The sequence below is a fragment of the Agarivorans sp. MS3-6 genome (assembly GCF_054112545.1).
Genome location: NZ_CM134202.1, coordinates 2,487,672 through 2,545,342 on the forward strand (window position 1 = coordinate 2,487,672; position 57,671 = coordinate 2,545,342).

At 45.5% G+C, this 57,671-nt stretch carries 55 protein-coding genes and 1 riboswitch (2 of these 56 cut by a window edge); of the genes, 26 read left to right on the top strand and 29 right to left on the bottom strand.

Annotated elements, in window-relative coordinates; all coding sequences use genetic code 11:
* Positions 1 to 605: the 5' portion of a LysR family transcriptional regulator gene (locus tag ACVFI8_RS11440; protein WP_248713358.1), read on the bottom strand. It extends 331 nt beyond the left edge of the window; only the first 605 of its 936 coding nucleotides appear in the window; its start codon is at positions 603 to 605; its stop codon lies off the left edge, out of view.
* Positions 606 to 699: 94 nt separating this feature from the next.
* On the opposite strand from ACVFI8_RS11440, the gene ACVFI8_RS11445 reads away from it, so the two are divergent.
* The 4 genes from ACVFI8_RS11445 to ACVFI8_RS11460 all read left to right on the top strand — a co-directional run bounded on the left by ACVFI8_RS11445 (position 700) and on the right by ACVFI8_RS11460 (position 5,650).
* Positions 700 to 1,872, top strand: a complete 1,173-nt coding sequence (locus tag ACVFI8_RS11445) for a multidrug effflux MFS transporter (RefSeq protein ID WP_248713357.1) — start codon at positions 700 to 702, stop codon at positions 1,870 to 1,872.
* A 221-nt stretch (positions 1,873 to 2,093) separates the two neighbouring features.
* Positions 2,094 to 3,125, top strand: coding sequence for an ABC transporter substrate-binding protein (locus ACVFI8_RS11450; protein ID WP_457871400.1), 1,032 nt, complete (start codon positions 2,094 to 2,096; stop codon positions 3,123 to 3,125).
* A gap of 5 nt (positions 3,126 to 3,130) precedes the next feature.
* Positions 3,131 to 4,957, top strand: a complete 1,827-nt coding sequence (locus ACVFI8_RS11455; protein ID WP_457871401.1) for a sensor domain-containing diguanylate cyclase — start codon at positions 3,131 to 3,133, stop codon at positions 4,955 to 4,957.
* 198 nt (positions 4,958 to 5,155) lie between these two features.
* On the top strand, positions 5,156 to 5,650 hold the full coding sequence (locus ACVFI8_RS11460) for a hypothetical protein (protein ID WP_457871402.1): 495 nt from the start codon (positions 5,156 to 5,158) through the stop codon (positions 5,648 to 5,650).
* 8 nt (positions 5,651 to 5,658) lie between these two features.
* Here the strand turns inward: ACVFI8_RS11460 and ACVFI8_RS11465 are convergent, their stop codons facing one another.
* The 6 genes from ACVFI8_RS11465 to ACVFI8_RS11490 are packed head-to-tail and all read right to left on the bottom strand — an operon-like array spanning position 5,659 to position 10,692.
* Positions 5,659 to 6,060 carry a hypothetical protein gene (locus ACVFI8_RS11465; RefSeq protein ID WP_248713353.1) on the bottom strand — a complete coding sequence of 134 codons (402 nt, stop codon included), beginning with the start codon at positions 6,058 to 6,060 and terminating at the stop codon, positions 5,659 to 5,661.
* Complete coding sequence (locus ACVFI8_RS11470) at positions 6,053 to 6,487, bottom strand: YHS domain-containing (seleno)protein (RefSeq protein WP_248713352.1); 435 nt, start codon at positions 6,485 to 6,487, stop codon at positions 6,053 to 6,055. Before ACVFI8_RS11470 ends, ACVFI8_RS11465 begins: the two co-directional genes overlap by 8 nt.
* Positions 6,484 to 7,275: an NRDE family protein gene (locus tag ACVFI8_RS11475; protein ID WP_457871403.1), complete on the bottom strand. Its 792-nt coding sequence runs from the start codon at positions 7,273 to 7,275 to the stop codon at positions 6,484 to 6,486. Before ACVFI8_RS11475 ends, ACVFI8_RS11470 begins: the two co-directional genes overlap by 4 nt.
* Position 7,276: 1 nt before the next feature.
* A complete protein-coding gene (locus ACVFI8_RS11480; RefSeq protein ID WP_457871404.1) occupies positions 7,277 to 7,789 on the bottom strand; it encodes a hypothetical protein in 513 nt (170 codons plus the stop codon).
* Positions 7,773 to 9,554: a lysophospholipid acyltransferase family protein gene (locus ACVFI8_RS11485; protein WP_248713349.1), complete on the bottom strand. Its 1,782-nt coding sequence runs from the start codon at positions 9,552 to 9,554 to the stop codon at positions 7,773 to 7,775. The genes ACVFI8_RS11480 and ACVFI8_RS11485 overlap by 17 nt, the downstream gene beginning before the upstream one ends.
* Before the next feature lie 10 nt (positions 9,555 to 9,564).
* Positions 9,565 to 10,692 carry an ATP-grasp domain-containing protein gene (locus ACVFI8_RS11490; RefSeq protein WP_248713348.1) on the bottom strand — a complete coding sequence of 376 codons (1,128 nt, stop codon included), beginning with the start codon at positions 10,690 to 10,692 and terminating at the stop codon, positions 9,565 to 9,567.
* A gap of 182 nt (positions 10,693 to 10,874) precedes the next feature.
* Between ACVFI8_RS11490 and ACVFI8_RS11495 the strand changes: the two genes are divergently transcribed.
* The 7 genes from ACVFI8_RS11495 to ACVFI8_RS11525 all read left to right on the top strand — a co-directional run bounded on the left by ACVFI8_RS11495 (position 10,875) and on the right by ACVFI8_RS11525 (position 17,905).
* Complete coding sequence (locus ACVFI8_RS11495; protein WP_457871405.1) at positions 10,875 to 12,305, top strand: ATP-binding cassette domain-containing protein; 1,431 nt, start codon at positions 10,875 to 10,877, stop codon at positions 12,303 to 12,305.
* Between the two features lie 335 nt (positions 12,306 to 12,640).
* Complete coding sequence (locus ACVFI8_RS11500; RefSeq protein ID WP_248713346.1) at positions 12,641 to 13,363, top strand: outer membrane beta-barrel protein; 723 nt, start codon at positions 12,641 to 12,643, stop codon at positions 13,361 to 13,363.
* Between the two features lie 223 nt (positions 13,364 to 13,586).
* Positions 13,587 to 13,955 carry a DUF805 domain-containing protein gene (locus ACVFI8_RS11505; RefSeq protein ID WP_457873825.1) on the top strand — a complete coding sequence of 123 codons (369 nt, stop codon included), beginning with the start codon at positions 13,587 to 13,589 and terminating at the stop codon, positions 13,953 to 13,955.
* 16 nt (positions 13,956 to 13,971) lie between these two features.
* Positions 13,972 to 14,778, top strand: a complete 807-nt coding sequence (locus ACVFI8_RS11510; RefSeq protein WP_248713345.1) for a CLCA_X family protein — start codon at positions 13,972 to 13,974, stop codon at positions 14,776 to 14,778.
* 61 nt (positions 14,779 to 14,839) lie between these two features.
* Positions 14,840 to 15,022 (top strand): hypothetical protein, encoded by a 183-nt coding sequence (locus tag ACVFI8_RS11515; RefSeq protein WP_248713344.1) that lies wholly within the window; start codon positions 14,840 to 14,842, stop codon positions 15,020 to 15,022.
* A 142-nt stretch (positions 15,023 to 15,164) separates the two neighbouring features.
* Positions 15,165 to 16,202, top strand: coding sequence for an extracellular solute-binding protein (locus ACVFI8_RS11520; RefSeq protein ID WP_248713343.1), 1,038 nt, complete (start codon positions 15,165 to 15,167; stop codon positions 16,200 to 16,202).
* Positions 16,199 to 17,905 carry a diguanylate cyclase domain-containing protein gene (locus ACVFI8_RS11525; RefSeq protein WP_457871406.1) on the top strand — a complete coding sequence of 569 codons (1,707 nt, stop codon included), beginning with the start codon at positions 16,199 to 16,201 and terminating at the stop codon, positions 17,903 to 17,905. Before ACVFI8_RS11520 ends, ACVFI8_RS11525 begins: the two co-directional genes overlap by 4 nt.
* 49 nt (positions 17,906 to 17,954) lie before the next feature.
* Here the strand turns inward: ACVFI8_RS11525 and ACVFI8_RS11530 are convergent, their stop codons facing one another.
* The 10 genes from ACVFI8_RS11530 to ACVFI8_RS11575 form a co-directional block, all read right to left on the bottom strand.
* The gene (locus ACVFI8_RS11530; RefSeq protein ID WP_248713341.1) at positions 17,955 to 18,113 is read right to left on the bottom strand and encodes a hypothetical protein; all 159 of its coding nucleotides are present in this window, start codon (positions 18,111 to 18,113) and stop codon (positions 17,955 to 17,957) included.
* A 363-nt stretch (positions 18,114 to 18,476) separates the two neighbouring features.
* Complete coding sequence (locus ACVFI8_RS11535; protein ID WP_248713340.1) at positions 18,477 to 19,517, bottom strand: polysaccharide lyase family 7 protein; 1,041 nt, start codon at positions 19,515 to 19,517, stop codon at positions 18,477 to 18,479.
* Positions 19,518 to 19,795: 278 nt separating this feature from the next.
* The gene (locus ACVFI8_RS11540; protein WP_371923094.1) at positions 19,796 to 20,974 is read right to left on the bottom strand and encodes a sugar ABC transporter permease; all 1,179 of its coding nucleotides are present in this window, start codon (positions 20,972 to 20,974) and stop codon (positions 19,796 to 19,798) included.
* Positions 20,975 to 20,978: 4 nt separating this feature from the next.
* Positions 20,979 to 22,505, bottom strand: coding sequence for a xylose ABC transporter ATP-binding protein (locus tag ACVFI8_RS11545; RefSeq protein ID WP_248713339.1), 1,527 nt, complete (start codon positions 22,503 to 22,505; stop codon positions 20,979 to 20,981).
* 60 nt (positions 22,506 to 22,565) lie between these two features.
* Positions 22,566 to 23,558 carry a D-xylose ABC transporter substrate-binding protein gene (gene xylF, locus ACVFI8_RS11550; protein WP_248713338.1) on the bottom strand — a complete coding sequence of 331 codons (993 nt, stop codon included), beginning with the start codon at positions 23,556 to 23,558 and terminating at the stop codon, positions 22,566 to 22,568.
* A 406-nt stretch (positions 23,559 to 23,964) separates the two neighbouring features.
* Positions 23,965 to 24,885: an o-succinylbenzoate synthase gene (gene menC / locus ACVFI8_RS11555; protein ID WP_457871407.1), complete on the bottom strand. Its 921-nt coding sequence runs from the start codon at positions 24,883 to 24,885 to the stop codon at positions 23,965 to 23,967.
* Positions 24,886 to 24,985: 100 nt separating this feature from the next.
* Entirely contained in the window at positions 24,986 to 25,831 is an 846-nt protein-coding gene (menB, locus tag ACVFI8_RS11560; protein ID WP_248713336.1) for a 1,4-dihydroxy-2-naphthoyl-CoA synthase, read from the bottom strand.
* Between the two features lies 1 nt (position 25,832).
* Positions 25,833 to 26,618, bottom strand: a complete 786-nt coding sequence (menH, locus tag ACVFI8_RS11565) for a 2-succinyl-6-hydroxy-2,4-cyclohexadiene-1-carboxylate synthase (RefSeq protein ID WP_457871408.1) — start codon at positions 26,616 to 26,618, stop codon at positions 25,833 to 25,835.
* Positions 26,608 to 28,338, bottom strand: a complete 1,731-nt coding sequence (gene menD, locus ACVFI8_RS11570; RefSeq protein WP_457871409.1) for a 2-succinyl-5-enolpyruvyl-6-hydroxy-3-cyclohexene-1-carboxylic-acid synthase — start codon at positions 28,336 to 28,338, stop codon at positions 26,608 to 26,610. Before menD ends, menH begins: the two co-directional genes overlap by 11 nt.
* A complete protein-coding gene (locus ACVFI8_RS11575; RefSeq protein ID WP_457871410.1) occupies positions 28,322 to 29,653 on the bottom strand; it encodes an isochorismate synthase in 1,332 nt (443 codons plus the stop codon). The genes menD and ACVFI8_RS11575 overlap by 17 nt, the downstream gene beginning before the upstream one ends.
* A gap of 133 nt (positions 29,654 to 29,786) precedes the next feature.
* Here ACVFI8_RS11575 and ACVFI8_RS11580 point away from each other — a divergent pair, with 133 nt between their 5' ends.
* The 9 genes from ACVFI8_RS11580 to thiH all read left to right on the top strand — a co-directional run bounded on the left by ACVFI8_RS11580 (position 29,787) and on the right by thiH (position 39,280).
* Positions 29,787 to 30,677: a 1,4-dihydroxy-2-naphthoate polyprenyltransferase gene (locus ACVFI8_RS11580; protein WP_248713332.1), complete on the top strand. Its 891-nt coding sequence runs from the start codon at positions 29,787 to 29,789 to the stop codon at positions 30,675 to 30,677.
* A 125-nt stretch (positions 30,678 to 30,802) separates the two neighbouring features.
* Complete coding sequence (locus ACVFI8_RS11585) at positions 30,803 to 31,990, top strand: outer membrane beta-barrel protein (RefSeq protein WP_248713331.1); 1,188 nt, start codon at positions 30,803 to 30,805, stop codon at positions 31,988 to 31,990.
* Positions 31,991 to 32,006: 16 nt separating this feature from the next.
* Complete coding sequence (locus tag ACVFI8_RS11590) at positions 32,007 to 32,558, top strand: polysaccharide biosynthesis/export family protein (RefSeq protein WP_457871411.1); 552 nt, start codon at positions 32,007 to 32,009, stop codon at positions 32,556 to 32,558.
* Between the two features lie 128 nt (positions 32,559 to 32,686).
* Positions 32,687 to 32,801, top strand: a riboswitch (TPP riboswitch).
* Positions 32,802 to 32,910: 109 nt separating this feature from the next.
* Positions 32,911 to 34,848, top strand: a complete 1,938-nt coding sequence (gene thiC, locus ACVFI8_RS11595; RefSeq protein ID WP_248713329.1) for a phosphomethylpyrimidine synthase ThiC — start codon at positions 32,911 to 32,913, stop codon at positions 34,846 to 34,848.
* A complete protein-coding gene (gene thiE, locus ACVFI8_RS11600; RefSeq protein ID WP_457871412.1) occupies positions 34,838 to 36,382 on the top strand; it encodes a thiamine phosphate synthase in 1,545 nt (514 codons plus the stop codon). Before thiC ends, thiE begins: the two co-directional genes overlap by 11 nt.
* 8 nt (positions 36,383 to 36,390) lie before the next feature.
* Positions 36,391 to 37,176, top strand: a complete 786-nt coding sequence (locus ACVFI8_RS11605; protein WP_457871413.1) for a HesA/MoeB/ThiF family protein — start codon at positions 36,391 to 36,393, stop codon at positions 37,174 to 37,176.
* Positions 37,173 to 37,376 (top strand): sulfur carrier protein ThiS, encoded by a 204-nt coding sequence (thiS, locus tag ACVFI8_RS11610; protein ID WP_248713326.1) that lies wholly within the window; start codon positions 37,173 to 37,175, stop codon positions 37,374 to 37,376. The genes ACVFI8_RS11605 and thiS overlap by 4 nt, the downstream gene beginning before the upstream one ends.
* An 11-nt stretch (positions 37,377 to 37,387) precedes the next feature.
* The gene (locus tag ACVFI8_RS11615) at positions 37,388 to 38,155 is read left to right on the top strand and encodes a thiazole synthase (protein WP_248713325.1); all 768 of its coding nucleotides are present in this window, start codon (positions 37,388 to 37,390) and stop codon (positions 38,153 to 38,155) included.
* A gap of 12 nt (positions 38,156 to 38,167) precedes the next feature.
* A complete protein-coding gene (gene thiH, locus ACVFI8_RS11620; RefSeq protein ID WP_457871414.1) occupies positions 38,168 to 39,280 on the top strand; it encodes a 2-iminoacetate synthase ThiH in 1,113 nt (370 codons plus the stop codon).
* A 3-nt stretch (positions 39,281 to 39,283) separates the two neighbouring features.
* On the opposite strand, the gene ACVFI8_RS11625 is transcribed toward thiH, so the two are convergent.
* Positions 39,284 to 40,024 (bottom strand): substrate-binding periplasmic protein, encoded by a 741-nt coding sequence (locus ACVFI8_RS11625; protein WP_457871415.1) that lies wholly within the window; start codon positions 40,022 to 40,024, stop codon positions 39,284 to 39,286.
* Positions 40,025 to 40,150: 126 nt separating this feature from the next.
* On the opposite strand from ACVFI8_RS11625, the gene ACVFI8_RS11630 reads away from it, so the two are divergent.
* Positions 40,151 to 40,687, top strand: a complete 537-nt coding sequence (locus ACVFI8_RS11630) for a putative ATP-dependent zinc protease (RefSeq protein WP_457871416.1) — start codon at positions 40,151 to 40,153, stop codon at positions 40,685 to 40,687.
* 8 nt (positions 40,688 to 40,695) lie between these two features.
* Here ACVFI8_RS11630 and ACVFI8_RS11635 read toward each other — a convergent pair whose 3' ends face one another.
* Complete coding sequence (locus tag ACVFI8_RS11635) at positions 40,696 to 41,541, bottom strand: DNA ligase (RefSeq protein ID WP_457871417.1); 846 nt, start codon at positions 41,539 to 41,541, stop codon at positions 40,696 to 40,698.
* Positions 41,542 to 41,658: 117 nt separating this feature from the next.
* On the opposite strand from ACVFI8_RS11635, the gene ACVFI8_RS11640 reads away from it, so the two are divergent.
* A complete protein-coding gene (locus ACVFI8_RS11640; protein WP_248713320.1) occupies positions 41,659 to 42,015 on the top strand; it encodes a GFA family protein in 357 nt (118 codons plus the stop codon).
* Positions 42,016 to 42,085: 70 nt separating this feature from the next.
* Here ACVFI8_RS11640 and xylA read toward each other — a convergent pair whose 3' ends face one another.
* The 7 genes from xylA to xylB all read right to left on the bottom strand — a co-directional run bounded on the left by xylA (position 42,086) and on the right by xylB (position 51,909).
* A complete protein-coding gene (xylA, locus tag ACVFI8_RS11645; protein ID WP_248713319.1) occupies positions 42,086 to 43,408 on the bottom strand; it encodes a xylose isomerase in 1,323 nt (440 codons plus the stop codon).
* A gap of 304 nt (positions 43,409 to 43,712) precedes the next feature.
* Positions 43,713 to 44,624 (bottom strand): aminoimidazole riboside kinase, encoded by a 912-nt coding sequence (locus tag ACVFI8_RS11650; RefSeq protein WP_457871418.1) that lies wholly within the window; start codon positions 44,622 to 44,624, stop codon positions 43,713 to 43,715.
* A gap of 92 nt (positions 44,625 to 44,716) precedes the next feature.
* Positions 44,717 to 45,460, bottom strand: a complete 744-nt coding sequence (locus ACVFI8_RS11655) for a hypothetical protein (protein ID WP_457871419.1) — start codon at positions 45,458 to 45,460, stop codon at positions 44,717 to 44,719.
* Between the two features lie 202 nt (positions 45,461 to 45,662).
* A complete protein-coding gene (gene tkt / locus ACVFI8_RS11660; protein WP_457871420.1) occupies positions 45,663 to 47,666 on the bottom strand; it encodes a transketolase in 2,004 nt (667 codons plus the stop codon).
* A 27-nt stretch (positions 47,667 to 47,693) separates the two neighbouring features.
* Positions 47,694 to 48,653 (bottom strand): transaldolase, encoded by a 960-nt coding sequence (gene tal / locus ACVFI8_RS11665; RefSeq protein WP_248713315.1) that lies wholly within the window; start codon positions 48,651 to 48,653, stop codon positions 47,694 to 47,696.
* A gap of 455 nt (positions 48,654 to 49,108) precedes the next feature.
* On the bottom strand, positions 49,109 to 50,323 hold the full coding sequence (locus ACVFI8_RS11670; protein ID WP_248713314.1) for a XylR family transcriptional regulator: 1,215 nt from the start codon (positions 50,321 to 50,323) through the stop codon (positions 49,109 to 49,111).
* Positions 50,324 to 50,457: 134 nt separating this feature from the next.
* On the bottom strand, positions 50,458 to 51,909 hold the full coding sequence (xylB, locus tag ACVFI8_RS11675; RefSeq protein WP_248713313.1) for a xylulokinase: 1,452 nt from the start codon (positions 51,907 to 51,909) through the stop codon (positions 50,458 to 50,460).
* A 283-nt stretch (positions 51,910 to 52,192) separates the two neighbouring features.
* Between xylB and ACVFI8_RS11680 the strand changes: the two genes are divergently transcribed.
* Together ACVFI8_RS11680 and ACVFI8_RS11685 are read left to right on the top strand one after the other, a co-directional pair.
* A complete protein-coding gene (locus ACVFI8_RS11680; RefSeq protein ID WP_248713312.1) occupies positions 52,193 to 53,395 on the top strand; it encodes a XylR family transcriptional regulator in 1,203 nt (400 codons plus the stop codon).
* Positions 53,396 to 53,479: 84 nt separating this feature from the next.
* On the top strand, positions 53,480 to 54,370 hold the full coding sequence (locus tag ACVFI8_RS11685) for an aspartoacylase (protein ID WP_248713311.1): 891 nt from the start codon (positions 53,480 to 53,482) through the stop codon (positions 54,368 to 54,370).
* 116 nt (positions 54,371 to 54,486) lie between these two features.
* Here ACVFI8_RS11685 and ACVFI8_RS11690 read toward each other — a convergent pair whose 3' ends face one another.
* Positions 54,487 to 55,212 carry an NAD(P)-dependent oxidoreductase gene (locus tag ACVFI8_RS11690; protein ID WP_248713310.1) on the bottom strand — a complete coding sequence of 242 codons (726 nt, stop codon included), beginning with the start codon at positions 55,210 to 55,212 and terminating at the stop codon, positions 54,487 to 54,489.
* A 98-nt stretch (positions 55,213 to 55,310) separates the two neighbouring features.
* Here ACVFI8_RS11690 and ACVFI8_RS11695 point away from each other — a divergent pair, with 98 nt between their 5' ends.
* Together ACVFI8_RS11695 and ACVFI8_RS11700 are read left to right on the top strand one after the other, a co-directional pair.
* Positions 55,311 to 56,204 (top strand): LysR family transcriptional regulator, encoded by an 894-nt coding sequence (locus ACVFI8_RS11695; RefSeq protein WP_248713309.1) that lies wholly within the window; start codon positions 55,311 to 55,313, stop codon positions 56,202 to 56,204.
* 120 nt (positions 56,205 to 56,324) lie between these two features.
* Positions 56,325 to 56,645 carry a DUF1840 domain-containing protein gene (locus tag ACVFI8_RS11700; RefSeq protein WP_371923093.1) on the top strand — a complete coding sequence of 107 codons (321 nt, stop codon included), beginning with the start codon at positions 56,325 to 56,327 and terminating at the stop codon, positions 56,643 to 56,645.
* A 15-nt stretch (positions 56,646 to 56,660) separates the two neighbouring features.
* Here ACVFI8_RS11700 and ACVFI8_RS11705 read toward each other — a convergent pair whose 3' ends face one another.
* On the bottom strand, positions 56,661 to 57,257 hold the full coding sequence (locus tag ACVFI8_RS11705) for an AAA family ATPase (RefSeq protein WP_248713308.1): 597 nt from the start codon (positions 57,255 to 57,257) through the stop codon (positions 56,661 to 56,663).
* Between the two features lie 87 nt (positions 57,258 to 57,344).
* Positions 57,345 to 57,671, bottom strand: the final stretch of a protein-coding gene (locus ACVFI8_RS11710) for a magnesium transporter CorA family protein (protein WP_457871421.1). 645 nt of this gene lie beyond the right edge of the window; 327 of the gene's 972 nt are visible here — the last part of the coding sequence; the start codon falls outside the window, past its right edge; the stop codon is at positions 57,345 to 57,347.

Below are 57,671 nucleotides of genomic sequence, written 5' to 3' on the forward strand. Positions count from 1 at the left end.
TCTAAATAAGCGGATAAGTCCCATGGTTGCTGTAAGGCTGGGTGGTTGTTCCTGACTAAACAAACGTGATCTTCTTTGTACAATTCAATGGTCTGTAGCTGGCTAGGTACTTGTTTACTTTGATACTCTCGAGGCGCACGCTGGTCATTGTCACGCGCTAAAATGGCTAAATCGAATGTTCCCTTTATTAGGCCTTCAATGCTTTTATTATCTAAACGATGGGTATCTAATTTAAGGCCTGGTGCTTGTTGCATCAGTTTGCCAAAAAAACGCGGTAACAAGGTGGCAAAGCTGGTTTCATTTAAACAGCAGTTAAAGTTACGCTGGCTGGTATTGGGGTCAAAGCCCTCAGCTTCAATGATTTGATTGGCGTTTTGTAACCATTGCCGGAGTTTAGGCTCTAAGTTACGCACTCGTGGTGTTGGGCTTAACCCCCCTGCATGCCTCACAAATAGCGGGTCATTAAGTTGTAGGCGAAGCTTAGCCAACTGTTTGCTAACGGCTGATTGGCTTAGGAATAGTTTATCAGCAGCACGAGAGACACTTTGCTCTTCGAGCAAGGTGAGTAAAACCGGCAGTAAATTTAAGTCATATTGCTGAGACATAATATTCCTATTGGGACTTAGGCTGAATCCAAATCATCATTACCATTCATAATACAGCGGTTTTACAATACGCGCCCAGATTTAGGAGTTGTGAATGCGTTTGTCTAATCCTTTACCCTTGTTTATGTTGATGGTGCTGTTTTCGCCCCTAGCTATCGATATCTTTTTACCCGCTATTCCGCAAATGGCGGCGTCTTTTCAAGTGCCTGTCGCATGGATAACTCAAACTATTCCGGTGTTTTTATTTGCGTTTGGTATTGGCCAGCTACTTGTTGGGCCGCTGGCTGACCTATACGGGCGCCGACCTGTAGCCTTGTTGGGGGCGGTGATTTATGTTGTGACCTCGGCCATAGCGGCGCTGGCTGCTAGCTATGAGGTATTGATGTTAGCGCGCTTAGGCCAAGGTATTGCTGCCAGTTGTTTGTCAGTTGCAGCTTTTGCTGGGGTGCGTGATCACTTTGGCACTGAACGCTCTAAAAGCATCTTTAGTTACCTTAATGGGGTGATATGCATCGTGCCTGCCTTAGCTCCGCTGCTAGGAGGCGTATTGACCCACTGGTGGTCTTGGTCGGCTAACTTTTGGTTTATGGTTGGTTTTGCAGTGGTGGTGTTATTGGCCATGCTGGTGATGCTAAAAGAAACCAAACCTCAAGATAGTCAGTTTAGTGGGCGTTTATACTCTTTGAGCCGCTACGGTAGCGTTTTGAAGGTGAGTAGTTTTCGCTTCTATTCACTATTAGTGATGTTAGGCATGGCCATGATCATTGCCTATGTTTCGCAATCTCCTGGCCGGCTAATGGTGGATATGCAACTGTCCAGTGGCGATTATGCCTTGTGGTTTGGCGCCAATGCCTTGATTAATATTATTGCCGCATTTTTAGCCCCTCAAGCGATTAAATGCTTGGGACAAACAGTTGGTTTGTGGTTAGGGGCTTGCTTAATGGGGGCATCGGCGGTGGCCTTAATCTTGGCACAAGAGATATTGCATCCACTGGCCTTTATGGCGCCGGTATTTGTCTCTAGCATTGGCTTCTGCTTTCTCATTGCGGTTGGCACTGGCAGCGCATTATCCCCTTTCGGTGATAAAGCTGGGACCGCATCGGCATTGCTGGGGTTTGTGCAAATGACCGGTTCAGCCTGTTTAGTGGGGGCTTTTGGGGTGAGCGGCTTAACCATAAGCGAGCAATTAGCCGCCCTGATGGCACTGCCATTTCTATTGATGGCGCTATCTCTAGTTAACCCAAAGTTAAATGAGAAACTGGCTTAATTAGAGCACCTTGACACTGTGGTATAGACAGTTTTTTGCGGCGTGCAGCCAGCCATCATCGCTTGAATTTGTAATGCTATTTCCCGAATAAGCGCCAATTGGCGCTTTTTTTATGATTAATTGACGTTCATTGGCCTGTTGGTGTAACTAAACAGGCTAAATTTGTAGGGTGGTTTATAGTTTTATATAAGCAATTACTTGTACCTATGGGTGAATAGACCTTGAGAAGAATATTACTGAGCTTGATGTTTTTTGGCTGGTCGCTAGCTTGGGCACAGCCTTCAGTGGTGTTTTTAAATCCCGGTAAAGCTGATGAGAGCTTTTGGTCTGATGTGGATCTCTATGCTGAAGCAGCGGCTAAACGTTTAGGCATTCGGCTACGCACGTTTCACTCACAACGTAATCATTACTCAATGATTAAGCACTTAGAGGAAATGATCAACCAACAGCGTTTGCCTGATTATGTCATGCTAGTAAATGAGAAAAATGCCTTACCACGAATGCTCACTTTGTTAGAGGGCTTGCCGGTGTATGTGGTGGTGCTGCTAAATGATCTTGATTTACAGCAGCAACAATTACGTAGCCAAAACCCGCATTGGCAGAAGTACTTGTTGAGTTGCTTAGTACCCAATAATTATTGGATAGGCCAACAAACTGCCAAAGAAATGTATAACAAAGCAGGAGCCCAGCCTGGGCAAGTAGTATTGATTTCAGGTAATAAAGCCACCCCTGCATCAATAGAGCGAGAAGCTGGCGCTGTGGGGTTCTTCCAGCAACAGGCTAACCTTCAAGTAAAACAAATCGTTTATGGGCAATGGGAAGAGTTGCGTAGCTATCAACAAACGCGTGTATTGTTAAAGCGTTATCCTCAGCTCAAATATCTGTGGACGGCTAACGATCATATGGCATTTGGCAGTTTAGCGGCGATTCAAGAGGCTGGACTAGAACCAGGAAAAGACATTTATGTTGGGACAGTGAATACCTCAGAGCAAGCGCTTAGCTTGCTTGAGAAAGGCGATATCAGTGCTTTGGGTGGCGGACATTTTATTGCTGCAGGGTGGGGGCTTTCGCTGATCTATCATCATGCTGCGGGGCGCTCACTCCCAAGTAAAATTAATGCCCCGATGTTCCAATTATTACAAGTGAATACGCCGTTCTATCAGCAGCTAAAATCCAAGGACTGGAGTAATATCCCTTTTGACAGCTTGTTGCAAAGTCATCAACTTGGTTCTGAACATCAGGTAGTGCGATAACCTCTATGGAAAAAAACGCATTTAGGTTGCGCGGGCCCATCGGTAAACGTTTAGTGGTATTAATTATTGGTACCAGCACCCTGTTTGCCTTGTTATCGGTAGCAGCGCAGCTGGCGTTTAACTATTATGCCGCGGTGAAGCAAACCGAAGCTAATTTGAGCAAGTACAGTCAAGCCAACAAACCGGCTATTGAGCAGGCAATTTGGGATGTGGATTATGCCTTGTTAGATGACCTTTTGCTGGGTTTTTCAAAGCAGCAATATGTGGCAACGGTTAATCTACAAACCGATGATGGTATCACCATGAAGTTGGGCAAGGCTGATATTAGCCAACAGTTTCATGTATACCCCTTAGTTTACCAACTACAGCATCTTGGACAACTTAGCGTAGGCTTAGATTTGTCTTTAGTGAAGCAAGATATCGCAGAGCAACTATTGGTGATTCTGTTAACTAATGGCTTGAAAACTTTTTTGATGAGCCTAATTATTTTGTTGTTGGTAGGAAGAATTGTCACGAGTGACTTACGGCGTCTGGCCGAGGTAGCCGACCAAATTTTCACTGAACAACAACAGCTGGTACAGCTCCCCAGTAAACTGCTGCAACGTAAAGATGAAATTGGCTTGGTGGCTAGTTCAATGCAGCAATTACAACAGCGATTACAGCGTGGCCTTGATGCTAGGTTAGAAGCCGAGCAGCAATTACATCAACACCGTCAAGCGCTTGAAGAAACCATTGATCAACGTACCGCGGTATTGAATTGGCAAAATGAAGCGAGTCAGCAATTATCAGAGTTATCGCTATCTTTTCTGAGTTTAAAATCGACCAATGCGAAAACACTGCTACAGCAAACCACGGCGGTTATTGGTCGTCTATTTGCAGTGGATCGAGTCGATATAATTGAGTTTGAGCGTCAGCAAGCCATTGGCAAAGTGAGCTGGAGTGCGGCTGGGCACGCCAGAGCGACTAAACCGATCAACTTAAGTCGCTTAGACGAATTAAAGCATCGTTTAATCGACCTATCACCGACTCTGGTCAGTGATCTCAGCGAGCTTAAATATCAGGCCCCGAAAGAGTATCAATTACTAAAGAGCCGTGGGGTAAAATCCTTGGCTACTTTTCCGTTAAGCGATGGTAATAAAGCCTTTGGCTTATTAACCTGTACTAGTTTAAATAGTTGTTCTATTTGGCCGAATTATAAAATCATTTTGTTGAGTCAATTTGCTGCCGCTATCAGTGGACTCATCATTAAAGACAAAAATGACTCAGCCATGGCCCATTTGCAAAATGAGCTATTGCAAGTGAATGAACGCTTACAAGTGTTAGCTGAAACGGATGAACTAACCGGCTTGGTTAATCGACGCCCGTTTAAAAGGGAGCTTAATCGGGCGATCGCGAGTGCTCGGAGGCACGGTTCGAAAATCGCGGTGATGATGGCTGACATTGATTACTTCAAAGCTTATAACGATCATTATGGCCACCCTCAGGGTGACGAAGCCTTAAAACAGGTCGCTCATGCCTTGGTGTCAGTGGTTAAGCGCAGCGAAGACTGCGTGGCTCGAGTCGGCGGTGAAGAGTTTGCTTTGTTGTTATGTAATGTAGACGCCCATGAGTTACCACTAATGGCTGAACGGATCGTTAAGCAAGTCGCCAATTTACAGTTAGAACATAAGGGCTCTCTAGTAGGCTCAGTACTCACCATCAGCTTAGGCGGAGTATTGGTTGACCCTAAAGACGTAATTGAATCTGCCAGCCTATTAGAGCTGGCGGACAACTGCCTGTATAAAGCCAAGCATCAAGGGCGTAATCGCGCAGTACTTGATGTAGACAGCTAAGCTTTACTGCTAACATTTATCTAAACCCTAATGGTGGGGCTTGCGGTGATTGTCTCTGTCGCTGCTTTTTTGTCGATTGCCTTCAAGCAAACTGTTCAAGAGCGATTGCTTTAAGCATGATCTGAGTGGGTTTTTATCAGTACTATTTACATTATAGTTTATAGTAAGCTTAGTGAGAACGGTGTTTGAGGGTGAGTCATGACACATATCAAGTCGCTCAAATATGCCATTAATATTTTTGTTTGTTGTGCCTTCTTGGCTTTTCTCGCCACAGCCTTAGGGGGGGGCTTTGCTGAGCAAAACTTGCTGCATCGAATATGGATATTTCCGTTACGCTTTGAGCTCGCCCTAGTGGTATTGTTTTTAAGTTTACTGGCCGCTTATTCTCTGCTTTATAGCAGCCTGCATGGTCGTTTATTATTAACGGTCATCGCCTTTGTGCATATTCTGAATATGATATTAACCACTAGTGTCGCCGAGTCATCGGTCACCGCCCTGTTAAGTGCGATGAGTATGATCTCTCTCGGTGGATTGTTATACCTGGCTTGGACTAACCCTCAGGAAGAAAAAGTAAAACGCCTACGCCTCTATCAGAGACAAAGGCGTAGGGCGAAAGAGGAGCAAGACAAGCTAGATTATGCCTACCTTCAAACGGTACAACATCCAGACAGTAAAACTAACAAACGCGAGTAAGACATGGGTTAAGTGCTGGCTGGCTTGGCTTCTAATTGAAAGCAATAAGTCCATAAATACACACTACCAATGGCTAGGCCGGGTAACATCGCTTCAATTAAGTCAGGGGTCTGTTGCCAAGTATGTAAGGTGACCGGAATAAACAACATCACTAACCAGCTGACCGCCATAGCCAAGCAGCGAACGGCTTGGCTATACCCCCAGTGTTGCAAGACCGATTTAGCGATAAAGCTAATTAACCAAGTAGAGCCAAAAGCATAACTGCCCTGAACAATGCCGGCTTTAAATGCGATATTGCTGCCATATTCACTATTTACAAAAGCCGCCCAAGCGCCGTAAAGTAGCGCCGCTAACAACGCTATTTGCCAAGGACTTAGCTGATTAACCAGTTTTTGATAGTGTTTAATCATTGAGTACTTTAGGCCAGTTTTTGTCAGCTTTTTCTATGTAGCTATCACGCTCAGCTTGCCATTTTTGTTGCACACTGGCGTTGTAATTAAGATAGAGCTTGCCATTTAGGACGGTAAATTGCTCAGGCTCGATACTCGCCGTTTTACCTTTAGCGACGGCGTAGGCGCAGTAGCCACCATACTGCGGGGCATACTGTTCAGGATCGGCTTTAAACAGCGCCAAATTGTGAGCACTACTAAATCGCCAAGTGGCGCCTTGCCATTGATATTCAAATTGTTCACTGCCTTCTATGGGCTTATTATCAGTGAAATAAGCCACACTGTCGTAACCTTTAATGGCAAGGTTATTAAACCAAGGGGTGTAAATGGGATCGGCGGCAAAACTATAGCCAGATACAAACAGTAATACTAAAAGCAGTTTTTTCATGATGATACCTCATCGATTAAAGCGGGATTAATCAGTTGAAACAGATGCTGTTGTTTGCTTAGCGATGCTAGCGAAGCCGTCTGTTGTGGTTGGTGTAGCTGTTCTCGCCAAGCCTGTAAACTTTGTTCTGGGTAGTAGTCAAATTGGCTAGTATTGGCTCCTAGCAGCACTTGGCAAATACTTTTGCTGTGGGCATCGTGGCGGTCCATTAACACCGAGTGTTGGCGATTTTTCTGGCATTGTTGCAGGTGAATCTTTTGTAATACAGACGCCGCACTGGCAGACAGAGTATGCTGTAACCACTGGTCAAAACGTTGCTTGCGGCTTGATAATACTTGCTCAGTATTGATCGCTGACGAGCTGAATTGGAAGGCGCTTTGGTCTAAGTTCGTCAGGGTTAATTGTTGGCCGTTCCAGCTGAAATGCTGGCTGATAGTTGCTGCGATAAACACCAAATCAAAAGGGTTATAAAGCTGATAGTCTTGAGCGGCTAGATGCTGGCTTACTGAGATGGCCGAACCATAGGCTAATGCCTGGGGTATTATCTGTCCGCGAGTGGGAGCTTCGCTACGCTGAGGATCTTGATAACGGTTGAGCAGCGCCAGTACCACTCCATGATTATTGATGCCGAACCAGCTGCCACCTGCTTGGCCGTCGACCGGATAAAGTTGCTGCTGCTTACCCTGGTGTTGGCGCTTAATGCCTGCTTCGTGACGGCTTCGCGCTTCATCGCGATTCATGGTGATTACAGTATGGTCTGTAAGACGAAGAACACTGAGTGTGCACATGCTAAGTCCCTTGGTGGCGGAGGTAACTTGCAGTGCTAGGGGCAATGCCCACGCTGTCGCTTACTGGTAAGCTTAACTCTTTAGCGACTAGCTTTGCGTAAGCGACATGGTGCACCGTGTGATTAATTAAGTAGCAAAGTTCACGGCTTAAGCTGCTATCAAATTGCATGCTGTATTGCTGCTTTAAAGACACTTCAGATTCAACCGTAACGGCACGTTCGATGATGGCTGATGCTGGGTGCAATATCCAAGCAGATAGCTGTTCAATCAGTTGGAGTGCAAGGCTTGGATTATTTTCAATGTCGCTATCACGATGGCGAGTATTGTAATCAATGTTGCCTTGCTCCAAACCGAGTTGTAGCGCGAGAAAGTGATCTAAAATGTGGCGAACATGACGACCAATACCTGATTCACTGTGTAATGATGGCTGGTTATAGAGTGTTTCATCACTTGCTTCCACCAATTGTTGCACTTGTTGTAGTGCTTCTACGGTCGCCTCACGCAGCTGCTTCATTGTTTCTCCATTTGTTCAAAAATCGTTGACTACCTGTTTGACCGAGGTAACGACGCAAATATTTCTCAGGTGTCTTTCTTAGATCAACAATAATCAATCCATCTAATGACTGATTAAAGCTGTTATTCACCGAAAAGCAGACAAAACGGCCATTTAAGGCTAAGTAATGGCGCAGCAAAATAGGAATGGTTTTACCGGGCTCACATTGGCCAACTAGTTTGTTTAAAATGGCGATATTGCTCAGAGAAGCCAGCACCTTACTGGTCCATACTTTGCCTTTCACCTTAAGAGGCACCATTGGTTTTACATCGTTTAAGTAACGTTGCTCGGCACGAAAGGCTGAAATCATAGAGTCTGAGATGAAGGCTTGTGCCAGCTCAGAATGTTCTTGGGAAATACTGACACAGCCAAATAGTGTGTGATATTGCGGATGTTTCGCCACGTAGTGGCCAATACCTTGCCACAATAAGTCGAGGGCGCGCGGGTGTCGCTGGTATTTAGGTACCACAAATGAACGGCCCATCTCTAAACAATCGCCCATGCGTTTTAAATAGTTGTGGTCAAAGTCATACAAAGAACGGCTATACAGAGCATTAATACCATGTTGAGCAACGATTTCGTTGGCGTGCCCCAAGCGATAACCCCCCACTAAGCAATGACTATCGTTATCCCATACAAATAAGTGTAGGTAATTGGGGTCAAACTGGTCGCTATCGATGTTGTTGCCAGTGCCTTCACCGGCAGCCCTAAAAGTCACCTCTCGCGCTAAGGCTATCTCGTCCATGATTGGTCCAAGGCGCGAGTAGGGAGCACAATAAACGCTAAAATTACGGTGTGTGACCAGCATACAATCTTCTAGATTGTCGAGTTGCTTGCGTAAGTCTTGGCGGCCATTAGGTAAACACTCCACAAGGTGTAAAGGAGGATGTTTGGCCACGGTTGTAGTTGTTTGGCTGATAGGTAAACTGAGTAAATCAGTAGCGACACGCAGGTAGTCAGTGACAGCCTGCTGATCACTGAGGTCTTGATAGTCTTTGGCTTTAATTAATTCGCCCACTTGCATCGTGAATTCGCGACCACGTTTATTGACCAGTTCGCGAGGGAGTAAAGCGGTGCGTAAGCGACGATGAATTAAGCCCGAAAGATAAAATAAGGTGGAGTTACGGCCGCTAACAAAGCAGGGTAATATCTGAGCTTGATAACGTTTGGCCAAACGCCCGACCAAATTGTTCCATTCGCGGTCTTCTATTTGGCGATTTCCAGTGTTAATCGCCGATACCATACCCGCGGGATAAATCATTAAAGCGCCACCTTTGGAGAGGTGCTGACAAGACAGTCGAATTCCACGGGCATTCTTTTTGGCTGCCTGCTCAGAGAGTACATCTACGCCGATAAATAAATCCTTAAACTCGGGAATGTTAGCCAGTAATTCATTGGTAAGCACTTTCAGGTCGGGGCGAACTTGCAATAAGAGTTCGCTCATTGCTACACCTTCTAGTCCGCCCAGAGGGTGGTTAGCCACAATCAACAGTGGTCCTTGTTCTGGTATTTCCTTGAGGGCTTCCGGATTGTTGGCCAGAAAAGAAAAATCTAAGCTGCGCATGGTATAGCGCAAAAAATTTAAGGCGGTTTTACCATCATCAGTGTAGTGAGGACGGTCATCATAGATTTGCGCGAGTTTCGCAAGGCCAAGCGCTGTTTCAATGATTCGTGCTAGCCATTGCGGGCGCATGCTTAGCCTAAAAGGGTTATTTTTATTCTGCATGGATGATTCCTTAATCCGTTTCGGGATAATAGGCGGTTAGCTCGCGCTCGTGTTTCCAGCGGACCAGTAACTCTTTAAGCTTGGGTGGTTGGTAACCTCGTTTACGGTTAGCAGCGCCCAGCTCAAACAGGGTTTTATATTGAAAGAGTAAAGAACGCATCGCTTCGCTGAAGGGCGTTTTCCTATCCCATATATGTAAAGACTCTGAACTCGCGCTGTTTATTTCCACAATCTCTAAATCTTTACCCTGTTGAAGGTGCTCGATATCGGCAAATTTAATGTCCATTCGCCCATAATAAAATTCCGGTAAGTCAGCCATCATTTTATTGATGGCGGCGTTCAGTTCAGGGGTAATTAATTGATTGGCATCCCTGAAAATGGCCCCGCGACAATGGCTGGCTGAAAATACTAATTTGTAGGGCTTGCCTTGCTCGATTATCTCCTCCAACTTGTCTTGGTGACGGCTTAAATAGAGGTGCTGTAAGTCACTGGCGCGCGGGTCGGATTGAATTAGTTGTTTAAGGCTAGATTGCCCATCACCCACCACATAAGGGGTGTATTTTAAGGCAAGAGAGATAATTTCCCCGGCTGGCTGATCGGGGTGGCGTACAAAAAATACGCCGGCTTCTGCTTCATAGCTGGCCAGTTTTTGCAGCAGCATAGCCGAATTCATAGGGTAACTGTCTAAGCAATCTTGCAGTTGCTGGCGATTGTGAAGTAGTTTTACTCCTGCGCCTCTGCAGCCAATGTCAGGCTTACCGACTAAAGGAAACTGTAGCCCGCGTTGTTGCATTATTTGTAGTAAATCTTCCACTTGGCGCGCTAAAGGCGCGCCACTACGATTAACTTTTAGCCACGGTAGTACAGCCTTATCACAACTGCCGGTGGCTTGTATTAACAACTCACTTTTCCCTACTCCAACCATACCCGCCAGCGGTAATTTGGGGTTGGCTAACAGAGGCAGGGTAAGAGAGCGGTGGCGTACACTAAGCACTAACCATTGCAGCACTACCGGAATATACACCGCCCAAGTGGGCCAAAATTCAAAGAAAGAAGTGGTTTTACCATTCATATCCAGCGCGGGCATTCCTGGTGATACGTAAGGAGATGATGGCTTACTATTTAAGGGTTCAGTCACGGTGTCGCACTTCCTGTTGCATTTATCTTTCCTATCAGACCTGTGAATTAGGATAAATCATTCAAACGTCGTTAGATTTAGTCTAGTTCAGCGTAAGGGTTTACCAATTACGGTGTATTAATGCTTTAGTCTAGGCGAAGATAGTGACTAATATATGTAAGACTTTGGGATGGCGGTACTTAATGATTATTGACGATTTACGCTTAGTCGCCGGTGAGCGACAACTTAGCATTAAGCACTGGGAGTTGGCACATGGCCAACATTGGGCCATTTTTGGCCATAGTGGTAGTGGTAAGTCGCTACTTGGGGCGTGGCTAAGCGGTGATTTAAATGCCGAACAAGGCCGCTATAGTGGTCGCCCTGAACGAGTCGGGTTGGTCTCGTTAGAGCAGCAACAAGCCTTACTAGCGCAAGAATTAGCAGAAGATGATAGTGACTTTACCGATCAGGTTGATGTTGGCCACAGTGTCGCCGAGCTATTATCCCGTAAGGGTCGTAACACTCAGCACATAGCGAATGTTGTTCAGCAGTGTGATTTAACAAGCTTGATGACTCGAGGTTTTCGCTTATTGTCTACCGGTGAAACGCGTCGTTTAATGCTTGCTTTAGCTTTGTTAGACGAGCCTCAGTTATTAATTCTCGACGAGCCATTCGCTGGTTTAGATCTGACCCATCAACAGCAATTACTGATCTTACTAGAGCAACTAGCTAAACGTTGTCAATTAGTCATAATTACGTCGCGAGATGAGGAATTACCTTCGGTTATTAGTCATGTAGCAGTATTAGATGAGCAGGGTTTGAGTCAACAATTAACTACAGAGCAATGGTTGACTCACCCAGAGAGACAAAGCCTCGAACAACAAGCAAGCAGACAATCAAGCGCTATTATAGACGCTCTTCGACACCATCAACAGCCAGATTTACCCCAAGTGCTGTTTTCTATTCAGCAAGGTAAAGTCACCTATGCTGGTGTGCCGATCTTTAGCAATTTAAATTGGCGTATTGCGCCGGGGCAACATTGGCAAATTAGAGGCCCGAACGGTTGTGGAAAAAGCACATTACTAAACCTTATTTTTGGTGACCATCCGCAGTGTTACAGCAATCAAATTGAAGTGTTGGGTTACCAACGTGGCACAGGGGAGAGTATTTGGGATATAAAGCAGCACATCGGCATGGTGTCTGCTGGCTTACATCTCCAATATCGGGTTAATTGCAGTGCTTTAGAGGTTGTATTGTCGGGCTTGTTTGACTCCATCGGTGTCTATCAAAAACCGAGTGAATTAGAGATAGAAAAAGCGCGTTTATGGCTGCAGTTATTTGGTATGGGTCATCTAGAAAAACATTATTTTAAGTCCTTATCTTATGGGCAGCAGCGCCTATTGATTATTGCTAGAGCCTTAGTTAAAGCCCCCACACTATTGCTATTAGACGAACCTTGCCAGGGTTTAGATTTTCTACATCGTAGAACCGTACTAAATGCACTTGAGTTAGTGGCCAAACATAACTTGAGCCATTTGGTTTATGTTACCCATCATCTGGATGATTGCTTACCTAGTATTCAGCATTATGTTGATTTTATAGACGGTAATGTTTTATTGAGCCAAGCACTTTAAATAGTCGCTAGTTAATTCCCTATTGTTTATGAAGTTACATAGGCTCAGTGTGGTTTCATCAACTTCGCTTTGTTGAAGATAACTATCTCATTTAGTGAAACAATACTTTTCATTTACCTTACTTACTCACATTTGAGCTACATGGAACAATGAATCTCTTGGTTGATGATGAATCAAGCAAACGCGGGTTATTGTTGAAGTGAATAGAGTAGCTAATGCTTATTCATCACCGCTCCCGTTTGCCACTTGTTCATCATCCTCAAGGTTTTTCAACAATTCCAATGTCGCTGTGAGTCTTATTTGCAGCGCGAATAAATAATAAGGTAAATAATATAATGAAAAAGTCTTTAGTGGCCCTAACTGTGTCAGCTTCTTTTTTATCGACTGCAGTTTTCGCTGGTATGGATTCAGCTTACATCGAATATAGTACTGATGATGTATTCGAAATGGGTGTGGCCCTTGAAATTCATGAGAATGCTACTTTAGCTATTATGGGCGATAGTGAAGGTTGGGCTGCCTTGGCCTATGAGGTCGACGTCGCAATTGACGCTAACAAATATATGACATTTATGGCCGAGTATGGTCAATTTTCATCACCAGTAAACGATGATTATGAAGTGGATCTTTCAGATGATAACTACTTGTTAGTTGAAGCTCACTTAACAATGAATGTGAACGATGACTTTTCGCTTAGCGCGGGTCTAGGTTGGGAGCAAGGCAAGGGGCAGCAAGTCGATGTAGCTGGTAATGTGGCGGATTCTAGCGACTTCACGAATGGAAAAATTATGTTAGGGGCAGCTTATACTTTTGGCAATACGGGTTGGCAGCTAACATACGATTATACTCATCATAATCTAGATGATGATGGTATTTACGCGGGTACAGAATTAGATTATTCAGGTCGAGCCAATGAGCATGAAGTTATCTTCAGTTATCATCATCAAAGTGGTTGGACACCTTACGTGAAAGTTAATCATATGAATCCAAATGGTGGTTCATACGCAGGAATAAGTGACTCAGATACCGTTGGTTGGTTAGGCTTGGGTTACCGCTTCTAAATAAGCTATTTTTCTTTAGAGCCTGATGGACTAGGCTTTAACGTTTTTCTATGTTTTTGTTGTTTACTCACTGACGTTTCTCTAAATATTTACATTCTACCCTTCGTTTCATTCCCTCACTGCTATTTTTCTTCGTGTATTAAATAATCCACGTATAATATCAAGCCTAGGCTTAGTGAAACCTCCCAATGATGCTATTGCAAATTTTATATGGAGCAAAATGATGAATTGGTATTTTGGTGTACTAAAACAATACATGGTGTTTAGCGGGCGTGCTAGGCGCAAAGAGTATTGGATGTTTGTATTAATTAACAGTGTGTTTGGTGTGGTATTTAGCTGGATTGACACTGTCAGCGGAACGGTTAATCCTCAACTAGGTTTAGGTTTGTTGGGGGGGATATATGCGCTGGCCGTGTTATTGCCCTCAATGGGAGTTGCTATAAGAAGGCTGCACGACACCGACCGCAGTGGCTGGTGGCTGTTTATCTTACTATTGCCAATCATTGGTGTACTGACCTTGTTGTTTTTCTTTTGTTCAGACAGCCAATCTGAGGCTAATCAGTTTGGGCCTAATCCCAAAGTAAACACGTAGTTAACCTTGCTATAAAATGCCGGACAATCATGAGTCTATAGGCCTATATCGCGACTACTATCGGCGCGGCCCTGATTATCGTCATGGTGATGCGGTGGATTTTGCCGATATAAAACACACCTTTGGTTTTGAAGGTTTAGCCGTAGGGGCTTGGGTGACTACAGCAGAGAAACCACGCGCGGCGAGCCTTATTTTTGATGCCTTAGCTGATTTGGCTTTTCTATTGAATTTGCCTCCGTATGCTTTGGGGCTGCGAGGCAGCTTACGTTTAGCCTTTGGCACCGGTGGCCAGCAAAATGTTCAAGCCCACTATGCTCCGGCGAGTCGTACCCTTGCCTTAGCTAAACATGCAGGGGCTGGCGCCTTAGCCCATGAGTGGTGGCACGCCTTTGACCATTATATGGCAAACAAGTTATTTACCGATGCCGCGCAACGCAATGAGTTTGCTTCAACTCGGTGGTTAGCCAACGACGCACAACATCAACATCTGCTTAATCTTCGACTAGATCGTTTATTTGCGGCGGTATTACTTAGCCCCGATGGACAAAACCTCAATGCTTTCGTGAGTCGTTCAGTGACGCTGGATAAACAATTGCGTCGTCGTTATTTTAGTTTGCCCACAGAAATGATGGCGCGCGCCTTTGAGGCGTGGATTCAAAGCCGAACAGACATTAAAAATAGTTACTTGGTTAGTGGCACCAAACAAACAGAATTGGCTAAAGCGGGCGCTTACCCTGAACCTGAGCATTTACGTCTTATTGGTGAGGCTGCACTTGCTTACTTCGAATTACTTGGCCAAGCTTTGCAATCTAAAGGAGATTGAGTACTTACGATTGATTATTTGAACTAAACTAAATAAGTCGGTTATGTACTAAGGAATGATAATGGAAGATCATAATAATCAAGCGGTTACTATTGTGGATATCAAATTGCCATTTTGGTCTATGGTAGTGTTTATGGTGAAAGCTGCTATTGCGTCGATCCCTGCCTTTATTATTTTATCCATCATTGGCAGTCTAGTATTTGGTATATTGGGTGGGGTAATGCGAGGCGTTGGTCATTACTAATAGCCACCTTTTTGTGGAAGTTAAGTTTAAACGTACGTTTAACTTTTAATTCACAATTGCTTTGATAAACGTATACTGAATAGCGGTATATAAGAGTGTGGATGATAGATTTACAAGGACTTAGAACTTCAGGAAACAAGGAATGTTACGATTTTTATCTGTGTTGCTACTTGGCTATATCACTAGTTGGCACGTTTGGGCTGAAACCGTTGATTTGCGGGTATTGGCTTGGCCTGGTTACGCCGACGCTGATGTAGTGGCCGAATTCGAACAGCGTTATCAAGTAAGTGTTAAGGTGAGTTACATAACCAGCGATGATGACATGTGGCTGCGTATGGCCCATGAAAACGGTGCGAATTACGATGTATTTGCGGTAAATACTGCTGAGTTGCAACGCTATATTGATGCAGGCTTGGCCCTGTCTTTAGACCTTGAAAATATCCCTAATTTAGCTAACCAACTGCCCCGATTTAGAACCATAAAAGCTATTCCTGGAGCGACTAGAGGTAATGCGGTATACGCCGTTCCTTACACTTATTCAGAAATGGGCCTGATTTATAACAAAGATTTTTTCTCCGAACCCCCGCAATCATGGAAGGTTCTTTGGGACCCTAAGTACCAAGCAAAAATTTTGGCTTACAATGGCAGCGCCCATAATTATTCCTTGGCGGCTATGGCTTTGGGTTTCGATCATCCTTTTCAACTTACCGCCGCTCAGTTTCAGCAAAGCACGCAACATTTGCTTGCCTTACGTCGCAATGTGCTCACTTTTTATCGCTCTCCTGAAGAAGCCTTGGATTATTTTAATCAGGAATCGGTGGCCTTAGTATTTGCCAACTATGGTGCACAGCAATTGAAAAAACTAGAGGACGCGGGTGCTAATATAGGTTATGTGATCCCTGAAGAGGGGGCGCTAGCTTGGCTTGACTGTTGGGTGTTATCGAGTGGTTTACAAAATCGAGAGTTGGCTCACCAATGGATCAATTTCACGCTTGAAAAATCAGTGAGCCAATTGCTGACCGAACGACAAGGCCTAGCAAATACTATCGTTCAAGATCAACGCAGTGTGGCTGAGGATAAAATTATTTGGTTGGAACAGGTAGAAGACCAGCCGCAACGTAGTCATTTTTGGCAAAACATCATCAGTGGAAACACTCTGCAAATGATGGAACTACCATGAGCAGGTTTATCTCTCTGCGCTTTGGCCTTTGGTTTGCTATGTTTGGTATTTTGGCTTCCATTGTTACTGCCACCGTCAGTTATCATGAAAGTCGCGGTTTATTAGCAGAAAGCGCCGAACGCGAATTAGCAACAACAACTCAAATATTAACCCGTGGATTTATTCGAACCATCGATGAAATAGTAAAGGATACCTTGTTCTTGAGTGCTATCCCGCAAACAACTCGATATTCTAAAGATACCCGTCAACAGCTAAGCGACATTTTTAAACAAAAGCTGCGACTTAACCCTTCGTATTTTCAAATTCGCTTTATTAGTGCGGCAGACTTTGGAAAAGAACTGGTTAGAGTTGACCGGCTTCGTGATGGTTTAGTGGCCATTGAAGACAGTTTATTAGAAGAAAAATCTCACTACCCTTACGTATTTCGAACACTGCGTTTACCTGCAGGAGATGTCTATCTTTCTGCTATTGATATTCATACCGAGCAGGGGGTAGAGCTTGGCCTACACCAACCCACCCTGAAAGTTGCCGCGCCTGTGCATATTGACGGCCAAACTATCGGCTTAATTGTCATCAATGTTGGTTTAGAAAATTTATTTAGCCAGTTGCAAGCCGATTTGCCCGAGGGTGTAGAAATATACTTAGCAAATCAACAGGGAGATTATTTGGTGAATCCTAACCCTGATAAACAATTTGGTTTTCACTTTGGCCATCGCTATTTGATTCAACATGACTTTCCGAGAATGGAAAGTATGTTCGATAATTACCAAGCCCTAACTTACGTATTAGATTCTTCAACTGATATTCGCTATCAGCGAGCCGTGTCGTTTACGCCTCTATTCTATGGGCCGCCCGCGAGTCAACGGTTAGCGGTAATGGGTTTAGCCAGTCCCTTGCCTACCTTAGGCGCGATTATTGATTCCTTAGCGGGTTCGATGATTAAGGTGAGTTTAGCCTTGAGTTTACTAGGCCTACTTACCTCATTGTTATTTGCTAGGGTATTATCACGACCGATTCGCAATATGGTCTCGGTAGTGCAAGCATACAGGGCTGGAGAAATACCTGTGACTAAGCTTTTACCTAGTCAGCGTAGCGATGAGATCGGCCTGTTAGCTAATACCTTTATCTCAATGTCACAACAAATAAACACTCAAATAGATGAATTAAAGAATAACGCGATACACCTTCGCTATATGGCAAGCCACGATAGTTTGACTGATTTGCCTAATCGCGGCTTATTTATCGAGCAGCTAAAATCTATGATACATCGAGCTCAGCGGCACAATACCACGCTTGCAGTGGTATTTATCGACTTAGATAATTTCAAGCAAATTAATGATAGTTTTGGTCATGATGTCGGGGATAGACTGTTGAAACAAGTGGCCAAAGTATTACACGACACGGTAAGGGCTGAAGACTGTGTTGCCCGTTTTGCCGGCGATGAATTTATGTTGGCCTTAGAGGGCATTAAAGAAGGCCAGGATGCCTCTGAAATAGCCAGCAAAGTGTTACGTCGTTTAGCGCAAGAAATTAACTTAGGGCCTCAACCTCAGCCGGTTCATGCGAGCATCGGTATTAGCTTATACCCAGTAGATGGGCAGGATCCTGAGGTATTGATACGCAATGCGGATGTTGCAATGTATAGAGCTAAAGCAAAAGGTCGAAATCAATACAGCTATTACGCTTTTGAAAAGTCCTTATAGATTGGTTCAGGCGACATAATCGAAGTGGCGCTGATAAATCCTTGTTGGCTCAGCCGCTGAAGCCACCTCCTTTCTGGTAACGTTGTTCTTCAGGGAGCATGCGCTGCAGTTGAAATGCCTTCAGCGGTGAAAAGCTGAATACCTGAGCCACATGGCTCATGCCTTTTTTAATACACCATTGCTGTAATTGGCAAATCTCTTGTTCCACTTCAGGTACCGCTAGTTCCTATTGTTCAGTAATACCATGTGTGCCCAGGGCTGGCGTAATGATTTACCGAGTTGTATGAAGTCACGACAAAAATTATGGCAGAGGGGGGCAAGGCCCTTGAGCGCTGGCTATTAATAGATTATCACGCAAATATAGTTGATAGTCACCGTGAGGAGTAGCGCTATGCATAGTCATCTGACTATCTTAGCTTCTCTTGGGCAGAGTTTATTGAGGTAATCGTTAAGCCTAGTTAATATTTTAATAAAAAAAGCCAGAACCTAGGTTCTGGCTTAGTAAGTTTTAGTGCATTGCTGACTCACCACGCGGGGCTTACATCGCGTATAGTAAGGCGACGAGCTTGGATTATTGGTTAAGCTCTAATTGATAGAAGCTAGCTTGAGTGTAATCACCTGCTTCCATTCCGCGCCATTCACAGTTTGAGCTACTCTTTTTGGTGTTACATTGATTATAAGCGCCAGCTTTAAAATACATCCAGTCCTGCCCATAACCTAAGTCAACGTCGTGCCCTTGATAGTTGCCCTTGGTAAGGTCAATATCATAGGTTTTACTTAATTCCTCAGCAGTACCTGGGTTTTTGATGAAGGTGAGGTGCATGATATCGCCTTTAACATTCACCTCATAAGCGAAGACTTCACCTAGCTTGATGCCATCTTTGGGGTCTGCAGCACCTTGGCGTAGATTGTGTTTACCAAAAACATCATGACGAATGTCTTTACGCAGTTTTTTACCATTTTCATCTTTGGCATTCTGCAGCTCTTTAGTCGGATTTAGCTCGTAGTTCCAACTTAATGAACCGTACTCATGCTCAGGCAGCTTTCGATAAGATATCTTTAAAGGTTCGTTTTTTGACCCATGAATTTGACCAATGACGACAGCATAAGCCCCATTTTTTTTAGGGTTGCCGCTGGTACTGACTTGGTCAACCGACAAGGTGGCTTTTAATTGACCGCCAATGGCACCATATTCTTTTGCCTCTGGGTGAGAAGCCACCACAAAGTTATTCTTCGGTTCACCATAATGCTCAGCCAGCATCGCGCGTAATTCGCTGCGGGTATTTTTACTGTTAGGTGTGGTAGGGGCTTCATTAGGTGACACGAATACTAAAGCACCGGTTTGTTCATTGGTATAGAACCACTCAGGGTGGATATACGGCGTTTTGGTGTCTGCTAAGCGATGCTTGTCGATTTCTAAGGCTTTACCTTTACGGGAGCCTTCTTTAGTGAGCTCAGGTAGGGTGATTTTCCAATTTGATAGATCAAAATTCTCTGCGGGTGCTGCCTTGGGGTCAAGCTTGGCGGTAAGATCTTGCATTGAAGGGCTTGTAGCGTAAGCGGAACCGGTTAATACACTGAAGGCTAGCAAGCTAAGGTGGATTTTTTTCATTCTATCTTTTCCTGAGTCTTAGTTAATGCAAATAAGTTACTATAGTATTGTATTACAAATTGTGATCTGCTTAGAAAAATAGATACTGTAGCTCATTAGTCAATGGTAGTGTGATAGAGCACACACTCTCGGTTGAGTAAGCAGTATTGGCGAAATGATATGTCTAAAAGTGGCTGTGGGGTGGGATTTACTAAGCGGGATCTGCAATTTCGGTGACATCGGTATCTATTGGCAACCCTTAAGGGTAAAGCAGCCTCAACCGCTTTACCCTTAAGCTTCTAGGCGCGTTTTTTACTGGCTACGTCCATCCATACTGCCAGTAGCAAGATGCTCCCTTTGATGATTGACTGCCAGTAGGTGGGAACATCCATCATGCTCATGCCATTGTCTAAACTGGCCATGATAAAGGCCCCTATTACTGCTCCAAACACCGTGCCTACGCCACCTGCTAAACTGGTGCCACCAATCACACAGGCTGCAATAGCATCTAACTCCGCGATGTTACCTGCAGAGGGGGAACCCGCTCCTAGGCGTGATGCTAAGATAAGGGCGGCAACACCCACTAGCAAGCCGTTAATCGCAAATACACTTAGCTTTGTTCGTTCAACATTGATACCCGATAAACGACTGGCTTCTAAGTTACCGCCGATGGCATAAATGCGCCGACCAAAAGCGGTTTTCTTCGCCATGAAAGCGGCGATAAACATCAATACCACCAGTAGTAATACCGGAGTGGGTACGCCACGGTAATCATTCAGTAGTAATACCGTGCCAAGCGCAAAGATAGCAATTAGACCAAACTTGAAAATATCGCCAGTCACCGGTGTATTACTTAGCTGATGAGAAGTGCGGTTCTTACGGAGTTTACCTTGCCAGGCAAAAAATACAGCCAAGGCTCCCACTGTTGTAATCATGGAAAACATATCAGGTAAGTAACTTTGACCAATGATCGACATCTCTGGAGTGGTGGGCGCTACGGTGCTGCCACCGGTAATCCCAATCAATATGCCTCTAAATGCCAATAAGCCCGCTAAGGTGACAATGAAAGAAGGCACCTTACGATAAGCTATCCACCAACCGTTCCATAGGCCTAATAAAAAGCCCGCTATCAAGGTAAGAACAATGGTTAATGGCAGTGGTAATTGCCACCAAACATCCATGATAGCCGCCGCTCCGCCTAATAAACCCATCATTGAGCCTACCGATAAATCAATTTCAGCGGAGATGATTACAAACACCATGCCAATCGCCAATATGCCTGTAATTGCGGTTTGGCGCAGTAAGTTAGATATATTACGCGGAGTGAGATAGCTACCGTCAGTGGCAAAGTAGAAAAACAGCATAATTACGGCAATTGCCGCAAACATAACTAATACCTGTAGCTTCATTTTTTTAATATTGTCCATCAGGCTTCCTTTGGTGGCAGTATTACTGATGGTGGTTTCTTGACTAGACATGTTGTTACTCCTCGGCCAGCGCACAGTCCATCACCATTTCTTGGCTTAGGTTCTGATTGTCTAATAGACCCTTTAATTTCCCTTCATGCATCACTAGAACTCGATCACTAATTCCTAATACTTCGGGAAGTTCTGAAGATACCATGATGATGCTAATGCCCTGTTTAACCAGTTGATACATCAACTTATAAATTTCATATTTGGCGCCAACATCTATTCCTCGGGTGGGCTCGTCGAGGATCAGAATTCGTGGTTTCAGTAATAGAAATTTGGCTAAAATCGCTTTTTGCTGATTGCCGCCACTGAGGCTTTTTATGGCAAGTTCAGGGGAGGCTGTTTTTACTTTTAGCCGTAAAATAGACTCATCGATGGCAGCTTGTTCCGCGGATTCATCTACGGTTTGAGCCAGCCCTGCAAACATATTTAAACCTGCCAAGGTAATGTTTTGACCTACCCCCATTATCGGTATGATGCCATGCCGTTTACGATCTTCTGGCACCATGGCGATACCATGAGCGAGCGCGTCGCGATTATGGCGAATTTTTATGGGGTTGCCGTTTAGTTCTACTGGGCATTGGTAAATACCTTCGTAGGAACCAAATAAGCATTGCATTAACTCCGTTCGGCCAGAGCCAACTAAACCAGCGACTCCCAGAATCTCGCCTTTACGTAGACTAAAGCTAACGCTATCAACTTGCTTTAAGTTGGCGGTTTTGCTTAATTGCGCATTTACGGGACCTACCTTTAAAATAACATCGCCAATGGGATGCTCTTCACGTGGAAACAGTTGCTTAAGTTCTCGACCGACCATCATGCTAATAATGTCATCGGTACTCATGTGTTTAGCGTCTTGTGTACCAATATGTTCGCCATCGCGAATAATGCAAATACGATCAGAGATCTCTTTTACTTCGGTCAGCTTATGCGAGATATAAACACAGCTAACCCCTTCGTTACGTAGCTGTTTAACGATATCCAGTAAAACGCGAGTTTCAGATTCCGTGAGAGGGGCGCTAGGCTCATCCAAAACCAATATTTCGGCATTTTTAGATAAGGCTTTGGCTATTTCAACTAATTGTTGTTGGCCAACCCCTAATTCGCGAATCGGCGTATCGGGTGACACGTCTAGTTTGACCCGTTGCAGTAAGGCTTCGGTTTGTTTAAACATCGCGCTGTGATCCAGCACACCATAACTGCAGATCTCAGCACCAAGAAAAATGTTTTCTAGTATCGACAGCTCTTTGACTAGAGTGAGCTCTTGGTGGATGATTGCAATGCCCTTGGCTTCGCTATCTCTGGTGGAGGAAGACGTAAGCGGAGCGCCTTTGTATTGAATTTGACCTTCATAACTGCCATAAGGGTGCACACCGGTAAGCACCTTCATTAAGGTGGATTTACCCGAGCCATTTTCGCCGCAAAGTGATACGACTTCGCCGCGCTCTAAATCAAAGTTAACCCCATTTAAGGCAATCACTCCGGAGAATTTTTTGACGATGTTCGACATCACCAATAAGCTAGTTTGACTCATCATTGCTCCTAATAAAAAGGGCGGGTAGTGCCCACCCTTTCTAACTGCTAAGTGAAAAAATGTTTATTGGTAAACATCCGATTTAGCGTGGAAGCCATCAGCGATGACGGTCGCGTCAATATTGCTTTTATCTACTGGGATTGGTGTGAGTAAGTATGAAGGAACATCTTTGGTGCCGTTGTTTAAGCTAGAGTTAGACTCTGGCATTTCACCATTGGCCATTTGAACGGCGAGTTCTGCCGCGGTGGTAGCCAATAATTTAATCGGTTTGTAGATAGTCATGGTTTGGGTGCCTGCAACAACTCGGCGACTTGCGGCTAAATCGGCATCTTGACCTGAAATGAACACTTTACCTGCAAGACCTTGAGCGTCCAACGCTTGAATTGCACCTCCCGCCGTCGAGTCATTTGAGGCCACTACTACGTCGATATTATTGTCATTGGCAGTGAGCGCATTTTCCATAATCTTAAGGGCATTTTCAGCTAACCAACCATCTACCCATTGATCACCAACAACTTTAATGTCGCCTTTATCAATCAGCGGTTGTAATACGTTCATTTGGCCTTGGCGGAACAATTTGGCATTGTTATCTACCGGAGACCCACCCATTAAGAAGAAGTTACCGTCTGCTTTATGCTTAATCAGTGCTTCAGCTTGTAGTTCACCGACTTTTTCATTATCAAAAGATAGGTAGAAGTCGATGTCAGCGTTGTTGATTAAACGATCATAGGCCAATACTTGAATGCCTTCTGACTTGGCTTCAGCAATTACGTTTGACAGTACTTTACCATTGTAAGGAATGATAACTAAGACATCCACACCGCGAGAAATCATGTTCTCTATCTGCGATATCTGGGCGGTTTCATTACTGTTTGATGATTGAACAAATACTTTGGCGCCGAGAGCTTCTGCTTTCTCAACAAAAAAGTCGCGGTCTTTTTGCCAGCGCTCTAAACGAAGGTCGTCTATTGCTAGGCCAATCTTTACAGTTTTCGCAAATACTGGGGCAGACATCGCCAATACCACTGTACACAGTAGAGTGATCAGTTTTTTCATATTTTTGCTCCTTGCTTTATAGCTTGTTTTATTTTGTTTTAGCTAAATGTAGGGTGAAGAGGTCATCCCAATAACCATTCCTCAGCATCCAGACTAGGCGTATGAAAAATAATCGCCAATGATGCTTTTTTGTTCAGGTATGATGTTTATTCACATAAAGTAACACTTTGTGACACACCTCAAGAAAACGTTTTCCTGTGGGGCGTGCTTATTACGCATTGGCACTATAGTTGAGTCACAGTTTTGCTTGAGTGGCTTATTTTTTGGCGACAAAAAAGCATGGCGGTAGCCGGTGTTAGTTCAAGTGTTTGTGTTTAACTTTCTGATTGTTAGTAAAAAATGCCACCAGGTAGCTATCAGCAATCTCCCTTCTATTAGCCGAACTTTAGCGGGTGACTGGTGGTGCTTAACGGCTATGTGTAAACTCTTGAATGAGTTCTATCTCGCGGGGGGTGTCAGCAAAGGCTTTAAAAGTGTCTAAGCCTGGCGCTTCACCAGGTGTGTATTGTTTGGCTAGGGTTTGGATCCAAGCCAGCCCTGTTTCTGTTTCGCAGGCTGAGCTTAATACGCACTTAACCTTATCAGCGCTGGCTTGTTCAATCAGATTAATGGTGCGATGCCAAGATCCGACTAAACTGGGCTTGATGACTAAACAGCGTAAACCTTCAAAGTAGTGGTAGCGATAAGTGCTATCTTGCAAGGTTTCGTCTAATGCGATACCTACTTGAGTACGGGCAGCCAGCATAGCGCATTGTTGACTGTTGTTTAGTGGCTCTTCAACGTATTCAATTCGGCTTAAATCGATACTTTCTAAAACAAAAACAGCTTGGTTCCAAATCCACCCTTGATTGGCATCTAAGCGCAAGGTGAGTGAGGGGTATTGTTGTTGTAATTGTTGAATCAGCTGGATGTCGTGTTTCGGAGAGTGCCGAGCCACTTTGAGTTTGGCCAGCGTAATATGACCTTTGTTAAGTACTTGCTGGCAGTCAGTTAAATCACCCGTTAATAGGGGGTAAGCCACTTGAATTGGCGATTCAGGTGGTAGGCCTGCCATCGCACAATCTAGACCAAAGGCCACACTGGGATACAGTTTGCGTTGGGTATGTCCTTGCAAGCAGTCGATGATTTGTTGCTCTGCTTGGGCTAAATTCTCATCACTAAAGCCAGGCAGGGGGGCAATTTCTCCCCGACCAATTCGACCATCGCTAAATTGAATGTCTAGGTATAAGCCTTGTCGATGGCTTATTTGTAGAGGCCCAAGCTGCAAGGGTTTGGTTAACGCTTGGCTATAACGGCTTAGCGTGGCACTTTTCCAGTGACATAACATGCCTTTAATCCTCTACATTTTAGAATGGGAGTAAGCCATATGCTTACCCCTCTCAATCTATCATCGGAAGCTCAATATGATCAATTGATTCTTTTGTTAATTAAGGGTTCCGCTTAAATTTACTAAATTCTGGCGGCCGCTTTTCATTAAAGGCATTACGCCCTTCCTGACCTTCTTCTGTCATATAGAATAGCATAGTGGCATTCCCAGCAAGTTCTTGTAAGCCTGCTTGGCCATCGCAGTCAGCATTGAGCGCTGCCTTTAAGCAGCGCAGTGCCATTGGGCTGTTCTGAAGCATTTCTCTGCACCATTGCACGGTTTCTTTTTCCAGTTCGGCGTAGGGCACTACGGTGTTTACTAAGCCCATGTCTAAGGCCTCTTGGGCGTCGTACATGCGACACAAAAACCAAATTTCACGGGCTTTCTTCTGGCCGACGATACGCGCCATGTAGCTGGCACCCCAGCCGCCATCAAATGAACCCACTTTGGGCCCTGTTTGGCCAAATTTAGCATTGTCGGCGGCAATGGTTAAATCACACATCATATGCAATACATGACCGCCGCCCACTGCGTATCCCGCTACCATGGCAACTACTGGTTTTGGACAAGTGCGAATTTGCCGTTGGAAATCTAGCACATTGAGGTGATGGGTGCCTTGATCGTCTTTGTAACCGCCGTAATCTCCACGTACTGACTGATCGCCACCCGAACAGAATGCTAGCTCACCTTCACCGGTTAAAATGATGACGCCAATCTCTGGGTCAATTCGCGCATCGTGTAAGGCGTGCATCATTTCTTGTACCGTTAAGGGAGTAAAAGCATTGCGTACTTGAGGGCGATTAATGGTAATTTTGGCGATGCCGCAGCGTGACTTGTGGTAGCGGATATCGCTGTATCCATTGTCGGCATTCAACCAATTTACAGCGGAGTTATCAATCTTAGTCATTCTATTCTCTATGGTTTTTAAGACACTGGGACAGTTGCTGAAGAAACAGTGTCGGTTGTTCAAAGTGGCAGTTGTGCCCGGCGTTGTTAATGCTGTGCCAACGCAGGCTAGGCGTGTTTTGCGATAGCTGTTTAGCTAAGCCTTGGTACTTATTGTCTAGGCTACCGCCAATAAAATCTAGTGGCATTTTCAGTCGACCCAGTTGTTGAGCGAGATCAGCCTGTAAACCGACACTACATGCCACTTGGGTGGCTGCGATGCCTTGTCGATCTTGCTGGCTACGCTTGGTTATCAGTTGCTGGCGCTGCTCGCTGGACAAATTGGCAAATATGCCTTGTTGGTACCAATCGTCTAACAGTTTCTCCAAGGGTTCTGTTAACCAACGTTCAGCCCACTTTTTATCGTGGTCTAAGCGTTGCTTTCGCTCTTGGTCATCGCTTAACCCGGTATGTGCTGACTCAATAATCAACTGTTGCAAACCTTTTGGGGCTAACAAGGCGTGATGCAGGGCTAGGCGGCCGCCTAAGCTGTAGCCGAGCAAGCTATAGTGCGTGACTTTTAACCTTTTAAGGCAGGCACTTAGTTGATGACTAAAGTCTTTAAAAGCGGCTCGTGGTTTTAAGCGTTGTTGGGCGCTCATTCCATGTCCGGGAATATCTATAGTGACACAGTAATAGTGCTGGCTTAGCGCTGCGATGACTGCGCGCCAGTCACTACCGCTGCCCAAAAAGCCGTGCAGTAATACCAAGCAAGGACGTTGGTGTTGGCCATAAACACTAAAGTGCATCTTTAGAGCTCACCTCTATGATTAAATTTTTATAGCGGGTGCTGGCATCCCCAGAGGTAAAACTTACCTCAATTAAACTGGCACCTGGTTGCTGTTGGGAGTGTTTAAAGGCTTGGACAAACTGCTCGATGTTAGCGACTTTAAGATAAGGTAAGTTAAAGGTGTTAGCCGCCGCTGCAAACTGAGTGTTATGAGGGAGCTGGTAATAGTCATTGGCCAATTGGTGGTGCTTATTTGGCTCAGCAAGCGCGGGAAGCAGCTTGAAGATCTCTCCACCTTGGTTATTAAATAGCACGATGATTAAATTAGACTGACAGCGACTGGCTAAGGCTAAAGAGTTTAAATCATGTAGAAGAGAGGTATCGCCAATCACCAAGGTAGTGGATGTGTGCAGCGCTTGGTTAATCCCGCTACTGGTAGCGAGTAGGCCATCAATCCCAGAGGCTCCACGGTTGCTAAAGTAGTGTTTGGCTTTACAGTCTTGCCCAAGCAACTCAAACATACGCACTATCATACTATTCCCCATAAATAGCGCGGTATTATCTGCTTGTAATCGAGATATTTGCTGACATATTGCTAGCTCAGAATAATCGACTAGAGCGCGATTAATCACAGGCGCTAGTTGTTGCTGGGCTGCTTGCCATAACTCTAAGTAGTGGGCATTGGATAAGCCACTTGTTACCGGATGAGCGGCTAACCATGACTTGGCTTGGCACTGCCAACGTTGTTGTGCTCTGTGAGCGGAATTTATTCGCTGTGGTAGCGTATCAATCAAGTAATGCCTTGCGTTTGATGCCGCTAGCCATTGGTTTAGGCGTTTAGAGACTAATTTACCGCCAAACTGAATAATCAATTCGGCGTCAGCGTGCTGTGCAAAGTGCTGATTGGCGAGTAACAATTCTGCTTGGCTAATAATTCCGTTGCGAGTGTCACTTTGTTGCCAGTGGCTTTGACAATCGGCTACTACTGGCCAGCCAGCCTGTTGAGCCCAAGCAATAATGGCTTGGCTTTGTTCTCTTGCTTGTTGGCCGATCACGACCAGTACTTTGCTCTCAATCTTTAGTTGATGCCAATCACTGGCAGGGGGCGCTAGCGGCTCAGCGCTGAGTTGTTGATAGTAAGGCTGCGATCCTGCGAGCCAAGGCGCGAGTTCATTCGCTTGCTGGCGAAGATCTTGTTGCGCCTGTTCAGGGTAAAACGGTTCACGGTAGGGGCAATTTAAGTGCACCGGACCGGTAGTCTGTTGCTGCACCGCTAAGGCATGGCCAAGCTCTGTTAGCATGCTTCGTGGTGAGAGACTTAAGCTGGGTTCGGCCAGTTGCGCTTGATATACCGGATAGTTAGCAAAAATACCCAACTGCTCTATCGCTTGGTTAGCGCCTACCGCAATTAACTCATGGGGGCGGTCTGCGCTAAGAACCAGCAGCGGAACGGCGCTTTGCTTAGCCTCTATAACCGCTGGATATAAGTTAGCCACCGCGGTGCCAGAGGTGGTGATTAGCGCCACAGTTTGTGCCTTTGCTTTGGCCACACCTAAAGCAAAAAAGCCTAAGCCTCGCTCGTCAAAGTGGCAATGGCTAATGCACTTGGGGTGATTGGCCACCGCTAACGTTAAGGGGGTTGAGCGAGAGCCCGGTGCAATGCAAAAGTGCTCAATACCGTGGCGTACGCAGTCTTCTATTAACCACTCAGCCCAGGCAATATTAATGTTCTTTTTCAAGCAGCGCGTCCTCATCTACTAACTGCAGTACCGTGGCGATTTTATGATTCAGTTCTTGCCATTCTTGTTCGGCTTGTGAGCCAGCAACAATCCCTGCACCGGCAAAGGTACTTAAATGCTGAGGCGTGACCAGTGCGCTGCGGATTGCCACTGAAAATTCACTTTGGGCTCCGCTTAGCCAGCCAACCGCTCCAGCATACCAGCCGCGAGCGTAACCTTCATTTTTTAATATAAATTGTACTGCTGATGAACGCGGTAGGCCGCCCACAGCAGGAGTGGGGTGTAAAGCCTGCAATAAAGAACGGTCGTCTAAAGAAGGGCTTATTTTGGCTTGGATCCGCCGTTTTAAATGTTGTACCCGGTCTAACTTGACTAACTGTAATTCATCGAGTGTACGAACATGCAGGCTCAATTCCCTTAAACGACGGGTTAAATCATCTACCACCAATTGGTTCTCTAATTGGTTTTTGGCGTCTTCGAGTAATTGTTCGCCCAGTTGTTGGTCGTGCTCGGGTGTGTTGCCTCTAGGTGTCGTGCCTGCCAGTGCTTCACTAACCAATTGACTTCCCTCACGCGAATACAGGCGCTCGGGACTACAGCCCAAAAAGCTACTAACCCCATCAAATTGAAACAAAAAACTATAACAGTTTTGTTCTTTTTGTTGCCATTGCTTGAGCAAAGAGAAGGCGTTGAGCTCTGCATTGAGTTGAATGTTGGTCTGTCGCGATAACACTACCTTGGCGGTATGCTGTTGAAACTCTTCACTGGTGACTTGGTCAACCAAGCGCTGCCAATGTTGGCGACTAGGTTGGTCTTGACGGCTTAAGGCTTTCAGTGGGGCATGTTGCAGTGCTTGGCTGGGTTTTAAGGCGCGAAAGGCTTTCTCGATACGCTGATATTCAAGTTCTGGCTGATGCTCAAAATTGGCATTAATAAACAGTCGGGTATATTCACCATCACAACGAATTTCGAAACGCGGCAGGATGAAACGTCGCTGCGGAAAGCTCGACCAAAGAGCGCTTTGCCTTGCAAAGGCAATGCCGCCATAAAAACGGAGTTGGTTATTGGCCGGATCGAGTTGGTCGCATACCGACTGCAGTTGTTCGAGATTTAATATTGATTTAGCGGCCCCTACAAAGGCAACTTGTTGTTGATGTTTATTTTTCCAATAACCGCGGGTGCTATGTTGCTGTTGGTTTAACCACGCTAACAGATCGAGTTTGGCAAGCTTGATACAAGCTTGTTGAAACCCGTGCTGGGGTGCCTGCCTCAATTGGCGTATGGCTTGTTCAAATTGGCTGTCAGACAGCTTCACCGTAGTTACTTCCTGCGCTTGATGACGTTCTCAATGTAGCTGTTTTTTTTACAATATTACAGTCAGATTTGGCTCAGCCTTGATGCTGAGCAATAATAGACGCTAAGTTCTTATCTTTAAGTTGAATATTACTTTGAAATCATGGCTTCATGCGGCGCGTTTACGCACTCTTCCTTTGGCAAGTTCGTCGATTATTCTTGGCTCCGCACTGGCGCTTTCTCAGCAAGCGTTTTCTTGGCCAGTTTTGGTGTTAGCCCTAGTGACCGCCTTATTGCTGCAAATACTGTCTAATTTGGCTAATGATTATGGCGATGCAGTGAAAGGTGTAGATGATGACTCTCGGGTGGGCCCACAGCGGGCTATTCAAGCTGGCTTGCTGAGCCCGCAGCAAATGCTTAGAGCGATATTGGTGGTGGCTTTGTTGTCAGTGGTGAGCGGGCTTAGTTTGTTAGCGACCAGCTTGGGAGGACATTGGCAGGCTTGGCTGGGATTTATTGGCCTTGGAGGTTTAGCCATTGTGGCTGCAATGGCCTATACAATGGGCGCTAAACCCTACGGCTACCGAGGTTTTGGCGATATCAGTGTCTTTTTGTTTTTTGGCTTGTTGGGTGTGATGGGGTGCTATTACCTGCATACACAAAGCATGAGTTTTACCGTCTGTTTAGTGGCCGCCGCCAACGGCTTACTCGCTACAGCGGTATTAAATATTAATAACTTACGAGACTTTAAGCCCGATCAACAGGCTGGCAAGTTAACCTTAGCGGTGCGTTTAGGGGAACAGTTGGCGCGTTATTACCATTTAGCGTTGGTATTTGGCGCTTTGCTGTTGTTTGCTATCTATATCGTTTTGCAGGCTCCCACTAGCTTGGCTTGGTTATATTTATTGCCCGCCATGGCTCTGATCAAAGTGGCGCTAACAGTATTTCGTCACCACCAACATCAAATTCTTGACCAACAATTGCAAGCCACCGCAAAACTGAGCTTTGTGTTGGCACTGGTATTTAGCGCTGGCTTGCAATTTTAGTGGCTAGGTTTATCGCTGAGTGAGGCGTATTATTCACATTTATTCTAATAAACCTCAGCAAAAAGCCTTGGGCGTTGTCCTTCGGCTTTGTTAAGGTAGCAGTTAGTCAATTTGGAGAATAAATAATGCGCAAGATAGGGATCGTCTTGCTGCCAGCCCTAGCAATGGCAGGTCATGCCTTGGCGGCAATGCAGCCAGCTCAGTGGTACAGTGCAGATGGAGTCGGAGTGATGCCTAGTATAGAAGTACTTGGCCTCTATGACAGTAACTTAACCAACACTAATGACGACAAAGTGTCCTCTTGGGGCACCATTGTGTCCCCTGCCATAGCGCTGTTATCAGAGCGTGATACCAGCCGTTATTATGCCGGCTACCGCCTAGAGTGGGCTGAGTATTTTGATAGCCCCGAAGATAACTTTGTCGATCACCATCTGCAGTTGAATGGTGATTGGGAGTTCTCGGCACGTCACCGTGGTCAATTGAGTTATGACTTCAAACGAACCCATGATCAACGAGGTGACGGCATTTCGGCGGGTTTAGGTGGCGTGATTGACGAACCGGTTCAATATAACTTAAATCATTTTCATGGCTTATATGGCTATGGAGCGCTGAGTGCAAGCGCGCAAATTGAATTAGAAGCCAACGCTCGTCAACTAGATTATGTCAATTTTCGTGATGTCACCCAGTATCGTGACCGCAAAGCAATTGACGGCAGTGTACGTTTTTTCTATAGGGTGTCTTCAGCGACCCGTTTACTGGCCGAGCTTGAAGCCTTGCAAAGTGATTACAAAACCACCGAGCCCAATACCGATAGCCGAGACTTCAATGACTTGTTTGCCTATGTGGGTGGCGACTGGGCGGTGACAGGTAAAACCAAAGGGCGCGCTAAAATTGGTTGGCAAGAGCGTAAGTTTAAAGAGGGCTCTCGTGATAAGTTCGCCGACCTCAGCTGGAGTATCGCAGCTGATTGGTCACCGAGAACTTACTCTACTGTTAGTTTAGAGGGGGGGCGCAAAGCCAAAGCGCCAGAGCAAGGCGGAGATATAATAGATAACACTAATATCAAGTTAGATTGGCAACATTATTGGCAAGAACGACTGTTAACTTATGTGACATTTGGCTATGACGATGATGATTATCTTGGCATTACTCGACAAGATAAAACTTATGAAGGTCGAATTGGGGTAAGCTATCAATTCCGTCGTTGGCTAGAAATTTCACTTTGGCAGCTATGGAGGGATAAAGATTCTACGGTTGAGGCCGTTAGCTATGATAAGCAGGTAACTAGTCTTAAATTGAGACTCAGCCTATAAATGAGGATTTAGCTAAATGAACAAAGGATGGAGGCCATTTAAATGCGGACTTGCTGTGCTGCTTGCTGGGTTATCCTTTGGTCTTTTAGCTGACGCTAACGAAGCAATACAAGAATATCGTTTAGCGGCGGGTGATACCTTTCGAGTGATTGTGTACGGTGAGCCAGAACTTCACATGGAGACGCGTTTAGCTGACGATGGTTATATTCGTTATCCCTTTCTTGGCAAAATAAAAGCCAAAGATATGACCTTGACCGAGTTACAGTTGCTGATTCAATCCGGTCTGAGTGGCGACTATCTGGTCGACCCTATGGTACAAGTGACCATGGTCGAATACCGACCATTTTTTATCAATGGTGAAGTCGCCCGCCCGGGGGCTTACCCTTATCAACCGGGTTTAACGGTCAACCGTGCAATCACTTTAGCGGGCGGCTTTAGTGAGCGTGCAGGTAAAAGTAAAATTACTATTCAAGCCGAAGGTGCCAGCCCCGACCAACAACAAAGAGTCACTTTAGAAGATCGCGTTTCAGCTGGCGATGTGCTGAATGTTCCGCAAAGCTTTTTCTAACATTCTTTTTAAATACTCATCCTAAAAGGTTAAGCAATTGTTAGTGTTGGCTTAACAAAAATAATTAATTTCATTATTACCTTTCTGTATATCGCTATTGTGGTTTGGTTTTTTCAGCCCTATACTCGGCTTTCTTGTCGGAGTGCCGAAAGGCTGAGACCACGAGTAGCTAAGCTACGCTGTGTGGGATCCGTATAACTTGATCAGGATAATGCCTGCGCAGGGAACAAGATGAGTAACGGTTTGCTTCTGTTAATGTTTGAGCCACCAACTAAGCGGCACAACTTAACAAAAGGTTACTTTTCCTACATCCGACAAGCCTCATTCTTAAATTTTTATTTAGAGGCCAGTCATGTCAAGACGCGAAACCAGAGCTGCAGCAGAGCAATACATTAATAATCTGCAAGGCCAACCTTTTCCAAATTCAGAAAAAATCTATGTTCAGGGAAGTCGAGACGACATCCAAGTGGCGATGCGCCAAATTAACCTGGCTGACAGTTTAGTCGGCGGCACTAAAGATGAACCAAAGTTAGAGCCTAACGAACCTGTACGCGTTTACGATACCTCGGGCATTTATACCGACGAACATGCTGAACTAGATGTTCATAAAGGCCTGCCACAACTGCGTAAAGCGTGGATTGAAGAGCGTGGCGATACCGAAGAATTAACCGGGCTTAGCTCTAACTTTTCGCAGCAGCGTTTAGCTGATGAAGGCTTAGACCATATTCGCTTTGAAAGTTTACCTACTCCTCGAAAAGCTAAACTTGGCAAAACCGTTACCCAACTGCACTATGCTCGCCAAGGTATTGTTACACCAGAAATGGAATACATCGCGATCCGTGAAAACATGGGGCGGGATAAAATTCGTGAAGACTTGTTGGCCGAGCAGCAAAAAGGTCATTCCTTTGGCGCTTCACTGCCAGAACATATTACCGGTGAATTTGTGCGTGATGAAGTGGCCCGTGGTCGCGCTATTATCCCTGCCAATATTAACCACGCCGAAGCAGAGCCAATGATCATTGGCCGTAACTTCTTGGTGAAAGTAAATGCCAATATCGGTAATTCGGCAGTGACTTCATCGATTGAAGAAGAAGTTGAAAAGCTAGTATGGGCCAGCCGTTGGGGCGCCGATACGGTGATGGATTTGTCGACCGGTCGTTATATTCACGAAACCCGCGAGTGGGTGATTCGTAACTCACCTGTGCCGATTGGCACCGTACCTATTTATCAAGCCTTAGAAAAGGTAAACGGCGTAGCTGAAGACCTTAATTGGGAAGTCTTCCGCGATACCTTGATTGAACAAGCCGAGCAAGGTGTTGATTACTTTACTATTCACGCCGGTGTATTACTGCGTTATGTGCCTATGACCGCTAAACGGGTGACGGGTATTGTGTCGCGTGGTGGTTCGATTATGGCGAAGTGGTGTTTAGCTCACCACACTGAAAGCTTTTTGTATGAACGTTTTCGCGATATTTGTGAAATTTGTGCCGCTTACGATGTATCACTGTCGTTAGGTGATGGCATGCGTCCGGGTTCTATTGCTGACGCTAACGATGAAGCCCAATTTGCTGAGCTAGAAACCTTGGGTGAGCTCACCAAAGTGGCTTGGGAATATGATGTACAAGTGATCATTGAAGGCCCAGGTCATGTGCCAATGCAGATGATTAAAGAGAACATGGAGAAGCAGTTAGAAGAGTGTCACGAAGCACCATTCTACACGCTTGGCCCATTGATCACTGACATTTCACCGGGCTACGACCACTTCTCATCGGGTATTGGTGCCGCGATGATCGGTTGGTTTGGTTGTGCGATGTTGTGTTATGTCACACCTAAAGAGCACTTAGGTTTACCGAATAAAGACGATGTCAAGCAAGGCATGATTGCTTACAAAATAGCGGCGCACGCAGCTGATTTAGCAAAAGGACATACTGGCGCACAGATCCGCGATAACGCCATGAGTAAGGCGCGATTTGAGTTCCGTTGGGAAGATCAATTCAACCTAGCCTTAGACCCTGATACAGCACGCGCTTATCATGACGAAACCTTACCGCAAGATTCTGCCAAGGTGGCTCACTTTTGCTCAATGTGTGGACCTAAATTCTGTTCAATGAAAATCTCGCAAGAAGTGCGTGACTACGCCAAAGATTTAGAAATCAAAATGATTGATGAACCTTTGGCTGACTTAGGTTTTGTTGCCGAAGGCATGGCCGAAAAATCTGCAGAGTTTAGAGACAAAGGGGCCGAGATTTACCATTCGCCACTGCGTGCTGAGACCAGCGATGAAGTCTAAGTTGGACACGACAATCGACTTGCGTCCGCAAATCTGGACTATCGCTGGTAGCGATAGTTGTGCGGGGGCGGGCTTGCAAGCTGATTTGCTTACCGCTCACGACTTTGGCGTAGAGTGCGCCACTGCGGTGACGGCAATTACGGCGCAAAACATTCAAGGGGTGACGGCTATTCAGCCTTCATCACCTGACTTGTTAGCGGCGCAATTAGATGCGCTAGCGCTTACCAACCCTGCCAAGGTGATTAAAATTGGTATGTTGGGCAGTGCTGAGTTAGTGCGTGTAGTCGCTGATAAATTAGCGACCTACAAGGCGACTTGGGCTATACCTCCAATAGTGGTATGTGACCCGGTGTTGGTCGCTAGCTCAGGCGCTAATTTAGCCCTAGATGACTTGATGCAGGCTCTCCCAGCTTTATTGGCCCAAACCGATGTCTTAACCCCTAACGCGACTGAATTAGCGAGTTTAACCGGCTTTACGCTAGACAGTGTCGCTGCGCTTAAGCAAGCCTGTAGTTGCTTGCTTAAGCAAGGGGTCAAAGCGGTGTGGGCCAAAGGTGGACATTTAGCCTTAACACCCGGTGCTGCTGTAGATTATTTCACAGACGGCCAACGAGAAATTGTACTGTCGAGTGCAATGATTGACGCGCCGCATACTCATGGAACCGGATGTACGCTAGCGTCTGCGTTAGCCTCTGCCCTAGCGCATGATTTCGCCATGGAAGATGCACTGGTATTAGCTAAAGCCTATGTTTATCAGGGCTTAAAACAAGTGCTTGGTCGTGGTAATTTAGCCCATCTTGGCTGGCCCACAGAGCGTGCAAACTTCCCACGGGTAGAGTCAGCTCAAACAGTGTTAGGCCAAAGGTTTGGTTTAAGCGAGTCTTGGCCAGAAGCGGTAACTTTTGAGCGCTGTGATACCACCAAGTTGGGTGTGTATCCGGTGGTTGATAGCCTTGAGTGGATCGAGCGCTTGCTTGAGCTTGGGGTAAAAACCCTGCAGTTGCGCATTAAAGATAAAACCGATGCCGAAGTTGAAGCCGATATTATTCGAGCCATTGAGCTTGGCCATCAACACCAAGCCCGGTTATTTATTAACGACTATTGGCAATTAGCGGTAAAACATGGCGCTTATGGGGTTCATCTTGGCCAAGAAGACTTAGAAGTCGCGGATCTAGCACAAATTGCTGCTGCAGGTTTGCGTTTAGGTATTAGTACTCATGGTTATTTTGAATTGCTACGTGCCAGCCAGTTACAACCAAGTTATATTGCTTTAGGGCACATTTTCCCTACTACAACCAAAGACATGCCGTCTAAGCCACAGGGTTTAGCTAAGCTAAGCCGTTATGCTCGCTTGATGCACGATTATCCTTTGGTGGCCATTGGTGGTATCGATTTAAGCCGGGCTCAGCAAGTATGGCAATGTGGAGTAGGCAGTGTGGCCGTGGTACGAGCGATTACCGAAGCGGCAGATCCTGCTGTAGCGGTAGCTGAACTTGAAGCCATAGCAAGCCAGAAAACAGTCAACCAGCATTAGGAAGCAATATGAACCAAGCCAGCAGTGATTTGACCTTAAGCGATCAAGAATGCCTTCGTTATAGCCGCCATTTGTTATTAAAAGATGTGGGTGAAGAAGGGCAAGTTAAGCTTAAGCAAGCGCAGGTTTTGGTGATCGGTATGGGCGGTTTAGGTGCGCCAGCTAGTTTGTATTTAGCGGCCGCAGGTGTCGGCAAGTTAGTGCTCGCTGACTTTGATGACATTGATAGTTCCAATTTACAACGTCAAGTGCTGTATCGAGAAGAGGATATAAAGCAGCCGAAAGTGGCTGCGGCTAAGCAGCACTTACAGGCGCTTAATTCTCATATTCAGATACGCACAGTAAATCGAAAAATGGATACTATGTTATTGGCTATGGAAGTGGCGCAGGCAGATGTAGTGCTTGATTGTAGCGATAACATTACTACCCGTTATGCGGTAAATCAGGCTTGTGTGGCAGCCAGCGTACCGCTGGTGAGTGGTGCCGCGGTGGCTTTTGATGGGCAGCTAATGGTGTTTGATTTTCGCCAAGCAGCACAAGGCTGTTATCACTGTTTATTTCCCAATGCTAGCGAGCAGCAGTTGAACTGCAGTAACGCCGGCATATTGGGCCCTGTGGTAGGCACTATTGGCAGCTTACAAGCGCTAGAAACAATCAAATTGATTGTTGGAATCGCATCGGCTCAAGTGGGACGTTTTTCTAGCTTTGATGCTCACACTCTTGAGTGGTTTCACCTAACAACCAAACATGACCCTAAGTGTCCAGTGTGCGGTACCAATAGAGAACAGTCATGATATGCATTGAATTTAACGGTCAGGCTACCGAGTTGAAGCCACCTCTTAATATTGAGCAGTTATTAGCTCAGCAAGCACAAAATTCTGAAGGGGTCGCCGTGGTATTGAACGGCAACATTATTACGCGTAGTGAATGGGCAAATACTGAGATCTTGGATCAAGCAAAAGTAAGAGTCTTCCGCGCAATCGCTGGTGGTTAAAAGGATACGTTGTGTTAAAAATTGCAGATAAAAGTTTTACTAGTCGCTTATTTACTGGCACTGGAAAGTTTGCCACGGCTCAGCTAATGAGCGACAGTATTCAAGCCAGTGGTAGTCAATTGGTGACTATGGCGATGAAGCGGGTTGATGCGCAAGACCAGCACGACGACATTCTGGCTCCGCTGATTAAAGCGGGGGTCAATTTGTTACCTAATACCTCGGGTGCGCGCAATGCTGAAGAAGCGATATTTGCCGCTAATTTGGCCCGCGAAGCCTTGGGCACTAACTGGCTTAAGCTAGAAATACACCCTGATCCTAAATATCTGATGCCTGATCCTATTGAAACCTTAGCAGCCGCCGAAAAGCTGGTGCAGCAGGGCTTTGTGGTGCTGCCTTATGTGCATGCAGATCCAGTGTTATGTAAACGTTTGGAAGATGTAGGCTGCGCCGCGGTAATGCCTTTAGGTGCACCAATTGGCACAAATAAAGGTTTACGTAGTCGTGACTTCCTCGAAATTATTATTGAACAAGCCAAGGTGCCAGTAGTGGTTGATGCAGGTATTGGCGCGCCGTCAGACGCTGCCTTAGCCATGGAATTAGGTGCTGACGCTGTATTAGTGAATACCGCTATGGCGGTAGCTAAAGATCCGGTAGCTATGGCGAAGGCCTTTGCGCAAGCTGTTGAAGCTGGGCGCACTGCTTATTTGGCTGGCTTAGGTGCCGAGTTACGTCACGCCGAAGCGACTAGCCCCTTAACAGCATTTTTAGATACCTTGTAAGTAGAGAAGCCTATGAGTTTTGCCAAGCAATTAGCCCAATACGATAATGCTGCTGTTCATTTAGCCATTAACAGTAAAACCACCGTTGATGTAGAGCGTGCGTTGGCTAAAGATAAATTGGATTTAGATGATTTTCAGGCGCTTATTTCGCCTGCTGCTGAAGGCTACTTAGAAGCCATGGCCCAGCGCAGCATGCGTTTAACCCAGCAGCGTTTTGGCAAGACTCAACAGTTTTATATTCCGCTGTATTTAAGCAATCTGTGCAGCAATATTTGTGACTATTGTGGGTTTTCGATGGGTAACAAAATTCGCCGGGTTACCTTAGATATGGAAGAGCTTGAGGCTGAGTTAGACGCCATTAAACAACTCGGTTTTGACCACATTTTGTTAGTTACCGGAGAGTCCGAACGCAAAGTTGGCATGGATTACTTCCGCCAAGTCATGCCTAAAATAAAAGCCCGTTTCTCACATGTTTCCATGGAAGTTCAGCCGTTAGACCAAGCTGAATATGAAGAACTCATTAGCTTGGGTTTGGACGCAGTGATGGTTTACCAAGAAACCTATAACAGACACCGTTATGCAGAGGTCCACCCTAAAGGGCGCAAACGTAATTTCGATTATCGTTTAGCTACGCCAGAACGTTTAGGTGACGCCGGCATCAGAAAAATGGGTATTGGTGCGCTAATTGGCTTAGATGAATGGCGCAGCGATTGCTTTTATGTGGCGGCGCATTTGCAATACTTAGAACGAAAATACTGGAAGAGTAAATTTTCTATTTCTTTCCCTCGCTTACGTCCTTGTGAGGGGGGATTTCAACCTAAATCTGTAATGAGCGACAAACAATTAGTGCAGCTAATTTGTGCCTATCGTTTGTTTAACCCTGATGTTGAATTGTCATTATCTACCCGCGAGTCGGAGCATTTTCGCAATCATGCTATCCCGCTGGGTATTACTAGCATGAGTGCTTTTTCTAGTACTCAACCGGGAGGTTATGCCGATACCAGTGAGAAAGCCTTAGAACAGTTTGAAATTAGCGATGATCGTAGGCCTGAAGTGGTCGCCGAAGCGGTAACAAACGCAGGCTATCAAGTGGTATGGAAAGATTGGGATCGAGCGCTAGGCTAGCGGTTACTGCAAGTATTTAGCTTCTAATTGTGCCAAAGCCCCTTGTTCAAGTAATTGCTTAAGCTGTTGGTCAAATTGCTCAACAAACTTTTCGTCAACCTGTTCTTTACTAAAAGCTAAGTACACGGGGACTTGGCCTAAAGCAGGCTTGAGCAGCTTTAAGCTGTGCGGTTTACCCTCTTGTGTGGCAACCAAAAGTGCTTGCCGACTGTCGGTGGCTATCATATCTAACCTGCCCAATAATAATGATTTGACTAAACCTTCAACGCTATTGTGTTTGTCTACATCAAATACTTTATCTGCTAGTGCTGCATCAAAAGAAGGCGAAATACGGGCATTGCGCACCTTACCTATGCGATAGGCATCGAGTTCAGAGAAATCTCCTGAAAAGCTATTCTCAGACCATGACGATGTGGCAATGAGGTGCTGATCTAGCAATAAAAAGGCGGTATCAGGATAGTAGAAAAACTGCTCTCTGTCGGTGGTGCGCATAGTGGGAATAAGCCCCTGACTTTGATGGGTTTTCACCTTGGCGTACGCTCTTGCCCAATTGCTTAGCTGATAATCGGCATCCACGCCAAGTCTCGCAAAGCTCTGGTCAATGAGATCGATAATGATCCCCTCTGCTCTGCCTTGAGCATTGAGCATAATGTAAGGCGGGAAAATGAAGCTTTGTATTTCAATCGTTTTTGCTTGCGATGTACCACAGCTAATTATTATCAAAAATAATACGAGGTATTTCATTTGTATCCTCATCTTTGAACTCTCGGCAAAATTATAGGCAAACATGCTATGGTAAGCGACCCAAACGGCGGTAACTAACCGTTTTATTTATTATCCGCGTGAACAATCACATAAGAGAGGTATAGCGTGTTAAAGAAACTACTAGTTGCAGCAATACTAGTACTTGCTTGCGTAAGCAGTGCAATGGCCGAAAAACTAACGGTAGGTGCCGCCGAGCGTGTTCGCATCGTCGAAGCCGACCTGCACTTCTTAACTCGAATTGATACCGGTGCAGCTAGCACTTCTATGCATGCAGAAGCCATGACCGTATTGGATGGCGAGAATATTAATCCTGCGGATTACAGTGAGGCTGAGCAAAAGTCGATAGTGCGTCCCACAATGCGTAAAAATATCGGTAAGTACTTGCAGTTTACTACTGAAAACGAGCAGGGTGAAAAACACCAAGGTAAGGCGCTTATCACCAATGTTGCTGCGGTGCGAAATTCACAGGGCTTAGAAATCCGCTACAAGGTGGCTTTGGCGGTGGAATGGCAAGGCCAAGCCAAAACAGTGGAAGTAAATTTACGTGACCGCAGTAAAATGCACTACAAATTGTTAGTTGGGCGCAATTGGCTTGAAGGTGACTACTTGGTCGATGTAGAACGAAACAAAGACTTAAAGTAAACGCCGCCTTATAAGGCTTGGTGAATGCGCACAAAACGGGCAAAACGAGGTTTGCCGTGTTCGGTTAAGCCATTGTAGCGATATTCAATCACGCTGCCGATAGGGGGTGGTTCGGCCCGTAATTGGTCACTCAAACCACTGCCTATTTTAAATTTTCGACCTTGCGCGTCTTCTACGACTAAGGCACCTAACATACCTCGGTACTTACCTTTTCCATGGCTGTAGGCGATCACCTCCGCCTCGGCATCTTGGTAGCTTTTATACTTGATTAGTGCGTTGCTACGACTCGGTAAATACAGTGATTCAGGGTCTCTTAGCATTAAACCTTCACCGCCCTCAGCACTGATTTGTTGCAGCTGCTGTTCTAATTTTGGCCGCCCTGGATAAGCGCGATAAACGGGTACCTGCATAAAGGCATTGGCTGCACTTAGGGTTTGTAAGTGCCGATAGCGTTGCTGATAAGAACCCAAATAGTGCGGTAAATCAAAGGCAATAAAGCGGACTTCTTGCCACAGTGGCAAGCTGGGGTTGTGTTGATTGATTAAGCCCACTAAGTGACTAAATTGTCCTCTACCCAGCCATAGCTCTCCGTCTACGGCAACCTTGGGTAATTGACTCAGCCACGCCTTGGGTAATTCAATGATGTGGCCGCGACGACTGAGTAGTTGCGTTCCATCCCAATAAGCGCGCACCCCATCATATTTTTCACACACCCAATAGTGTTGCAGCGCTAAATCTTGCTGGTAGTCGGCTGCCAGCATCAGTTGTGGCGGTTGCACTGCTTGGGCAAAAGCCTCGCGACTACTGATTAACAGTAAACAAAGACTGAGTTTGCTACTGAGAGAAGTTTCCATGCGCACCTCTTTATTGACTTAATTGTTACTAATAATAGTGCAAATGAAAAAGGCTCGCTAGCATTTATCGCATTCAGCGTTAAACTCAAAAAAGGTTTATCTCTGAAGGTGAGAATTATGACTAAAAGTTACCTAGGAAGTTGTCATTGTGGCGCGGTGAGGTTTAGCTTGAAAACGAGTTTAGAACCGGCGGTGCGTTGTAACTGCAGCCTTTGCCAGCGTAAAGGTATTGTAATGGTGACAGCTGATGATACGAGTTTCGAGTTATTGTCTGGTGAGCAAGCATTGACGTTGTACCAATGGAATACACAAGTGGCTAAACATTATTTTTGTAAACACTGTGGAATATATACCTTCCATAATCCGCGTACTGCGCCAGCGCTAACTCGGGTTAATGCAGGCTGTTTAGAGGGGGTCGACCCCTTGAGTTTAGATGTGGGGGTAGTGAATGGTGCTGCACTGTCTAGTGAGTAATTTAAGATAAAAAAAGGCCGACGCTGCTGCGTCGGCAATAATGCAAAAGGAACTAACTAATACTCAGGTTTTACTTACTAAAAATATGTTTATTAACGATGTTTTCTAATTCTTCTTGGCGACCAGAAACGTGTGCTGGGTCAATGTTGTCAGCAATCGCTTGTGTGGCTAAAGACTCTAGGCTGTAATCGCCGGTCATGATGCCTTTACCTAAATCACCGTTCCATCCCGCGTAGCGGTCAGTAACAATCTTGCTGATGTCTTGGCTCTCTAGCAAGCTAGCCGCTTTTTCTAGTGCAAGTGCACAAGTATCCATGCCGCCAATGTGGCCGTGGAAGAAGTCAGCGGGATCGATACTTTGACGACGTAGTTTAGTATCAAACATCAAACCACCGTCTTTAAAGCCGCCAGAGCGAAGAATGTCATACATTACCGGTGTCCATTCTTCTACGCTGTTAGGGAATTGGTCAGTATCCCAGCCTAGTTGCGCATCACCACGGTTAGCATCGATAGAGCCAAATAGGCCTAAAGAAATAGCGGTAGCAATTTCGTGATGGAAAGAATGACCCGCTAAAGTAGCGTGGTTAACTTCAATGTTTACTTTCACTTCGTCTTCTAGACCGAACTGTTTTAAGAAACCGTAAACGGTAGCAGTATCGTAATCGTATTGGTGCTTAGTAGGCTCAGCGGGTTTTGGCTCAATCAAAATAGTACCGGTGAAACCGATTTTATGTTTGTGCTCAACCACCATTTGGAACAAGCGACCTAGCTGCTCGCGCTCTTGGCGCAAGTCGGTATTTAGTAGCGTTTCGTAACCTTCACGACCGCCCCATAATACGTAGTTTTCGCCGCCTAGCATCTTAGTTGCGTTCATCGCAGTAAAGATTTGGCTCGCTGCGTAAGCGAAGATTTCAGGATTAGGGTTTGAACCTGCGCCAGACATGTAACGTGCGTTAGAGAACGCATTTGCCGTGCCCCATAACAATTTCATGCCGGTTTCGCTTTGCTTCTGCGCAAGCACATCCATCATGACTTTCATGTTTTCGGTGTACTCTTTTATAGAGTTACCTGCTGGTGCTACGTCAACGTCGTGGAACGAGTAGTAAGGCGTGCCCACTTTAGAGAAGAAATCAAAAGCAACATCGGCTTTCATTTTCGCCATTTCAAGTGCGTTACCTGGTTTTTGCCAAGGGCGATCGAAGGTGCCGGCACCGAAGATATCAAAACCGTCCCAGCAGAAGTTATGCCAGTAACAAGCACCAAAGCGCAGGTGCTCTTCCATGGTTTTACCCATGATTACTTTTTTAGCGTCGTAATGACGAAACGCTAGTGGATTAGTGGACTCTGGCCCTTCGTATGCGATTTTCTCGAACTGCTCAAAATATTGAGTCATGAAACTACTCCTAAAGGAATGTAATACATAGGAGAACCAATCTCCTGCTTGTTAAGTATTGTTAGCCTTAGGATGAATTCTCTCAATTATGAAAAATGCGGTCTTTTTTCAGCTATTTGCTTTTCGTGCGCTAACTCCCGTTTTGAATGGAGGTTTTTTAGGGTTTTTCAGCAAAAGTAGTGATTTCATTGCGTGGATGGGAAATATCGTAATGCGAATTTGGTTGCTGCAGGGTGGGGCGATTCAATCGTGACCACCTAACTTACGGAATAGCACCCAAAACATCGAGGTGTTTTGGCTTAGTTTAGCGCTTAAGGTAGGGAAGCGCCGACATTGCGCCTTTCTCTGCCACCGCCAAGGCTCCACATTTATTACCACGCGCTAAAGCCTCTAGTAGAATGGTTATATCTTGCCACTGACTAAACTGGCATAACTGCGCTAACACGCCACCCACAAAGGCGTCACCAGCGCCGGTAGTATCAACCACTTTGTCCACCGGTTCAGAGGCCACCTGATGCTGCTGACCCTTATAGAGCAGCTGGCTGCCTTGTTCACCCAGCGATAAAATCACAGGGATCTGAAAATTATTATGTAAGTGTTCAATGGCAAGAGACAAATCTTGGCTGTCGGTTAACCATAATGCCTCTTCTTCCGATAATTTTATAAGATCGCACAATGGCAGGTATTGCGTGATATGTAGGCGCATATGTTCGGGGCTGGGCCACAACATTGGGCGCAAATTGAGATCAAAAAACACCCAACCTCCTGCGGTGCTGCATTGTTTGGCCGCCACTGTGGCTGTTTGGCGGCAAGGTTCAGCCGCTAAAGCAATAGAGCTCAATTGTAACCATTGCTCTGATTGAAAAGTGGGTAGTTGGTCAAGGCTTAAAAATTGGTCGGCACTCGGCTTGACTAAAAAGCAAAACTCACGCTCTCCGTGTGGGTCTAAAGATACCATTACCGTAGACGTATGATGCTGTTGGTCAATGTTTAAGCAACGCAGGTCTAAGCCTTCAGCGCGCAGGGTCGCGCTAACACGCTGGCCCATTGGGTCATTGCCTACTCGACCAATAAAACCACTGGCTACGCCTAAGCGCGCTAAGGCCACGGCAACGTTAGCTGGGGCTCCGCCAGGACACATTTTTAGTAGTCCATTAGCCTCGGGGAGCAAGTCAATCACCGCATCACCTAAATTCCAAACCTTTGGCTCATTCATCGCTTTCCCTCGTATCTACGTTTTTTCTGATTCATACTGTTGGCTAATATGATGGCTTAAATCGAGTCTTCGTTGTGTGGCTAGCTTCTAGCTTAAGGCTGCCGTTTTATGCCTGAAAGGGTGTAGGAGTTGTCTAGGTAGTGTTTTTGCACTTTGCTAATAGCCAGATTGAGCCGCAACATAAAATCGGGATGCTTAGCTAAATAGTTCTTAGAAATATAGATACCAAAGGGCGCCGAGCGTTGTACCACTTCAATATACTCGCCGCTAATAATATTGGTATGCACATTAGCCGTTTTAAACACATCGGCCGACAAAAATGCCGCATCAATACGTTTTAAATCAAACAGTAGTTGTGCCAGTTTAGCGACGTTTTTCTGTTTACCGATCACTCGATAATAGTGCTTATTCAACCAACGAAGGGTATTTGTTCCTTCTATCGAGGACACTTTTGCACTTGATTTGAAGCCCTCAGCGTCGGGATCTAAATAGCTGTCATAACGGAAAAACCAGCTCCAGTTATTAAACAAAATTGGGTGAGAAAATACCGCTACTTGGTCACGCTGTTGGTTCTGCGAGGCTAAGAAAAAACCATCTGCCATACCATTCTCTACATCACTAAATGCGCGTTTGTAATTAGGCACCATTTTGCTTTGATAGGAGACGTTTAGCTCTTGCATTATTTTGTCGATGAGAAAATTGCCTCCTGCTAATGGTTGCTCACTGGCAAAGGTATAAGGCACAAAATTGGGATACACCAAACGCAGGGGTTCAGCATAGCTAGGTGGAACGCTTACTCCAATACATAATAAAATTGCCAAGCAAGCTACGCGCACAACATCGACTCCAAAGGGATAAGGTGGTTAGCAATAGTATAGTCAGACCGATGAATATCAATTGCTTAGCGAGCATGTTTAGTTGAAATAGTTGAACTGGATCTTTATTACTGAGGTTTTTGCTGCGGGGGACATTACGTGATTGGGAGAATAATAGGGCGCTATTCGTTTTCAGCTAGCGCCCTATGTGTCCTTTTTTAGTTTAGCTATCTAATAAGCTTAAGCTTTGGTCGACAACATTTTCTACAGTAAAGCCGAACATTTTAAATAGTTCGCCGGCAGGAGCTGATTCACCAAAGGTTGTCATACCTACGGTAACGCCGTCTAGACCAACATACTTGCCCCAAAAGCCAGCTTGTAGGGCTTCTACGGCAACTCGTGCTCGTACTGCTTTAGGTAGCACCGCTTCGCGGTAAGCGGCATCTTGCTTGTCGAAACGCTCGGTACATGGCATAGATACTACCCGTACTTGTTTGCCTTGCTCAGTCAGTTTAACTGCGGCGTTTACCGCTAGCTCAACTTCAGAGCCTGTGGCCATTAAGATTAGCTCTGGCGTACCAGCACAATCTTTAAGCACGTAAGCACCACGATTAATGAGTTCTAACTGCTCACCACTGCGTTTTTGCTGGGCAAGGTTTTGCCGAGAGAAAATTAACGCACTTGGGCCATCATTGCGTTCTACCGCGTTAATCCAAGAAGCGGCAGACTCTACTTGGTCACAAGGGCGCCAGGTTTCCATGTTTGGTGTTAAACGTAGGCTCGCTACTTGCTCAACAGGCTGGTGCGTTGGACCATCTTCACCCAAACCAATAGAATCGTGAGTGTAAACGAAAATAGAGCGTTGCTTCATTAATGCTGCCATACGAACCGCATTACGGGCGTATTCCATGAACATTAAGAAGGTCGCTGAGTAAGGAACAAATCCACCATGTAAAGCAATACCGTTTTGCATTGCCGACATACCAAATTCACGTACACCGTAATGTAAGTAGTTACCTGATGCATCTTCTGCCGTTACTGACTTAGAGCTCGCGTGGAAGGTAAGGTTAGAAGGGGCTAAATCCGCTGAACCGCCTAACAATTCAGGTAAAATTTTACCAATTACATCAAGCGTGTTTTTCGACGCCATACGGCTAGCAATATTAGCAGGCTCGTTTTGCAAGCGTTGCAATAAGGCTTGAGTTTCAGCTTTCCAGTTTTCTGGCAGCGTGCCTTCAACACGGCGTGCGTACTCAGCAGCGAGTTCTGGGTAAGCTTTTTTGTAAGCGGCAAATTTGTCGTTCCACGCTTGTTCTTGAGTGTTGCCCTTGGCTTTGTTATCCCATGCTTGGTAAATGTCAGCAGGCACTTCAAAAGCCGCATATGGCCAGTTCAAGAATTCGCGGGCGGCTTTAATTTCGTCATTACCTAGTGGTGCACCGTGACAGTCGTGTGAACCAGACTTATTCGGTGAACCAAAGCCAATGACTGTTTTAGTACAGATTAGCGTAGGTTTAGTGATGTCACCTTTAGCAGCAACAATCGCGGCATTAATTTGCTCAGGATTGTGTCCGTCGATGTCACGAATTACGTTCCAGCCGTAGGCTTCAAAACGTGCTGGGGTATCATCGGTGAACCAACCTTCAACGTGGCCATCAATAGAAATACCATTGTCATCCCAGAAGGCGATTAGTTTACCTAAGCCTAGGGTGCCAGCCAGTGAAGCCACTTCGTGAGAAATACCTTCCATCAAACAACCGTCGCCCATAAAGGCGTAAGTGAAGTGATCGACAATCTCATGATCTGCACGGTTAAATTGGGCCGCTAACATTTTCTCAGCGAGCGCCATGCCTACCGCATTAGCAATACCTTGGCCTAGTGGACCGGTCGTTGTTTCAACACCAGGAGCATAACCATATTCTGGGTGACCTGGGGTTTTAGAATGCAACTGACGGAAGTTTTTCAACTCTTCTATCGGCAGGGCATAACCGCTTAGGTGAAGTAGCGAGTACAACAACATTGAACCGTGGCCGTTAGACAAAACAAAACGGTCGCGGTTGCTCCAGCTTGGGTTTTCTGGGTTGTGAGCTAAGTGATCACGCCAAAGTACTTCGGCGATGTCAGCCATGCCCATAGGGGCGCCTGGGTGACCTGAGTTAGCTTGTTGAACGCCGTCCATGCTCAAGGCACGGATAGCGTTAGCAAAATGTTGACGAGGGTGAGCCATCTTTAATTTCCTAATAATAAATAATCTTTAAGCTTGCAGTGCTTCAATAAGCATTTTGTCTAGTTTCACTTGGTCAACGGCAAAGGCGCGAATACCTTCAGCCAATTTCTCGGTGGCCATAGCGTCTTCGTTGTGAGCCCAGAAAAACTCGGCTTCGGTCATTGGCGCAGGACGATTATGAGAAACGCCTTTGTCTACTAAGCGCGCTTCTAAAGGAGCGTTGGTTTGGTCTAACTCTTCAAGCAATGCAGGGCCAATTGTTAAACGGTCACAACCGGCTAATTCAACGATTTCACCAATGTTACGGAAGCTCGCGCCCATCACGACAGTGTTATAGCCATGTTCTTTGTAGTATTGGTATATTTCAGTCACAGAGATAACGCCAGGATCCTTCGCGCCAGCGAAATCGGCGTTGCTATCTTTAGCTTTGTACCAATCTAAAATACGACCCACAAAAGGAGAGATAAGGAATACGCCAGCTTCTGCACAGGCACGTGCTTGAGCGAAAGAGAACAATAAAGTTAGGTTACAGTTAATGCCTTCTTTCTCTAATTGTTCTGCAGCGCGAATACCCTGCCAAGTAGAGGCTAGTTTAATCAATACGCGTTCTTTGCTAATGCCGGCCGCTTGGTATAGCTCAATTAAGCGGCGCGCTTTAGTAATACTGGCTTCAGTATCAAAAGACAAACGTGCATCTACTTCAGTAGAAATACGGCCAGGTACTAACTCAAGTACTTTACAACCAATGGTCACGACTAACTTGTCGGCGGCCATTTCGATTTGCTCGGCGGGTACGTCAGATTGCGTTTTTGCCCATTCGGCCACTTCTTTTAGCAAGCTTGAGTACTCAGGCAAACCTAAGGCCTTAACAATTAACGAGGGGTTAGTTGTCGCGTCTTCTGGAGAAAACTTGCGCATGGTGTCCAAATCGCCAGTATCGGCAACTACCGTGGTGTATTGTTTTAGCTGTGTTAGTAGAGAACTCATAAGATGTATAGACCCTTGTAATGAAAACTAATTGTGCGGCTTGTTTGGTGAGCCTTCATTATTGCTGAAGGTCGGTGACCAAAGCTAAGCTTCATGTCCGTATTAAAGTGCCAGACTGGCAGTTGAGCGCAATTACGCTTTTTTTAGCGCTAATGTTGAATTTTCGCAGTCCCAACCTAGATCACACTTTATTTGATGTTTTCTTGGTTTTGACGGCGTAAATCTAATCGCTTCGTCACACTCGAAGCCATGGTGCGCTGAAATAATTTAAAAAGAAACGCGCTTAACTATCAGAGTTTTCATAAGGCTAATGATGTTTTTTTGATCATAACCTGATCTGTTGGTTCGCGTTGTTTCTTTGCAAGCTTCGTTTGATGGCAACTTCGCTTCGCTAAACTCAGTAAAACAGGCACTGCTCATCGAATATAACCAGAATAAAGCGACTATAGCTTGCCTTAAGCGCTGGCCGAAATTGGCTGTTCATCAATAATAAGGGGATCCAGATCTCTATTTGTCACCCCTTTTTGTTCTCGTAGCTTACCTGGTGTCATATTCCAGCGTTTCTTAATGGCGCAAGACAAATACTGCGGGCTACTAAAGCCTACTGTTTTCGCGATTTCACCCAAGGTTTGCTCGGTATCGATGAGTAACTCTAGCGCTAAGTTAAGTTGGGTATCCAGCAAATACGAGTGTAACGATATGCCCAGTTCAGCGTGAAATTTATTGTCGATGGCACCTCTAGAGCAGCCCAGTTCGGCCAAAATTTGCTTCACCTTGATATTGCCTTGATTAATTCGAATCAAGCTAAGAGCGCCACGTACTAGATTATCTTTGAAGTGGAAGTAGTCGGTTGAATCGCGACCAATCACCCGTTCAGGTTGTACATGATGGTGCTGTTTTAGTAATTGCTTTCCGTCCATGAGTGGTTGCAGTAAAGATGCGGCCAAATAGCCCATAGCGCGAGTACCTTGGCGAACCGATGTTAGGGTTGGCAGGCTCAAGGTACAATTTAACTCGTCATCGTCGATACCCATAATTGACACCTCTTCAGGTATCTTTATTTTGGCTAACTCACAGGCATAACTTAGTTGGCGTGCTCGTACATCGTTTGCTGCGATAATCCCAACCGGTTTTGGCAGGCAACGTAGCCAGTCACATAAGCTTTGTAAATCGCTATCCCAACTATCAGCTTCCGCTTTGCCGCTAAACTGACTATAGGCACATTGATTACGCTCGCACCAGTCCTGCAGCATCCGTTCTCGGTCGGCAGACCAATCGTTAAACTGTCGGTTAGGGTAGCCACAAAATGCTAAATGGGTATAACGGCGCATTTTTAAAAAGCGCGCCGCCATATTGATAACTTGTTTGTTATCCGACATGACCAAAGGGTAATTTTGCATGCTGTTAGCCGACAATTCACTACTCGAAATACCGACAACCGGTATGTTGCGAGACTTGATCGCGTCGCGAATTTCAGGGTGATCAAAATCAGCAATAACCCCATCGCCTTGCCACTTGCTAAAGTCATCCACTGAGAATAGGTTTTGCTCGCCAATGAATAAGTTCCAAGGTGCGCCATTTTTCACAAACGAGGAAATGCCGGTAATAATGCCTCGGTCGTAAGCCATATTTGCGTTTAATAGCAACGCTACGCGGTAGTTTTTTGCCATGGTATTTGTCTTCCGTATTACTACGATTATTTCGCTGAAATAAGTCTATTTAAGCCAATGCTTAAATAGATTCACTAATGGTCAATATTGCTAACAGCCATAACAGGGTTATGGCTGTTAGCTGGCCTTAATGATTAAAACAACGGCGCTAGTTTCTGGTAAATAGCTTGGAATGTTGCGCGGCGTGCAGCATAGCTCGCGTGACGTTGAGCATTCACCTGATGCACTTCAACGAGCTCTGGCACAGGGCAAATAAGGTCAAGATCAGCATTATCAGTGACGCCAAGTTGGGCTAAACGAGCCGCACCTAAAGCTGGGCCTACTTCGCCGCCTAAACGGTAACTGACGCTTTGACCAAATACATCGGCTAGCATTTGACGCCAGTATTGGCTGCGTGCGCCACCACCAATTAGGGTGATTTCTTCAGGCTTTAATCCGGTTGAATGGAGTGCATCTAAGCCATCCGCAAAGGCGTAAGCGACACCTTCTAATACTGCGCGGCATAAATCGAGTGGGCCAGTACTGTGGGTCATGCCAAAAAACACGCCTTTAGCTTCTGGGTTGTTATGCGGAGTCCGCTCACCTGAAAGATAAGGTAAGAAGAAAACGGTATCTTCAGATTCTGGTGCGGCTTCAACAGCGGCTAACATGCTTGGTACGTCGGCTTGGCCTGTCAGCTTAACGACCCAATCTAAACATGAAGCAGCACTTAAAATAACCGACATTTGATGCCAAGCACCTGGTAAGGCGTGGCAGAAGCTGTGCAGAGCAGATTCTGGATTACTTAAGTAGCCATCGCTTACTGCAAAGTAAACACCTGAGGTGCCTAGCGACAACATCGCTTGGCCTGGTTTAGTAATGCCCACGCCTACAGCGCCAGCAGCGTTATCACCACCGCCCGCTACTAAAGGTACAGCAGGCATGCCCCAGCGCTCGGCCAGTTCAGGTTTTAGGGTACCGGTGACTTCGCTCCCTTCAAATAGCTCAGGCATGTTGGCGCGGTTTAGGCCGGTAGCGGCCAGTATTTCATCGCTCCAATCACGTTTGGCTACGTCTAACCACATGGTGCCAGCCGCATCAGACATATCGGAAGCAAAGTTACCTGATAACAAATAACGCAAATAATCTTTAGGTAATAATACCTTGTCTACTTGAGCAAATATTTCTGGTTCGTTTTGCTTAATCCACAGTAGTTTAGGCGCGGTAAAACCAGGCATCATCAAGTTGCCAACGATGTCTCGAGAGTTAGGCACTAGGCGTTCTATTTCTTCACATTGAGCGGCGCTGCGACCGTCGTTCCATAAAATCGCCGGGCGTAAAATGTCACCTTTGGCATCGAGTAAGGTTGCGCCATGCATTTGTCCACTTAGGCCAATTGCTTTTACTTGCGCTAAAGAATGCTGCTTACTCAAGCTGGTTAAAGCATCTTGGGTGGCTTGCCACCAATCTTGGGGGGCTTGCTCTGACCATAGTGGAGCAGGCCTAGAAACGCTTAAGCTAGCGGTTGCTTGGCTTAATAGTTCGCCGCTTTCTGCGAGTAAAACCACTTTTACGCCTGAAGTGCCTAAATCAATACCAATGTACATAGAAGTTCCTTATTGGGACGCGAGCTGCTCAACTTGTTTTGTTAAAGACAAATAGACCTAGCTGGTTAATTTAATAAGGCCATCCTGCCGTGAATAGGAAAAGTGACTCAATTACGAAAACTGCTAGTAGGGTAGCGTTTTTCTATGGCGTGCCTGAGTTCACAGTTTCACTCAATTTGTGCATGATCATCATCACATTATGTTTTTTCACGGTGGCATAAAAGCCATTTTTTTTACATAGTAAATTAAATAACCTTAGGCACTACGCTTTTAGGAGCCCCATATGTTTGATAAACGTTTCAAAATCACATTGTTGTTTAATGCTAACAAGGTCTATGACCGCCAGATAATCAAAGGGATCGGGGATTATTTGCAAGCGTCGCAATGTGACTGGGATATTTTTCTTGAGGAAGATTTTCGCTGCCGTATCAATCGGCTGCAGCATTGGGTAGGCGATGGTATTATCGCTGACTTTGATGACCCCGAAATAGAGCAAGCGCTTACTGGTTTGCGGGTACCTGTAGTGGCAGTGGGCAGTTCTTACGAAAACCCTGATCAGTACCCTAAGTTTCCTTATGTGGCTACTGATAACCGCTCCTTGGTAGGAGCGGCGTATGAGCATCTCAAAACCAAAGGCTTAGAATCGTTTGCTTATTATGGTATGCCGCCCAATGAAAATAATCGCTGGGCCATGGAGCGAGAGTCAATCTTTCAGCAGTTAGTGGCTAGCGATGGTTACGAATGTGCGGTATACCGTGGCATGGAAACCACCCCTGAATCTTGGCAATATGCGATGAACCGCTTAGCTGACTGGATCCAGTCACTGCCCAAACCGGTGGGTATTGTTGCAGTATCAGATGCGCGCGCGCGTCATTTACTTCAAGTGTGTGACCACCTAGGCATTATCGTACCTGATAAGGTGTCGATTATTGGCATTGATAATGAAGACTTAACTCGCCACCTAAGCCGAGTGTCTTTAAGCTCGGTAGCGCAGGGCTGTCGTAAAATGGGCTTTCAGGCTGCCAAGCTATTGCACCGTCAATTGCAAGGGCAAGAGCTACGCAACGTACGTGAATTGGTGGGACCAGAACAGGTTATCGAGCGTCAATCAACCGATTTTAAAGCTTTAAAAGACCCTTACGTGATTCAAGCCATGCACTTTATTCGCCACAATGCCTGTAAAGGGATTAAGGTTGAGCAAGTACTCGATTATGTGCGGGTATCTCGTTCAAACTTAGAAAAACGTTTTAAAGATGACATTGGTCACTCGGTACACCAAGAGATCCACTGTGCCAAGCTAGAGCAAGCGATGAGTTTGCTACGTAATACTGAGTTATCAACCTCAGACATCGCAGAGTTATGTGGTTATCCGTCATTGCAATATATGTACGCGGTATTTAAGAAAGACCTAGAGCTCACCCCAAAAGCCTACCGTATCGGTAAGCAAGAGCAAGACCAAGAACAAGATTTAGAATTGGAAGAGTAACAAGCCCGCGCTTTGGCTTGAGTCAAAGCGCGTTTCCTTTTAAGCTCAAGGCTGTTTGCTCAATAGCTTAAAGGAAAGTTTGCTTTGTCTAAAATTAGCACAGTCGCTATCGTTGGCGGTACGCATGGAAACGAATTCAGCGGTATTTATTTACTCAACAAGTGGCAGCAATCTCCCGAACTTATCTCCCGCCCTAGCATCAGCGTAGACACCGTATTTGCTAACCCCAAAGCTTATGGCGAAAACAAGCGTTATATCGATGCCGATCTTAATCGACAGTTTACAATGTCCGAACTGAACGATCTTAGCTTAAGTAACTACGAGCAGTCGCGAGCCAAAGTATTACATCAGCAGCTAGGCCCCAAAGCCAGCCCCAATATGGACTTGGTGATTGATTTACATAACACCACCTCTAATATGGGGCCCACCTTAATCTTGCTCGAGCCAACGCCGTTTTACAAACAACTGGCGGCGTATGTGAAACTACAAATGCCCGAGGCAGTGGTATTTTTAGATGAGCCAGAAGACGATTTAGCCAACCATCGCTTTTTGGCCAGCTGTGGAAAATACGGGGTGTTGGTTGAAGTTGGCCCGCAGCCACAATCAGTATTGCGTCAAGATATTCTTGAGCAAATGGAAAACATGACTGGCCATATTCTCGATTTTGTTGAGTTACACAATCAGCAGCAAGTCCCGGAACTACCCAAGCAAGTAGAAGCCTTTTTATATCTCGATAGTATTAAACTGCCGCTAGATGACCAGGGTGAACGCCTGGCTATGGTGCATAGCAATGTGCAAGACAATGACTTTAAAGCGATAAAGTCTGGAGACCCAATATTCCGCACCTTTACGGGTGAAGATATTTGCTACCAGGGTGAGAAAACGGTGTATCCGGCGTTTATTAACGAAGCTGCCTATTACGATAATGACTTGGCGATGTCGCTACTCGACAAGGTGTACTTAGAGCTAGAGTAGTAGACGGTTAATCCCATAGCGATTAACTGTACCGTTAGTCGCTATTACAAGGTTGTAGGGCAGAGCAGGACTATCCTCTTCATGCTGGGTCTTTGTGTTCTCGTCAGTAAACCATGTTAATTAGACGCATTATAAATAACGGGCCATTGGCCTTTCCATTGTTGCCAGATTAGCTCGTTGATGATCAGTTGCGTCATGAAGTGGGCCACATTGATTCGACTGGTTTTACCTGCATCAAAAATTGCACTGCGTATTGGCGATGAATACACATCGTATTGAGTGACCACATCGTTGTTCACTAGGCTATCAGGTCTGATTGCCGCCCATTCGATGCTATTGTGGCTGGTGCTAAAATGCGACTGCAGATACGCCGCCGCTTCTTCGTTGTCGGCATGCGGGGGTAAGAGCATTCTTATTAACCCTATAATAAAGGATTGTGCAGTCGATATTGTTTCGCCTGCTGGTATGTTTACATTACCGCTTGTATTCATCAGTAGAAACTTTACTGGAGAGGCGGGCTTGCTTCTCTCTATCGCCATGCATAATCGCTGAACGCTATCACTAACGAGTCGCTGTGGTTGGCCAAACATTCCGTGCAACGTTAAGTTGTGACCAAGGCATGAAGCGACCGCTTGGCAGCCTGATACGTGGTGGTGTAGTTCTGTATCGCTCATGTCTAAGAGATTGGCTTGGGTAATCGAAAGTTGCTGATTGTGGATTAATGCGTCAGATAAATATCCCACTGAGCGGACGATAATTTTTACTTTTTGCCCTTGTTTGAGCAATTGCTCAACTAACAACTGACCGGTTGCCCCGCTAGCCCCAACGACCAGAGTAGTCATCGTTTTGTTCTCCCATTATCAATGATGTGGCCTCACTATACTTATACGTAAATAGAAGGTAAATTGGCTAAATTAGTATAATAAGTATGCATTTTCGTATGAACTGGAAGTCAGCTAAATTCGATTGGAACAACACGAGAGCATTTTTGGTCACCGCAGAAGAAGGCACTTTATCCGCCGCAGCTAAAGCCTTGAATATGACGCAGCCAACGCTGAGCCGTCAGGTGGCGGCACTCGAAGCGGAGCTAGCAGTCAGCTTATTTGAACGGGTGGGGCAACGCTTGGTGTTAACTGAAAGTGGCCTAGAACTATTAGAGCATGCACGCGCCATGGGAAATGCAGCCTTGCAGTTTTCTTTAGCGGCTAGCGGACAATCTCAACAACTTGAAGGTTCAGTGACCATTTCCGTTGGAGAGTTAGATGCAGTGTTTCGTTTACCTAAAATCATCGCTAGATTGCGACAACAAGAACCGGGAATAGACCTTGAAGTCATCGTTACCAATCAAACCAGCGATCTAAAGCGAAGGGAAGCCGATATCGCGATTCGCAATTTTCGTCCAACGCAGCATGATCTGATTGCTAAGAAGCTTGGAGAAGAGCGTATTTGGCTCTACGGAACCAAAGGCTATTTGGAACAGTTGCCCGCATTCTCAGATATCAGCAATTTCAGTGACATTCAGCTTATCGGTTTTGACCGAACGAGCGCGGTATCAAAGGTTCTCAATCAACAAGGTTGGCAGCTGACAAAACAGAATTTTCAATTGATTACTTCATTTCAGCTATTACAGCTGGGTTTGTGTAAAGAAGGACTGGGCCTGATGTTTTTCCCTCAAGATATGGGTGATAAGGACCCGCACTTGCAGCGTGCTTTTGAACACCTGGGGCCAGCCATGCGCCTCCCTTTATGGCTAGTATGCCATCAAGAATTACGAACTAGCCTTAGAGTGCGGCGAGTATTCGACATTATTGCTCAAGCGCTAGGTCAAGTTTGATTGGCTAGCTAAAGTTAGCAAAATGTCGCGATGACTGAAAAATCACAATATTGTATGCTGGGTTCAGGTTATTGTTTGTATTCAGCGTTAAGCTTTATGCTTATAGCCAAGAGGATAACGATGAGTATGTTAATTACATTTAGCTGTAAAGCCTATGCCAAGGTGACCATGTTTGGTGAGGTAGGACTGCATTTGTTGAAGATGATGGGCCACAGTGGAACAGTGCCTGGTGCGCTTCGAGCTGAAGATGTGCCAGCGGCACTCAGCCAGCTAAAAACGGCCATCGACAAAGAGATAAAAGCGCAAGCTCAACATCAAACTGAAGATGACCCAGATACCTATGTTGAGCCGCCTGTTAGCCTAAGTACCCGCGCATTACCCTTGATTGAATTATTAAGCGCAGCGGCTAAAGAGCAATGCAATGTAATGTGGGAAGGCTAGGCAGTAACCTACCACTTAAGGCTTATGACTCGCCTCTAAGACCGACAGTATCTGTTGCATAGACTGCTGATACTGTGCTTGGTTGGAATTTTTAAACAGCAGTAAATCGTCCACCACTTCCGGATTATCAATGCAATGAGGTATCGAGAAATCAACGCCTTTAATATACTCATCCCAGTTTTCTAATTTCCAAGTGTCTCTAGGAGAGTCTCGCTCAATCATCCGTTGTTTCACCACGTCTACGTCGGTTTCAACCCATACCACGGTGAGTCGGGCATTTTTTTCAAGCAGTTGACTTTTCAAGTTATCGATATAGGCGGTATCTCTTATTTCTCGAGTAAAAGGTGCGTTAATTAACACGATGTCGTCGTAATCTAAGGCTTCCATGGCCAAGGCTAAAGTTGCTTGGTACTCGTAGTTGCGAATATGCTGTTCAAAGAAATCAGAACTGCGATTTACTTCAGCGTTGGCCAGTTTGAATATTTGATGCGACAGTACAATCAGCGTGTCTTTGTCGAGATAAACAACATGCTTAAGCGCCTTGGCCAACTGTTTAGAAATATAGGTTTTACCACTGGCCGGTGGCGATGTGACTAAGATTAATCGTTTCATTTTTGTTCCAAGTTGCACGCTTAATTGTTAAGCAGCTTATCATTTACCAATAGTTTTTCCAGTTGTCTATAGCGTAACGTCTAACGCTTAAAACCAGCGCTTCCATTTAAATAATGCAATTAACGCTATCGCAATTGACAGCATACTGCCCAACAAGATGAAGTAGCCATTGGGGTGGTGTAGCTCAGGAATGACTTCAAAGTTCATGCCGTAGATGCCAGCTAAAAAGCTTAGTGGCACAAATATCGCGGTAATCAATGTCAATACACGCATGGTGTTATTGAGCTTATGTGAGCTAATCGATAAGTAACCGTCGACTAAATCCCCACAGATCTCATAATACATGGTCGTTAAGCTATGTAGGCGTTCGAAACGTTCGTGCAAGTCTTGTAATACCGGCTGGTCGATAGTTAT

Excerpts from the sequence above, each read along its gene's own strand:
- menC (WP_457871407.1), bottom strand. The coding sequence starts at position 24,885 with ATGTTATGTCACTGGAAAAGTGCCACGCTAAGCCGTTATAGCCAAGCG.
- menH (WP_457871408.1), bottom strand. The coding sequence starts at position 26,618 with ATGCACTTTAGTGTTTATGGCCAACACCAACGTCCTTGCTTGGTATTA.
- tal (WP_248713315.1), bottom strand. The coding sequence starts at position 48,653 with ATGAGTTCTCTACTAACACAGCTAAAACAATACACCACGGTAGTTGCC.
- ACVFI8_RS11705 (WP_248713308.1), bottom strand. The coding sequence starts at position 57,257 with ATGAAACGATTAATCTTAGTCACATCGCCACCGGCCAGTGGTAAAACC.
- ACVFI8_RS11495 (WP_457871405.1), top strand. The coding sequence starts at position 10,875 with ATGATTATTGACGATTTACGCTTAGTCGCCGGTGAGCGACAACTTAGC.
- thiE (WP_457871412.1), top strand. The coding sequence starts at position 34,838 with ATGAAGTCTAAGTTGGACACGACAATCGACTTGCGTCCGCAAATCTGG.
- ACVFI8_RS11625 (WP_457871415.1), bottom strand. The coding sequence starts at position 40,024 with ATGAAATACCTCGTATTATTTTTGATAATAATTAGCTGTGGTACATCG.
- menB (WP_248713336.1), bottom strand. The coding sequence starts at position 25,831 with ATGACTAAGATTGATAACTCCGCTGTAAATTGGTTGAATGCCGACAAT.
- ACVFI8_RS11455 (WP_457871401.1), top strand. The coding sequence starts at position 3,131 with ATGGAAAAAAACGCATTTAGGTTGCGCGGGCCCATCGGTAAACGTTTA.
- ACVFI8_RS11445 (WP_248713357.1), top strand. The coding sequence starts at position 700 with ATGCGTTTGTCTAATCCTTTACCCTTGTTTATGTTGATGGTGCTGTTT.
- xylA (WP_248713319.1), bottom strand. The coding sequence starts at position 43,408 with ATGACTCAATATTTTGAGCAGTTCGAGAAAATCGCATACGAAGGGCCA.
- ACVFI8_RS11540 (WP_371923094.1), bottom strand. The coding sequence starts at position 20,974 with ATGTCTAGTCAAGAAACCACCATCAGTAATACTGCCACCAAAGGAAGC.
- ACVFI8_RS11535 (WP_248713340.1), bottom strand. The coding sequence starts at position 19,517 with ATGAAAAAAATCCACCTTAGCTTGCTAGCCTTCAGTGTATTAACCGGT.
- ACVFI8_RS11505 (WP_457873825.1), top strand. The coding sequence starts at position 13,587 with ATGAATTGGTATTTTGGTGTACTAAAACAATACATGGTGTTTAGCGGG.
- tkt (WP_457871420.1), bottom strand. The coding sequence starts at position 47,666 with ATGGCTCACCCTCGTCAACATTTTGCTAACGCTATCCGTGCCTTGAGC.
- ACVFI8_RS11510 (WP_248713345.1), top strand. The coding sequence starts at position 13,972 with ATGCCGGACAATCATGAGTCTATAGGCCTATATCGCGACTACTATCGG.
- ACVFI8_RS11695 (WP_248713309.1), top strand. The coding sequence starts at position 55,311 with ATGAACTGGAAGTCAGCTAAATTCGATTGGAACAACACGAGAGCATTT.
- ACVFI8_RS11700 (WP_371923093.1), top strand. The coding sequence starts at position 56,325 with ATGAGTATGTTAATTACATTTAGCTGTAAAGCCTATGCCAAGGTGACC.
- ACVFI8_RS11520 (WP_248713343.1), top strand. The coding sequence starts at position 15,165 with ATGTTACGATTTTTATCTGTGTTGCTACTTGGCTATATCACTAGTTGG.
- ACVFI8_RS11485 (WP_248713349.1), bottom strand. The coding sequence starts at position 9,554 with ATGCAGAATAAAAATAACCCTTTTAGGCTAAGCATGCGCCCGCAATGG.
- ACVFI8_RS11670 (WP_248713314.1), bottom strand. The coding sequence starts at position 50,323 with ATGGCAAAAAACTACCGCGTAGCGTTGCTATTAAACGCAAATATGGCT.
- ACVFI8_RS11650 (WP_457871418.1), bottom strand. The coding sequence starts at position 44,624 with ATGAATGAGCCAAAGGTTTGGAATTTAGGTGATGCGGTGATTGACTTG.
- ACVFI8_RS11525 (WP_457871406.1), top strand. The coding sequence starts at position 16,199 with ATGAGCAGGTTTATCTCTCTGCGCTTTGGCCTTTGGTTTGCTATGTTT.
- ACVFI8_RS11515 (WP_248713344.1), top strand. The coding sequence starts at position 14,840 with ATGGAAGATCATAATAATCAAGCGGTTACTATTGTGGATATCAAATTG.
- ACVFI8_RS11690 (WP_248713310.1), bottom strand. The coding sequence starts at position 55,212 with ATGACTACTCTGGTCGTTGGGGCTAGCGGGGCAACCGGTCAGTTGTTA.
- xylF (WP_248713338.1), bottom strand. The coding sequence starts at position 23,558 with ATGAAAAAACTGATCACTCTACTGTGTACAGTGGTATTGGCGATGTCT.
- ACVFI8_RS11640 (WP_248713320.1), top strand. The coding sequence starts at position 41,659 with ATGACTAAAAGTTACCTAGGAAGTTGTCATTGTGGCGCGGTGAGGTTT.
- ACVFI8_RS11480 (WP_457871404.1), bottom strand. The coding sequence starts at position 7,789 with ATGAAGCAGCTGCGTGAGGCGACCGTAGAAGCACTACAACAAGTGCAA.
- xylB (WP_248713313.1), bottom strand. The coding sequence starts at position 51,909 with ATGTACATTGGTATTGATTTAGGCACTTCAGGCGTAAAAGTGGTTTTA.
- ACVFI8_RS11475 (WP_457871403.1), bottom strand. The coding sequence starts at position 7,275 with ATGTGCACACTCAGTGTTCTTCGTCTTACAGACCATACTGTAATCACC.
- ACVFI8_RS11635 (WP_457871417.1), bottom strand. The coding sequence starts at position 41,541 with ATGGAAACTTCTCTCAGTAGCAAACTCAGTCTTTGTTTACTGTTAATC.
- ACVFI8_RS11545 (WP_248713339.1), bottom strand. The coding sequence starts at position 22,505 with ATGATGAGTCAAACTAGCTTATTGGTGATGTCGAACATCGTCAAAAAA.
- thiC (WP_248713329.1), top strand. The coding sequence starts at position 32,911 with ATGTCAAGACGCGAAACCAGAGCTGCAGCAGAGCAATACATTAATAAT.
- ACVFI8_RS11680 (WP_248713312.1), top strand. The coding sequence starts at position 52,193 with ATGTTTGATAAACGTTTCAAAATCACATTGTTGTTTAATGCTAACAAG.
- ACVFI8_RS11605 (WP_457871413.1), top strand. The coding sequence starts at position 36,391 with ATGAACCAAGCCAGCAGTGATTTGACCTTAAGCGATCAAGAATGCCTT.
- ACVFI8_RS11470 (WP_248713352.1), bottom strand. The coding sequence starts at position 6,487 with ATGAAAAAACTGCTTTTAGTATTACTGTTTGTATCTGGCTATAGTTTT.
- ACVFI8_RS11590 (WP_457871411.1), top strand. The coding sequence starts at position 32,007 with ATGAACAAAGGATGGAGGCCATTTAAATGCGGACTTGCTGTGCTGCTT.
- ACVFI8_RS11465 (WP_248713353.1), bottom strand. The coding sequence starts at position 6,060 with ATGATTAAACACTATCAAAAACTGGTTAATCAGCTAAGTCCTTGGCAA.
- ACVFI8_RS11460 (WP_457871402.1), top strand. The coding sequence starts at position 5,156 with ATGACACATATCAAGTCGCTCAAATATGCCATTAATATTTTTGTTTGT.
- thiH (WP_457871414.1), top strand. The coding sequence starts at position 38,168 with ATGAGTTTTGCCAAGCAATTAGCCCAATACGATAATGCTGCTGTTCAT.
- ACVFI8_RS11585 (WP_248713331.1), top strand. The coding sequence starts at position 30,803 with ATGCGCAAGATAGGGATCGTCTTGCTGCCAGCCCTAGCAATGGCAGGT.
- thiS (WP_248713326.1), top strand. The coding sequence starts at position 37,173 with ATGATATGCATTGAATTTAACGGTCAGGCTACCGAGTTGAAGCCACCT.
- ACVFI8_RS11500 (WP_248713346.1), top strand. The coding sequence starts at position 12,641 with ATGAAAAAGTCTTTAGTGGCCCTAACTGTGTCAGCTTCTTTTTTATCG.